The organism is Vibrio sp. V01_P9A10T6 (assembly GCF_963877065.1).
GTDB classification, from domain to species: domain Bacteria; phylum Pseudomonadota; class Gammaproteobacteria; order Enterobacterales; family Vibrionaceae; genus Vibrio; species Vibrio anguillarum.
Genome location: NZ_CAWNTB010000011.1, coordinates 1 through 46,584, shown reverse-complemented (window position 1 = coordinate 46,584; position 46,584 = coordinate 1). Strand labels below are relative to the sequence as shown.

44 protein-coding genes, 2 pseudogenes and 1 riboswitch are annotated in these 46,584 nt (G+C 44.7%); of the genes and pseudogenes, 27 read left to right on the top strand and 19 right to left on the bottom strand.

The window, feature by feature from the left end; translation table 11 throughout:
- Positions 1-138 precede the first annotated feature (138 nt).
- Both AACQ21_RS00830 and AACQ21_RS00825 read left to right on the top strand, forming a co-directional pair.
- Positions 139-762 (top strand): lysoplasmalogenase, encoded by a 624-nt coding sequence (locus AACQ21_RS00830; RefSeq protein WP_013855503.1) that lies wholly within the window; start codon positions 139-141, stop codon positions 760-762.
- A gap of 100 nt (positions 763-862) precedes the next feature.
- Complete coding sequence (locus AACQ21_RS00825; RefSeq protein WP_017048588.1) at positions 863-1,450, top strand: YhgN family NAAT transporter; 588 nt, start codon at positions 863-865, stop codon at positions 1,448-1,450.
- 75 nt (positions 1,451-1,525) lie between these two features.
- Here AACQ21_RS00825 and AACQ21_RS00820 read toward each other — a convergent pair whose 3' ends face one another.
- Together AACQ21_RS00820 and rsmD are read right to left on the bottom strand one after the other, a co-directional pair.
- Positions 1,526-1,792 (bottom strand): DUF1145 domain-containing protein, encoded by a 267-nt coding sequence (locus AACQ21_RS00820; RefSeq protein WP_013855495.1) that lies wholly within the window; start codon positions 1,790-1,792, stop codon positions 1,526-1,528.
- The gene (rsmD, locus tag AACQ21_RS00815) at positions 1,789-2,388 is read right to left on the bottom strand and encodes a 16S rRNA (guanine(966)-N(2))-methyltransferase RsmD (protein ID WP_026028287.1); all 600 of its coding nucleotides are present in this window, start codon (positions 2,386-2,388) and stop codon (positions 1,789-1,791) included. The genes AACQ21_RS00820 and rsmD overlap by 4 nt, the downstream gene beginning before the upstream one ends.
- A gap of 206 nt (positions 2,389-2,594) precedes the next feature.
- Between rsmD and ftsY the strand changes: the two genes are divergently transcribed.
- From ftsY to glpG, 6 genes are all read left to right on the top strand, one after another.
- Positions 2,595-3,809 carry a signal recognition particle-docking protein FtsY gene (gene ftsY / locus AACQ21_RS00810; protein WP_105977123.1) on the top strand — a complete coding sequence of 405 codons (1,215 nt, stop codon included), beginning with the start codon at positions 2,595-2,597 and terminating at the stop codon, positions 3,807-3,809.
- 62 nt (positions 3,810-3,871) lie between these two features.
- Positions 3,872-4,546, top strand: a complete 675-nt coding sequence (ftsE, locus tag AACQ21_RS00805) for a cell division ATP-binding protein FtsE (RefSeq protein WP_010316903.1) — start codon at positions 3,872-3,874, stop codon at positions 4,544-4,546.
- The gene (gene ftsX, locus AACQ21_RS00800) at positions 4,536-5,504 is read left to right on the top strand and encodes a permease-like cell division protein FtsX (protein WP_013855492.1); all 969 of its coding nucleotides are present in this window, start codon (positions 4,536-4,538) and stop codon (positions 5,502-5,504) included. The genes ftsE and ftsX overlap by 11 nt, the downstream gene beginning before the upstream one ends.
- Positions 5,505-5,679: 175 nt before the next feature.
- Positions 5,680-6,537 carry an RNA polymerase sigma factor RpoH gene (gene rpoH, locus AACQ21_RS00795; RefSeq protein ID WP_013855491.1) on the top strand — a complete coding sequence of 286 codons (858 nt, stop codon included), beginning with the start codon at positions 5,680-5,682 and terminating at the stop codon, positions 6,535-6,537.
- Between the two features lie 395 nt (positions 6,538-6,932).
- The gene (glpE, locus tag AACQ21_RS00790) at positions 6,933-7,253 is read left to right on the top strand and encodes a thiosulfate sulfurtransferase GlpE (protein WP_010316900.1); all 321 of its coding nucleotides are present in this window, start codon (positions 6,933-6,935) and stop codon (positions 7,251-7,253) included.
- 8 nt (positions 7,254-7,261) lie between these two features.
- Positions 7,262-8,095 (top strand): rhomboid family intramembrane serine protease GlpG, encoded by an 834-nt coding sequence (gene glpG / locus AACQ21_RS00785; protein ID WP_105977122.1) that lies wholly within the window; start codon positions 7,262-7,264, stop codon positions 8,093-8,095.
- Positions 8,096-8,126: 31 nt separating this feature from the next.
- On the opposite strand, the gene AACQ21_RS00780 is transcribed toward glpG, so the two are convergent.
- Entirely contained in the window at positions 8,127-8,534 is a 408-nt protein-coding gene (locus AACQ21_RS00780; RefSeq protein ID WP_013855488.1) for a flagellar basal body-associated protein FliL, read from the bottom strand.
- A gap of 236 nt (positions 8,535-8,770) precedes the next feature.
- Here AACQ21_RS00780 and AACQ21_RS00775 point away from each other — a divergent pair, with 236 nt between their 5' ends.
- A complete protein-coding gene (locus AACQ21_RS00775; RefSeq protein WP_013855487.1) occupies positions 8,771-9,325 on the top strand; it encodes a chorismate lyase in 555 nt (184 codons plus the stop codon).
- Complete coding sequence (ubiA, locus tag AACQ21_RS00770) at positions 9,322-10,176, top strand: 4-hydroxybenzoate octaprenyltransferase (RefSeq protein ID WP_017042069.1); 855 nt, start codon at positions 9,322-9,324, stop codon at positions 10,174-10,176. Before AACQ21_RS00775 ends, ubiA begins: the two co-directional genes overlap by 4 nt.
- 81 nt (positions 10,177-10,257) lie before the next feature.
- Here ubiA and plsB read toward each other — a convergent pair whose 3' ends face one another.
- Positions 10,258-12,681: a glycerol-3-phosphate 1-O-acyltransferase PlsB gene (plsB, locus tag AACQ21_RS00765; protein WP_013855485.1), complete on the bottom strand. Its 2,424-nt coding sequence runs from the start codon at positions 12,679-12,681 to the stop codon at positions 10,258-10,260.
- Positions 12,682-13,000: 319 nt separating this feature from the next.
- Between plsB and lexA the strand changes: the two genes are divergently transcribed.
- The 3 genes from lexA (at position 13,001) to dinF (ending at position 15,943) form a co-directional block, all read left to right on the top strand.
- The gene (gene lexA / locus AACQ21_RS00760; protein ID WP_026028591.1) at positions 13,001-13,624 is read left to right on the top strand and encodes a transcriptional repressor LexA; all 624 of its coding nucleotides are present in this window, start codon (positions 13,001-13,003) and stop codon (positions 13,622-13,624) included.
- 94 nt (positions 13,625-13,718) lie between these two features.
- On the top strand, positions 13,719-14,537 hold the full coding sequence (locus tag AACQ21_RS00755; protein WP_088728537.1) for a class I SAM-dependent methyltransferase: 819 nt from the start codon (positions 13,719-13,721) through the stop codon (positions 14,535-14,537).
- A gap of 62 nt (positions 14,538-14,599) precedes the next feature.
- Positions 14,600-15,943, top strand: a complete 1,344-nt coding sequence (gene dinF, locus AACQ21_RS00750; RefSeq protein ID WP_094126879.1) for an MATE family efflux transporter DinF — start codon at positions 14,600-14,602, stop codon at positions 15,941-15,943.
- Positions 15,944-16,046: 103 nt separating this feature from the next.
- Here dinF and sthA read toward each other — a convergent pair whose 3' ends face one another.
- Positions 16,047-17,447: a Si-specific NAD(P)(+) transhydrogenase gene (sthA, locus tag AACQ21_RS00745; RefSeq protein WP_017048582.1), complete on the bottom strand. Its 1,401-nt coding sequence runs from the start codon at positions 17,445-17,447 to the stop codon at positions 16,047-16,049.
- A 286-nt stretch (positions 17,448-17,733) separates the two neighbouring features.
- Here sthA and fabR point away from each other — a divergent pair, with 286 nt between their 5' ends.
- Positions 17,734-18,375 carry an HTH-type transcriptional repressor FabR gene (gene fabR / locus AACQ21_RS00740; RefSeq protein ID WP_094126881.1) on the top strand — a complete coding sequence of 214 codons (642 nt, stop codon included), beginning with the start codon at positions 17,734-17,736 and terminating at the stop codon, positions 18,373-18,375.
- Entirely contained in the window at positions 18,375-18,752 is a 378-nt protein-coding gene (locus AACQ21_RS00735; protein WP_013855478.1) for a YijD family membrane protein, read from the top strand. The genes fabR and AACQ21_RS00735 overlap by 1 nt, the downstream gene beginning before the upstream one ends.
- 15 nt (positions 18,753-18,767) lie before the next feature.
- Here the strand turns inward: AACQ21_RS00735 and AACQ21_RS00730 are convergent.
- Together AACQ21_RS00730 and AACQ21_RS00725 are read right to left on the bottom strand one after the other, a co-directional pair.
- Positions 18,768-18,922 (bottom strand): annotated as a pseudogene (locus AACQ21_RS00730) (substrate-binding domain-containing protein); the annotation flags it as partial.
- A complete protein-coding gene (locus AACQ21_RS00725; protein WP_105977121.1) occupies positions 18,912-22,013 on the bottom strand; it encodes a beta-galactosidase in 3,102 nt (1,033 codons plus the stop codon). The gene AACQ21_RS00725 and the pseudogene AACQ21_RS00730, both read right to left, overlap by 11 nt.
- Positions 22,014-22,466: 453 nt before the next feature.
- Between AACQ21_RS00725 and AACQ21_RS00720 the strand changes: the two genes are divergently transcribed.
- Both AACQ21_RS00720 and AACQ21_RS00715 read left to right on the top strand, forming a co-directional pair.
- Positions 22,467-22,658, top strand: a complete 192-nt coding sequence (locus AACQ21_RS00720) for a hypothetical protein (RefSeq protein WP_105977120.1) — start codon at positions 22,467-22,469, stop codon at positions 22,656-22,658.
- Positions 22,659-22,927: 269 nt separating this feature from the next.
- A complete protein-coding gene (locus tag AACQ21_RS00715; RefSeq protein ID WP_105977119.1) occupies positions 22,928-24,187 on the top strand; it encodes a tyrosine-type recombinase/integrase in 1,260 nt (419 codons plus the stop codon).
- A 66-nt stretch (positions 24,188-24,253) separates the two neighbouring features.
- On the opposite strand, the gene AACQ21_RS00710 is transcribed toward AACQ21_RS00715, so the two are convergent.
- A complete protein-coding gene (locus AACQ21_RS00710) occupies positions 24,254-25,135 on the bottom strand; it encodes a hypothetical protein (protein WP_105977118.1) in 882 nt (293 codons plus the stop codon).
- A 746-nt stretch (positions 25,136-25,881) separates the two neighbouring features.
- Between AACQ21_RS00710 and AACQ21_RS00705 the strand changes: the two genes are divergently transcribed.
- A complete protein-coding gene (locus AACQ21_RS00705; RefSeq protein WP_105977117.1) occupies positions 25,882-26,556 on the top strand; it encodes an inovirus Gp2 family protein in 675 nt (224 codons plus the stop codon).
- Between the two features lie 54 nt (positions 26,557-26,610).
- Here AACQ21_RS00705 and AACQ21_RS00700 read toward each other — a convergent pair whose 3' ends face one another.
- Positions 26,611-27,840 (bottom strand): hypothetical protein, encoded by a 1,230-nt coding sequence (locus AACQ21_RS00700; RefSeq protein ID WP_243422154.1) that lies wholly within the window; start codon positions 27,838-27,840, stop codon positions 26,611-26,613.
- Between the two features lie 239 nt (positions 27,841-28,079).
- Here AACQ21_RS00700 and AACQ21_RS00695 point away from each other — a divergent pair, with 239 nt between their 5' ends.
- From AACQ21_RS00695 to AACQ21_RS00680, 4 genes and pseudogenes are all read left to right on the top strand, one after another.
- Entirely contained in the window at positions 28,080-28,280 is a 201-nt protein-coding gene (locus tag AACQ21_RS00695) for an AlpA family transcriptional regulator (protein WP_001211744.1), read from the top strand.
- Positions 28,281-29,021: 741 nt separating this feature from the next.
- Positions 29,022-31,544 carry a T6SS effector antibacterial DNase gene (locus AACQ21_RS00690; RefSeq protein ID WP_105977116.1) on the top strand — a complete coding sequence of 841 codons (2,523 nt, stop codon included), beginning with the start codon at positions 29,022-29,024 and terminating at the stop codon, positions 31,542-31,544.
- The gene (locus AACQ21_RS00685; RefSeq protein WP_029827263.1) at positions 31,545-31,955 is read left to right on the top strand and encodes a hypothetical protein; all 411 of its coding nucleotides are present in this window, start codon (positions 31,545-31,547) and stop codon (positions 31,953-31,955) included.
- Positions 31,956-32,080: 125 nt separating this feature from the next.
- A pseudogene (locus tag AACQ21_RS00680) lies at positions 32,081-32,275 on the top strand (RNase H family protein); the annotation flags it as partial.
- A 243-nt stretch (positions 32,276-32,518) separates the two neighbouring features.
- Here AACQ21_RS00680 and AACQ21_RS00675 read toward each other — a convergent pair.
- The 8 genes from AACQ21_RS00675 to radC form a co-directional block, all read right to left on the bottom strand.
- Entirely contained in the window at positions 32,519-33,574 is a 1,056-nt protein-coding gene (locus AACQ21_RS00675; protein ID WP_105977115.1) for an Abi family protein, read from the bottom strand.
- Between the two features lie 368 nt (positions 33,575-33,942).
- The gene (locus AACQ21_RS00670; RefSeq protein WP_095465731.1) at positions 33,943-34,167 is read right to left on the bottom strand and encodes a hypothetical protein; all 225 of its coding nucleotides are present in this window, start codon (positions 34,165-34,167) and stop codon (positions 33,943-33,945) included.
- A 47-nt stretch (positions 34,168-34,214) separates the two neighbouring features.
- Positions 34,215-34,583: a hypothetical protein gene (locus AACQ21_RS00665; protein WP_105977114.1), complete on the bottom strand. Its 369-nt coding sequence runs from the start codon at positions 34,581-34,583 to the stop codon at positions 34,215-34,217.
- Positions 34,584-34,613: 30 nt separating this feature from the next.
- Complete coding sequence (locus AACQ21_RS00660; RefSeq protein WP_105977113.1) at positions 34,614-35,348, bottom strand: WYL domain-containing protein; 735 nt, start codon at positions 35,346-35,348, stop codon at positions 34,614-34,616.
- 138 nt (positions 35,349-35,486) lie between these two features.
- A complete protein-coding gene (locus AACQ21_RS00655) occupies positions 35,487-35,663 on the bottom strand; it encodes a hypothetical protein (protein WP_105977112.1) in 177 nt (58 codons plus the stop codon).
- Positions 35,664-35,666: 3 nt separating this feature from the next.
- The gene (locus tag AACQ21_RS00650) at positions 35,667-36,110 is read right to left on the bottom strand and encodes a DUF2787 domain-containing protein (protein ID WP_105977111.1); all 444 of its coding nucleotides are present in this window, start codon (positions 36,108-36,110) and stop codon (positions 35,667-35,669) included.
- A 51-nt stretch (positions 36,111-36,161) separates the two neighbouring features.
- The gene (locus AACQ21_RS00645; protein WP_181185560.1) at positions 36,162-36,599 is read right to left on the bottom strand and encodes a DUF2787 domain-containing protein; all 438 of its coding nucleotides are present in this window, start codon (positions 36,597-36,599) and stop codon (positions 36,162-36,164) included.
- The gene (gene radC / locus AACQ21_RS00640; RefSeq protein WP_105977109.1) at positions 36,596-37,069 is read right to left on the bottom strand and encodes a RadC family protein; all 474 of its coding nucleotides are present in this window, start codon (positions 37,067-37,069) and stop codon (positions 36,596-36,598) included. The genes AACQ21_RS00645 and radC overlap by 4 nt, the downstream gene beginning before the upstream one ends.
- Before the next feature lie 235 nt (positions 37,070-37,304).
- Between radC and AACQ21_RS00635 the strand changes: the two genes are divergently transcribed.
- Positions 37,305-38,378, top strand: a complete 1,074-nt coding sequence (locus tag AACQ21_RS00635) for an AAA family ATPase (protein WP_000389723.1) — start codon at positions 37,305-37,307, stop codon at positions 38,376-38,378.
- Positions 38,378-40,573, top strand: a complete 2,196-nt coding sequence (locus tag AACQ21_RS00630; protein ID WP_105977108.1) for a S8 family peptidase — start codon at positions 38,378-38,380, stop codon at positions 40,571-40,573. Before AACQ21_RS00635 ends, AACQ21_RS00630 begins: the two co-directional genes overlap by 1 nt.
- 164 nt (positions 40,574-40,737) lie before the next feature.
- Here the strand turns inward: AACQ21_RS00630 and trmA are convergent, their stop codons facing one another.
- Complete coding sequence (gene trmA / locus AACQ21_RS00625) at positions 40,738-41,847, bottom strand: tRNA (uridine(54)-C5)-methyltransferase TrmA (RefSeq protein ID WP_105977107.1); 1,110 nt, start codon at positions 41,845-41,847, stop codon at positions 40,738-40,740.
- A gap of 160 nt (positions 41,848-42,007) precedes the next feature.
- Positions 42,008-42,203: riboswitch (cobalamin riboswitch) on the top strand.
- A gap of 47 nt (positions 42,204-42,250) precedes the next feature.
- Between trmA and AACQ21_RS00620 the strand changes: the two genes are divergently transcribed.
- From AACQ21_RS00620 to murI, 3 genes are read left to right on the top strand one after another with little or no spacing between them, the layout of a single operon-like run.
- Positions 42,251-44,080: a TonB-dependent receptor domain-containing protein gene (locus AACQ21_RS00620; protein WP_013855458.1), complete on the top strand. Its 1,830-nt coding sequence runs from the start codon at positions 42,251-42,253 to the stop codon at positions 44,078-44,080.
- Positions 44,081-44,125: 45 nt separating this feature from the next.
- Positions 44,126-44,815: an ATPase gene (locus AACQ21_RS00615; RefSeq protein WP_049785465.1), complete on the top strand. Its 690-nt coding sequence runs from the start codon at positions 44,126-44,128 to the stop codon at positions 44,813-44,815.
- A 30-nt stretch (positions 44,816-44,845) separates the two neighbouring features.
- A complete protein-coding gene (gene murI / locus AACQ21_RS00610) occupies positions 44,846-45,649 on the top strand; it encodes a glutamate racemase (protein ID WP_026028593.1) in 804 nt (267 codons plus the stop codon).
- Here murI and AACQ21_RS00605 read toward each other — a convergent pair.
- Positions 45,612-46,067 carry an RNA recognition motif domain-containing protein gene (locus AACQ21_RS00605; protein ID WP_017044858.1) on the bottom strand — a complete coding sequence of 152 codons (456 nt, stop codon included), beginning with the start codon at positions 46,065-46,067 and terminating at the stop codon, positions 45,612-45,614. The two genes, murI and AACQ21_RS00605, sit on opposite strands and share 38 nt — an antisense overlap.
- Positions 46,068-46,584: the final 517 nt, after the last annotated feature.

The following is a 46,584-nucleotide window of genomic DNA, read 5'->3' as shown; positions in this document are numbered from 1 at the left end:
TTGATTGTTTTCGCACTCTTTGTTGTTGAATAAAGCCAACGTTCTGATTCGCTAGCAAGATCCAATTTTTGCGTTCATCTGCTGGACTTCAATGATGACATGCCTACACTGACCGCAGATTTTTAAAGGGGAAATGAGATGTGGAGTTGGCTCTCCGTTGCTTTGTCTGGATTCATTAGTATTTCGGCTGTTGAAAGTAACAAAATCAAGCAAGCGGTAATGTTTAAAACACTCAGTATGCTGTTATTGGTGGCGATAGTTCTAAACCATACCACGCAGCTCACTTCTCCTATCTTATGGGTCACGCTCGGTCTGCTTATTTCCGCAATCGCGGACACATTGCATCTGTTGCAACGCTACTCAAAACTCTGTTTTGCTAGCTTTCTTGTCGCACAGTTGATGTACAGTAAAGCCTTCTGGGCGCAACTTTCTGACACTATGGTGTGGTGGCTACCTGCCCTTTTGATTGCGACCAGTATTGTGGCTTTTTTCCTATTGCTACCGCAAATCGACACCTTGATCTTTCCCGTAACCATTATGGGTATGATGTTAGTTCAGTTGGCGTGGGCGGCGGGAGAGTTGTGGCTGCAGACGCAAACAGTGCCTGCCTTTGCCGGGTTTGTTGGCTGTCTGGTGCTGATGCTCTCGGCCAGTTTGTTAGCCATTCACGATTACCGCAGGCCATTGCCTTGTGGGCGCTATCTTATTTCTGGCAGCTATTTATTAGCGCAAGCGTTAATCTCTGCCTCGGTGGCCTTGTAAACATTATCGCTTCATCTATATCGTTACTTTCAGGAGCATCGAAATCTCATGACTGGGCTGATATACTGCTGCCACTTTAAATCGATGTGAGTAGTGAGAGATGGATATTTTATCGGCGGCGACCATGCTTTTTTTGATCATGGACCCGCTTGGCAACCTGCCGGTCATGCTCTCCATCTTAAAACACCTTGATCCCAAACGTCGCCGTGTTGTGCTTGTGCGCGAACTTTGTTTTGCGTTGATCATTTTGATGCTGTTCTTGTTTGCTGGCAAAAACATCATGGGTTTTTTGCACGTGCAACCGGAAACTCTCAGCATTTCTGGCGGTATCATTCTCTTCATCATCTCGATTAAAATGATTTTCCCTAGTGCAGGTAGCATTACTGGATTAGCTGCGGGGGAAGAGCCCTTTATCGTACCGATGGCAATTCCGATGATCGCGGGTCCTTCAGTGATTGCGGCCTTACTGCTTCTTTCGACTCAGCACCCTGATAAACTCCTTGAGCTGTCAGCCTCTGTACTGCTCGCGTGGGGCGCTACTTTCATCATTTTGATGTTCTACGGTTTCTTCCACAAAGTGCTGGGTGAACGTGGTTTAAAAGCGGTCGAGCGTTTGATGGGATTATTGCTAGTTATGATCTCAACGCAAATGTTCTTAAATGGCGTAAAAAGCTATATGGGGCTGTGATTCGGGGATAAAAAAGCCGCCTATCGTGTGAACTTGAAGCGGCTTTTCCTATGTTGCTTTCTTTATGCCGTTAACTTACGTCATGTGTTTGCGGCGGATATCGAGCAGCGCGAAGACTCCAAATACCAGAATCGACCATTTTTCCCAACGGCTCATGCTGATCTTGTCACCAAACGCACCGATAAAAATCAGCATTTGTAGTCCGTGCATAATGAACAAAAATGCCGTCATAATATAAAGTGCAATCGCCGCTTTACCGGGGAACGGCATGAAGATATTCAGCAATAGAATCAACCAAACAAAAGCAATCGCCGCTTTTGCAAGTACCAGTAACACTCTCATTCCGAGCTCCTCTCAAATAGTCGATAACTGACTTGGCCTGCGTTTTTCTCACGGTGCAGATGCCAATTAGCAGGGATGCCTTCTAGCGCCAATTCTTTTTCCGTCTCAATATAAATTAGCGCTTCATCAGCAAGCCAGCCATTTTGTTCTAAAAGCGAGACGGCTTCGCTTAATAAGCCTTGGCGAAACGGCGGGTCGATGAACACCACGTGGTGAGGCGTCCCTTGCTGCTTGAGAAAGGCCAGCGCATCACTATTTATCGCTCGTAAGTTGGTCGCGTTGAGCGCACCAATATTGTGTTCAAGCTGTTTGAATGCCGTCGGGTTGAGTTCAATCAGCGTCACGGATTCTGCTTGCCTTGAGGCGGCTTCAAACCCAAGGCTGCCAGAGCCTGCAAATAAATCTAAGCAGTGTGCACCAGGGATCTCCTGTGCTAACCAGTTAAAAAGAGTTTCTTTGACGCGATCCGTCGTGGGACGCAGACCTTGGGCATCATGAACAGGCAGTTTACGACCTCTCCATAAGCCACTAATAATGCGAACAAAGCCCGTTGAAGGCTTATTTTGTGATGAGTTTTGTTGGCGACGTCTTACCATAGATTTTTTGACCGCTAATAAAGTGATACTATACCCAATCTGCCAACCCGAAACGGGTTTGGTATAGCCATTGAATTTCAATAATGACAAAGTTTACCAATCTAATTGGAAAGTTTTCACTGCTTTGTCATTTTTCTTTTTCTTACGAGGGATAATCCTTCAAGAAAAGGGTCGTAGTTAGTTAGGTAGATCTAGGATATCCCCAGATGACGGAAAAAAAGAAACGTGGATTACTCTCTTGGCTCGGTTTTGGTGACGAAGAATCAAGTAAATCAACCAGCGAAACAGAACAAGTGCTTGAGCCATCTACGCTTGTCGAACCAGTTGATGCTGAGCAAGAACAAGAAACGACGGCAGTTGCTCAACCCATCGAAGAGCCACACACTGCGCTAGCAGAAGCAGAAGCAGAAGCAGAAGCAGAAGCAGAAGCAGAAGCAGAAGCAGAAGCAGAAGCAGAAGCAGAAGCAGAAGCACGAATTCAAGAGCAAGAAAAACCCAGCGAGAGTTTTTTCGCACGCTTAAAACGCAGCCTTAGCCGAACCAAAGCCAATATTGGTGCGGGTTTCTTTGGTCTGTTTAAAGGCAAGAAAATTGATGATGAGCTGTTTGAAGAGCTGGAAGAGCAACTGCTGATTGCCGATGTTGGGATGGAAACCACACTCAAAATCATCAGTAATCTGACAGAAAAAGCCTCTCGCCACGCGTTGAAAGATGGAGAGGCACTCTACGGTTTACTGAAAGACGAAATGGCTGACATTTTGGCTAAAGTAGAGCAACCGTTAGTGATCGATAGCCAAAAAACGCCCTACGTTATTTTAATGGTCGGCGTCAACGGTGTAGGCAAAACGACCACGATAGGTAAGTTGGCCAAACAGTTTCAAGCTCAAGGTAAAAAAGTGATCTTAGCGGCGGGCGATACTTTTCGTGCTGCGGCTGTTGAGCAGTTGCAAGTGTGGGGCGAGCGTAACAACGTACCAGTAATTGCACAGCACACTGGCGCAGACAGCGCATCAGTGATTTATGATGCGATTGAGGCCGCCAAAGCACGTGGCGTGGATGTGGTGATCGCCGATACCGCTGGTCGCTTGCAAAACAAGAGCAACCTCATGGAAGAGTTGCGTAAAATTGTGCGCGTCATGAAAAAAATTGATCCATCAGCGCCGCATGAAGTGATGCTGACGTTAGATGCCGCTACTGGGCAAAACGCCATCAGCCAAGCCAAACTCTTTAGTGAAGTGGCCCCGGTGACTGGGATCACCTTAACCAAGCTGGATGGCACGGCGAAAGGCGGCGTTATTTTTGCGCTGGCCGATCAGTTTGAAATTCCGATCCGCTTTATTGGGGTTGGTGAAGGGATTGACGATTTACGTCCGTTTGAAACGCAGCAATTTATTGAAGCTCTGTTTAGCCGCGAAGAGTAAGTGTGCGTGGGTGCTCAATGAGCACCTCATCATCCAATGGAGACTGGTGAGAGGAATAGCGAGTGATTAAGTTTCAACAAGTCAGCAAAGCGTATCGCGGAGGCCGTCAGGCGCTGCAAAAGGTCGACTTTCACCTACGCCGAGGAGAAATGGCGTTTTTGGGTGGGCACTCCGGAGCCGGTAAAAGTACCTTGTTGAAGTTAATCTGTGCGATTGAGCGTCCAACCGATGGGCGCATCAGCTTTAACGGTCACGATATTACGCGTATTCCCAATCAAGATATTCCCTTTTTACGCCGCAACATCGGCATTGTGTTTCAAGATCATCGCTTGCTGATGGACAGAACGGTTTACGACAATGTGGCATTGCCAATGCGCATTGAATCGATTTCAGAAAATGAAATTAAGCGTCGCGTCTCAGCCGCGCTGGATAAAACTGATCTATTAGACAAAGCACGCTGTTTACCGAGCCAACTTTCTGGGGGTGAGCAGCAACGAGTGGGTATCGCAAGAGCGGTCGTGAACCGACCTACCTTACTGCTGGCCGATGAGCCTACGGGTAACTTAGACCCAGAGCTTTCTAACCGTGTGCTTAAACTGTTTGAAGAGTTTAACCGTGCCGGAGTCTCTATTTTGCTTGCGACGCACGACATCAGCTTAGTCAACACGCGTCCTCAATATCGTCATTTAGAACTTAACCAAGGTTTTTTAAGCGAGGTAGAAGACTATGGCCGTTAAGTCGTCGAATAAAAGGAACGCGAAAGCACGTGAACCGAAACGGGCCAAAACCGATAGTTTCTTAGCCATCCACTTTAAGCAGGCCAAGGCCTCATTTTCAAGTTTATGGTCACGCCCACTCGGCAATATTTTAACGCTCGCCGTTATTTCGATGGCGCTTGCGATGCCTGCCTGTATGTACCTGCTGAGCAAAAATATCGCGTCTGTAGCCAATAATGTCACCAGCCCTGCTCAGATCAGTGTCTATCTACATGAGCGCACACCTGAAGCACGAATTATGGTGTTGAAAGATGAGCTAGAAAGTTTGGCCGATGTCGCCAGCGTGGAGTACATCTCACCGCAGCAAGGATTGGATGACCTGAGTCAATACGCCGGGTTTGAACAAGCCATTAGTTTATTGGATGATTACGCTTTACCTGGCGTGCTTATTGTTACCCCGCAGGTTGAGCAGCAAGAGCAAATCAAAGCGCTGGCGAAAAAAATACAAGCAGAACAAGACGTCACGGATGTACGCTTGGATGAAGATTGGCTTGCTAGGTTAAACGCCATTCGAACTTTAGCGGCGATCATTGTCGCGAGTTTATCGGTATTGATGTTGGGCGCTGTATTTCTGATTGTGGGCAACACCTTGCGCTTTAACGTACAAGCCAATAAAGAAGAGATCCAAACCATGAAATTGATCGGTGCCACCGATCGCTACATTTTGCGCCCTTATCTCTATGCTGGCATGTGGTTTGGCTTGTTGGGCGCATTCGCCGCTTGGCTGTTAACCGCTTTTGTGACTATTTTATTGAACGGTGCCGTTGAAGATCTTGCCCTACTGTATGACAGCCGTTTTCGTCTTATTGGCCTAAGTTGGGATGAATCCTTACTGCTGTTGATGCTCGGTACTTTCTTAGGATGCGTAGCGGCAAAAGTATCTGCGCAGCGTCATTTAAAAGAAATTGAACCAGTTTAGTTGAATATTGTCATATGTAGGCAATAACTGTTGGCTAGCTTTAGCCACAGCACTTGTATAGGCGACTTGTTTATGCATAATAGTTTCCCCTTGCTTGAATCTTGTTCATTTTAGGTTCAAGATTGTCGGGTTAAAAACATCCATTACTCCAGATCAGAAATTGATGAGGAATTGAATGACAAACCAAACGTATCAAATGGCTCTCGTTTCACAAGACAGCTTAGACAGCTACATTCGTTCAGTGAACAGCTACCCAATGCTGAGCGCGGAAGAAGAGCGGTCACTCGCAGAGCGATTACATTACAAAGGTGAAATTGAAGCGGCGAAAGGGTTGATCTTATCGCACCTTCGATTCGTTGTTCACGTTGCTCGTGGCTATTCTGGTTATGGCCTGCCCATGGCGGATTTAGTTCAGGAAGGCAATATTGGCTTAATGAAAGCGGTGAAGCGTTTCAACCCAGAAGTTGGGGTGAGACTGGTTTCCTTTGCTGTGCACTGGATCAAAGCTGAAATTCACGAATACGTGTTACGCAACTGGCGCATTGTAAAAATAGCGACCACGAAAGCGCAACGTAAGCTATTCTTCAACCTACGCAAATCGAAAAAGCGTTTAGGCTGGTTTAATAGCGGTGAAGTGGAAGCGGTTGCCCGTGAGTTGGGCGTTGACCCGGCTGAAGTGCGAGAAATGGAATCACGCTTAGCCGCGCAAGATGCCACCTTTGAAATGTCGGCGGAAGACGATGATTCGAGCTCTTCTTACACTGCACCTGTGCTTTATCTCGAAGATAAGCATTCGGATCTTGCGGATAACATTGAAGCGGCGAATTGGGAGCATCACACCAACAATCGTTTAAGCTTGGCGTTGGCTAGCTTAGATGAACGCAGTAAACATATTGTGCGCTCTCGTTGGTTGGATGATCAAAAAGCTACGCTACAAGAGTTAGCGGAAGAGTATGGTGTCTCAGCTGAGCGTATTCGTCAGCTAGAAAAAAATGCAATGAAGAAGCTAAAGGATGCTGTCGGCGAGTTCTAATCACTGACTCATTGTGAAGCGCATTAAAAACCGAGATCTTACGATCTCGGTTTTTTTATTTTTGATCACTTTAAGTGATCAAATTTTCAGCGCGCTGATTGTGGATAACTCTGTGACAAAATTATTCGTGAGCTGTCATCAAGTCGGTTAAATCAAGGCTTGAACACCGTTTTATATTTGGGGATATGTATTGTGTTACACACAGAAAAGTAAGGATCATCACTACATGTTGTGGATCTATTTCTCATTTACTACTTTATCAACGCAATCCACAAGATTATCCACAAATGGCGAAAAAGTGATCAGTGGTGGATAACCTTATAAAGGCCGTGTACTTGATTGCCTTGGGATAGGTTACAATCAAATGCTAAAAATAAAACCAATCAGAGGAAGCGATGGATCAGTTTCAACATATCAATGCTCAAGCAGCACAAGCTTTAATGGAACAACATGATGCGCAATTAGTGGATATTCGTGATGCGCAATCTTTTGCGGTTGCACATGCAAATGGCGCATTCCACTTAACCAACGACAGCATGGTTTCATTTATGGAAAAAAGCGAATTTGACCAACCCATTTTAGTGATGTGTTATCACGGTATTAGCAGCCAAGGTGCTGCACAGTATCTGATTAACCAAGGTTTTGAACAGGTGTATAGTGTGGATGGTGGATTCGAAGCTTGGCATCGTGCAGGCTTGCCCGTAACCAGCAATTAGGATGACTTATGTTAAGACTGATCACGCTCAATAACCCAAGAATGGCGCAAGCCTTTATTGATTACATGGCCTCTCGTGAAATTGAGATTCAAATGATGCCGGAAGGGAGTGGTCAATTTGCGTTATGGTTACTTGATGATCAACATCAGATTGAAGCCGAAGCGGAACTCAACCATTTTCTGCACAATCCAAATGACAGAAAGTATCAAGCTGCTTCATGGGATGTGGCTGAAAGCCGTAAAAGTCACTTTCAATATCGTTCACCGAGCATGTTGGCGATGCTCAAAGCCAAAGCTGGGCCTTTAACACTGGGCGTGATGATGGCATGCGCCATTATCTTTGCATTGCAGCAGTTTGGGCTAGCCAATCAAGTATTTTCCGCATTACATTTTCCTGCTTTGGCTGGGCAGCAATGGCAGATTTGGCGCTGGTTTAGTCATGCTTTACTTCATTTCTCTGTGCTGCACATCGTCTTTAACTTGTTATGGTGGTGGCAGTTGGGGGGCGATGTTGAAAAACGGCTTGGCTCATTCAAACTTGGACAGCTATTTTTAGTGTCAGCATTGTTGTCCGGTGCGGCTCAGTACTGGGTTGAAGGAGCCAATTTTGGTGGTTTATCGGGTGTGGTCTATGCGTTGGTCGGTTATCTATGGATGCTTGGTTGGAAAGCCCCTCATCTTGGCTTGCAAATGCCCAAACCCGTGATCGGTTTTATGCTGGTGTGGTTGGTGCTCGGGTTTGTACAACCCTTTATGGCGATTGCCAACAGCGCGCATTTAGCGGGCCTATTTTCAGGAATCGCCTTTGGATTAAATGACGCCAGCCGTCATCGAACTCGTTAAGCAAAACATCAATAGAGCGACAATCGCTGCTCTATTGATAGATGTATTTAGTAAACAGTAGGTCAGCAATAATGGTTCGGCCTATTTCAGGCAGTAACACCGCGTTGAGCTCTGTTACCAACGTTTTTCTTAAATCTTCCCGACCCGCGAGTGATTTTATCGTCTCTTCGGTCTGTTTACCGAGTAGCTCGACGATGGCATCACGAATCAGTGGTTGGTGCCGTTCAACGGCGGGTAAATCGGCGTCGCTGGATACCATCACGTCGATACGAACTTGGATGTAACCTAACTTATTTCCTTTGGTGAAAAAGTTGGTGGTGAGATCCGGCTCTAAGGTAAAGTACGCTAGCCTAGGCGCTTTTTCATCTTGTGCATAACTTGGTAACGCACAAAACAAGCTTAGGGCGATAATTATTTGGGCTACATAACGTTTAAGCATATTTCTATCTTTTCTTTAGTTGGTTCACGATACTCGAATCGCTTGAGTCTTGTTACAATAGAGCATCGGATTGTAATCAAAATGCTTATCTCGTTGTTTGGAATATACCGCAGTTGTCGCTTCCCGTTTTTACAAGCGGGTTTTTAACCTCCAACCGAGGGATTCTGTGAGTGAGCGCTTTTTATGGTTGTGTTAACCAAAAATGGACCTTTATTGTATGTTGATAAAGCCACTAATTGAATACTAGTATGAATCAATCAATTTCGCTCTATCTGTCTGCTTTGCGAGAAGTAATTTGGCAACAACCTGACGTTTTTTCTTTTCCTGATCAGGTTTCTCAGTCTTGGCTTTTAGAGCAAGGATCATTATCTCGCGTGTTAGAGGCGCAGTGTCAGCAACTGAGCGTTGAACTACTGCACAATAAGCTCGTTGAGGCAGAAAAATTACAGGGTGATGAGATGGCTCTGTTATCTGATGAAGCCTGTTTGTTACGCCAGGTTGTGCTGCGTGGTGATCAACAGCCATGGGTTTTAGGCCGTACTTTAATTCCTCAATCTTCGATGCTGGGTCAGCAATATGACTTAGCGCGCCAAGGTGATATTCCGCTTGGGTTAACGGTTTTTCGTGCTGAGCACGTTAAGCGTGACGCACTACAAGTGGGCTGGGCAATGATGGAAGAGGGGCCGTTGCTTGCACGCCGTTCACGATTATGGATGAATAATAAACCGATGTTAGTTGCGGAGCTGTTTTTACCCTTTTCACCGATTTACTCTAAGGAGAGAGTGTCATGACTTTGGTTAAGGCGCGTGCTTATTGGCAACTGATGCGCATGGATCGGCCAATTGGTTCTTTGCTATTGTTGTGGCCAACCTTATGGGCATTGATTTTAGCCGCGCAAGGTTTCCCCGATCCTAAAGTATTGTTGGTATTCGTGTTGGGGGTGTTGTTGATGCGCTCAGCGGGTTGCGTGATCAACGATTTTGCTGATCGCAGAGTCGATGGACATGTTAAACGAACCAAACAGCGGCCTTTGCCTGCCGGGCGTGTGACAACCAAAGAGGCGATTGCACTGTTTTTAACGCTAGGTATCACTTCTTTCCTGCTGGTTTTGACCATGAATCCACTCACGGTTCAGCTCTCCTTTGTCGGTATCGCATTAGCGTTTGTTTATCCGTTCATGAAACGTTATACACACCTTCCGCAGTTGGTATTAGGGCTGGCCTTTAGTTGGTCTATTCCGATGGCATGGGCGGCGCAAGCCAACGAATTGCCAGCGGTGATGTGGGGGCTATTTTTGATCAATGCGTTGTGGACTGTGGCGTATGATACGCAGTATGCGATGGTTGATCGTGATGACGATATTAATATCGGAGTCAAATCGACCGCTATTTTATTTGGTCGTTTTGATAAAATCATCATCGGCATTTTACAGTTATTGGTACTGGCGTTGATGATCGCACTTGGTGGCTATTATCAGTTAGGGGCGAGTTTTTATTGGTCAGTATTGGCTGCAGCGGCTCTGTTTGTCTATCAGCAGCGTTTAATTCGTCATCGTGATCGTGATTTATGCTTCCACGCTTTTCTCAATAACAATCACGTTGGCATGGTGTTAACGTTGGGCCTGCTTTTTGCGTTTTGGTAAGTAGTTCACTAGTTTTTGTAAGTACTTCACGAATAAAGTAAAGGCATCCATTGGGATGCCTTTACTGTTTCTTACGACCGATTAGTTCGCTTGGCAGAGACTTTCTTGAATGGTTAAGCGAATTTCAGGATAGAGCATCGAGTAAAGTAGGCGTGCTAGCTGAACGGTTGGTTCTAAATGGCAATTGCCATCAACATCCAAATAGCCCTGCTCTTTGAGCGTGACAAACATGGCGGAGAATACCCCTTTATCAAAAAACTCAGGGGCATTGATGCCATGCAAACGGCCAAGACGTTGTGCAATTTCTTGGCTTTTTTGCTCTAAATCAGATTTGCCCACTTCAGGGTTGGCAACCAATAGATTGAGAGCAATCGCGTAGCGTTGTAGGGTTTCTGAAATGGTACGACCGAGCAGCATCAACACTTGTGTTTTGGCTTGATTAATAGCCACGACACCCTCTTCTAGCGTTACTAATTGTTGACGTTGCAGTTCGTTAACGTAAGCGTTGACTACATCTGCGAGTTCATCTTGCGCAAAGCTTAAAAACAGCTCCTGCTTTAAGAAGGGATAAATCAGTGCCACATTGGCGGTTATCTGCTCTAGTGATAGCGTTTGCTGGCGGATCAACATCTGCGCAATCAGTGAGGGAATGGCAAACAGATGAATGATGTTATTGCGATAGTAGGTCATCAAAATCGACTGATTGCGGTCAAGAGAAATAATCTCACCCATGGTATCGGATTCAATTACAAACTTGTCGAGCGACTGTGCATGGTTAACCAGTTCTTCCGCACTGGCTTTAGGCACAGTGCAGGTTGCTGAGTAGCGCACGTTATTTAGTAGCGATAAATAGCAGTCGATTTGCTTAACCAAATTGTCACGAGCCAGTGCGCTTTGGCGTGAAGCAAGTAACGCGGTGGCACACAAAGTTAAGGCATTGGCCGCCGCCGCATCGTTAATGTGCGTCATCATCTTGGTGGCCAGTTGGTTAACAATAGGGTTGATCCACTGCGGCTTGGTGCTGCCCATAGGGTCAATATCTTGCGTCCATTCTGGCACTTGCTCGTTAAGGTATTGGTTCAACGGGATCGGTTCGCCGAAATTGACATAGCCTTGGCCAAAATTACGCAGCTTGCGAATCGTGCGCAGCACTAAACCCGCATTTTCTTTCTCTTTACTTTTGCCGCGTAGCTCTTTGGCGTAAGTGCTTACTTCCATCACGTGTTCATAACCGATATAAACCGGCACGAGGGTCACCGGGCGGTTAAGGCCGCGCAACATGGCTTGGATGGTCATCGCCAGCATGCCTGTTTTCGCTGGCAGTAAACGGCCAGTGCGTGAACGGCCACCTTCGCTGAAATATTCAACTGAATAGCCTTTGGCAAATAGCTCGGCCAGATATTCGCGGAAAATGGTCGAATAGAGCTTATTGCCTTTAAAGCTGCGACGAATGAAGAATGCGCCGCCACGGCGGAAAATCGGACCTGCTGGGAAAAAGTTCAAGTTGATTCCGGCAGCAATATGCGGTGGCACCATACCTTCGCGATACAGCACATAAGAAAGTAAGAGATAATCCATATGGCTGCGGTGGCAAGGGACATAGACAATCTCGTGTCCATCTTGCGCAAGGCGACGCACGGTGGCGGCATTATTTATATTAAGCCCTTGGTAAATGCGGTTCCATAACCAGCCCAGTATGCGCTCTCCTTTCTTGATTAAGGAGTAAGAGAAATCAGCGGCAATCTCATCCATGATGTCATGCGCTTCTTTGCGCGCTTTTTCGAGGGAGATATTGTTGGCTTTCGCTTGATCTTCAATCGCTTTTTCAATCGCTTGTGATTTAATTAGGCGGTTAAACAGCGCTTGGCGATTGGGCAAATTTGGCCCAGAAGCTGCCAGCTTTTGGCGAGAGAAATGAATACGAGCCACTCGTGCCAATTTATGCGCAATAGATTCGTCGGTGCCGTGTGAATCAGCCATATAGCGCAGTGAAACGACGGGGCTAAAGCGCACCATGCAATCGCGTCCAGCAAAAATTACCGCGAGTGCTTTTTGTGGGCCATTTAAGGCTTGGAGATAGGGTTTCTCTTGCCCCTCTTTACCTGGTTTACGTCCCCAAAGCACCGTTGCTGGGATCATTTGAACGTCCAATTCCGTATCAAACTTATGTAGCTCAAGCAGTTCAGAAAAAAGAGCGATAGAGTCACTAGGAACGTGCTGATCATTGCGCATCAAGGTTGGGCGCGCCGAGATGAAAACATAACGGGCAAAACTTTTGCCGTTTAGCTCAAGTGGTTGCAGCGGGTCAGGTAAACCCAGTTCTTTGGCGTGCGTTTGCAAGGTGAGCAAATCAACACTTGAGCGAAAAGGTAAGGCGTAAACAATCGGCTTGTGAATATCAATGCCGTGGTCTTCTATTGGATTAGAAGGGATCGCCGTGCCTTTGACCAACGCAGACAAAGGTAATTTTAGTAGTGAACGAGATAATGAGTGTCCAGAAGACATAAAGGTCGTCGCCTCAAGAATATTTCAATATGCTTAAGCGCATGTCCATTTCCCTGTGAGTTGATACTCAGAGAAATCGATATGCGCCGAAGCGGCTAGCTATTTTTGAGCCGCAAGGATACCAGAAACTGGTCAAACCTTTTAATCATTATTGTTTAGTAAAACAGCATCACTTGCGAGCGCAGTGAGTGAATCGGTAAGGTATTTATCGGTCGATTGCGGCATTTTTTGTAAATAGCCAAAAAATAAGCGTCCGCTCTTCCATTTATTCGATTACTGGATATACTCACAGTTAACTGTATAAACAGACAGGTGAGATATGAAGCCGTTAACGCCCCGCCAGCAACAAGTATTTGATCTTATCCGCAGTAAGATCGACGAAACCGGAATGCCACCGACTCGCGCTGAAATCGCACGCGAGCTGGGTTTTCGTTCCGCCAATGCCGCAGAAGAGCATTTAAAAGCACTGGCTCGTAAACAAGCGATTGAAATTATTCCGGGTGCCTCTCGTGGGTTGCGTATCTTACTTGAAGCTGCCAATGAGCCAGAAGATCTTGGCCTGCCTTTAATTGGTCGAGTCGCGGCGGGAGAGCCTATTTTGGCGCAAGAGCATGTCGAAGCGCATTACCAAGTGGATCCCAATATGTTTCGCCCTCAAGCGGATTTCTTACTGCGTGTGCAAGGCGAAAGTATGAAAGATATTGGCATTATGGACGGTGACTTACTCGCAGTGCACAAAACACAAGATGTGCGTAATGGGCAAGTGGTGGTGGCGCGTGTTGAAGATGATGTGACGGTAAAACGTCTAGAACGCAAAGGCTCTACCGTGTTATTGCACGCAGAGAATGAAGCGTTCTCACCAATTGAAGTGGATCTTAAATCTCAGCAGCTCACCATTGAAGGTGTGGCCGTCGGCATTATTCGCAATACCGATTGGATGTAATTTATTATTGAGATCTATTCTCAATAACTTGTTATTCTAACTGATATTCATTATCATCTTCTTTGTTGTTACATCGAGTTGCGACATAAGGAAGATGGTAATGCCTACCGATAAACATTCACTAACCCCACGTCATCATATTCCAACCAATTTAGTTCAACCGTTGTGGTTTCGTAGCCGCGAAAGTTTGGTTGATAACGGGTTAGTGTATGATCCGATCGCTGCAAAGGCCTGCCAGAGCTGTCACTTAGCCCCCGAATGTTTAAGCGGTGATATTGATCAAAAACAATTGCTGCATGCCACCTTAACGCAATTGTGCGATCAACAAGTGCGCGCGTTTATTGAGCGTAACCCTGATGGATGGATCATTAATGTCGGTGCTGGGTTAGATACCCGTTTTTATCGGGTAGACAACGGGCGCTGCCATTGGATAGAACTCGATATCACCGAAAACCTGCTGTGGCGGCAGAAATTGTTTCATCGCAGTGAGCGTTATCAACATGTGTGTGGCAGTGTCGATGATCTTCAGTGGTTGGATGCATTGCCTATTGCGGAGTCCTCCGCCGTTTTAATCGTTTGTGAGCATGCGTTATTAGATTGTACGGCGCAGCAACTCACCTATTTTATCCGCGCATTGGGTTTGCATTTTTCTAATGCGGCGGCTTGTTTAATGCTGGCTGGAGACAAAACTGCTTCCACTTTAGGTCAGAAAATGGGCTCAGGCCATTACGGACATGGTTTTGCTAATCCAACCGAAGCGGTACTCAATGTCTTGCCTTGGGCTTCGTCGGCAAAAACGTTTTCACCGCTCGATCAACATTGTGGCCGCTGGAAATTATGGCAACGTTGGTTAAGTAAGGTGATGGTTTACAAGCTGCGCTTAACACCCGTTTTAGTTTATGTCCGTTGGTGAGTAACCGCTAGCCGTCCTCCTATCACTCCGCTACACTTTGCTCTCACCCATGAGAGGTCAACGTGTTGCAATCTATTTTACAAACGTTATCGAATCGTTCCGTACATCGGCAAGTGTTGCTACTGGCGATACCTATGGTGCTGTCCAATATTACTGTACCGCTGTTAGGTTTAGTTGATGCGGCGGTGATCGGTCATCTGGAACACGCTTGGTATTTAGGTGGAGTGGCGCTTGGCGGTACGGTAGTCAGTGTCACTTTCTGGTTACTCGGCTTTTTAAGAATGTCGACCACAGGCCTTGCGGCGCAAGCATACGGTGAACAGTCGCCACAAAAACTGGCGTTAGTCTTGTTGCAAGGGCTCTTGATGGCACTGGCATTTGCGTTGTTGTTTTTGATTCTGCATCGATGGATTGGCGATGCGATTTTTTCAGCCAGCAGTGCCAGTGAGCAAGTAAAGCAATATGGGTTGCAGTATTTTGTGATTCGAGCGTGGAGTGCGCCCGCCGCATTGGCCAACTTTGTACTGCTCGGCTGGCTGTTAGCCACGCAAAATGCTAAAGCGCCGATGTGGATGGTGATCATCACTAACTTAACCAACATCGCGTTGGATATTCTGTTTGTGTTGGGTTTCGGCTGGAAAGTGGAAGGTGCTGCGCTGGCATCGGTTATCGCCGATTATGCGGGCATGAGCTTTGGCTTATTGTGTGTTTGGCGCTATTGGTTGTGGCATCAACTCCCTTCGCCACTGCAGCTAGGTGTTTTAGTGACACAAGGTCTTAGCCGCTTTGTGAAATTGAATCGCGATATTTTCCTGCGTTCACTCTGTTTGCAGGCGGCGTTTAGCTTTATGACCTTTCAAGGGGCGGCCTTTGGTGATCAAACCGTGGCGGCTAACGCTGTCTTAATGAGTTTTTTGATGATGATCTCCTATGGCATGGATGGTTTTGCTTATGCGATGGAGGCCATGGTTGGCAAAGCGATTGGTGCAAAAAGTGAGACGCAGCTCAAAAGTGCTCTGATCGGCAGTTTTTTCTGGAGTGCGCTAATCTGTTTAGCGTTAACGGTGATGTTTGCGGTGTGGGGATCGGCGTTGATCACGCTGATCACTGACATTAACGCAGTTCAGCAAGCGGCTAACCGTTATCTACCGTGGCTGGTGGCGATGCCGTTAACCGCGATGTGGTGTTTTTTATTGGATGGTATTTTTATCGGCGCGACCAAAGGTAAAGAGATGCGCAACAGCATGTTTGTCGCGATGTGCAGTTTTTTCAGCGTTTTCTATCTGGCTCAGTCTTTGGGTAATCACGCCCTGTGGATGGCGATGATCAGCTTTATGGCGATGCGCGGCATCAGTTTAGGTGTGGTCTTTATCTCACAATGGCGACGCGGTGTTTTTCTCACTTGATCACCGAATCTATCCCTAAGCACTTCACTCACTAGGTTACCAAAAAGAAAGCCGCACTCGTTAGCGGCTTTCATTCCATTAGCAGGCAGAATTAGGTCGATGATTAGAACAATCGATTCAGGCCATTTAACGCCGCCACGCGGTAGGCTTCGGCCATGGTTGGATAATTGAAGGTGGTATTGACGAAATATTCGAGGGTATTGGCTTCGCCTTTTTGCTCCATAATTGCCTGTCCGATATGGATTATTTCAGCCGCGCGTTCTCCAAACACATGAATACCTAAAATTTCTTTTGTCTCTCGGTGAAACAAAATTTTCAAGCTGCCGATATCTTTGCCAGAAATTTGTGCTCGTGCGAGGTGTTTAAACGAAGAGCGGCCAACCTCATACGGAATTTTGGCCGCGGTGAGTTCTTGCTCTGTTTTGCCCACTGAACTGATTTCAGGAATGGTGTAAATCCCAGTTGGAATGTCATCAATTAAGTGCCCTTGCGCTTGACCATGAGCAATCGCTTGAGCGACAAATCGACCTTGATCATAGGCTGCGCTCGCAAGGCTTGGGTAGCCAATTACATCACCGACTGCGTAGATGTGCTCCACCGAGGTTTGATAGTTACGATTGACGGCCAGTTGGCCACGTGAGTCGGCATTCAGGCCCACCGCTTTGAGGTTCAATTTGTCAGTGTTGCCCGTGCGTCCATTGGCGTACAAGATACAGTCGGCTTTCATTTTTTTGCCCGATTGCAAGTGAACGATCACACCATCGTCAGTGCCTTCAATCTTTTCATGGGTTTCATCATTACGAATCACAATGCCGCTGTTCCAAAAATGGTACGAGAGTGCATCAGACGTTTCGTTATCCAGAAACGAAAGTAAGCGGTCACGGGTATTGATGAGGTCAGTTTTGACCCCTAAGCCTCGGAAAATCGAAGCGTATTCGCAACCAATGACGCCTGCACCATAAATAATGATGTGGCGAGGATCGTGTTTAAGCGAGAGAATCGAATCGCTGTCATAAACTCGTTCATGAGTAAAATCAACATCATCAGGTTGATAAGGGCGTGAGCCAGTCGCAATCACAAATTTGTCGGCGCTGTATTTTTCGATGCTGCCGTCAGCGTGCGTAACCGCCACGGTATTTTTGTGGGTAAACTTAGCGTTACCAAAAATCAGCGTACACTGATTGCGATCGTAAAAGCCTTGGCGCAAGCGCGTCTGTTTATCAATCACAGATTTAGCATGGCCTAAAATATCAGAGAAAGTGAGATGAATACTGGTGTTGTTTTTACAAAATAGAGGGTTACTGTTGAATTCGATGATGCGGCTGACCGCATGGCGTAACGCCTTGGAGGGAATGGTGCCCCAATGGGTACAACCTCCGCCAACACTACTCTCTTTTTCGATAATGGCGACATTAAACCCCGCTTTAGTCAAACCCATTGCGGCGCCTTCTCCGCCCGGGCCGCTACCAATTACGATGACATCGAAGTGGTTTTGGTTCGCCATACTCTATTCCTTGTTGTATTTGTTTAACATTGCTGTAGCGAGATTTTAACTGATCCATCAGTGCGGTAAACGATGTTGCCATCAGAGAGTGGAGAGGATCACGCTCGAGAGGTGAAAATGCCACTTTATGCTATTGCTTTGCCCATCTTACTGTGGCGAGTGATTGAAATTAGGTTAGGTGACTGTTTAATTGGTCACTTTGTCCAAAGAGGCGATGTTGTGGCTTAGACAACGTGCTCAATCACGTTATAGTATGGCTCAGATAGTAAAAGAGAAGCGACTTAATATGAAATCGATGGGAATTCGCGCATTACAAAAAGAAAAAACACGTCGTTCATTGATTGATGCAGCATTTAGCCAATTAAGTGCCGATCGGAGTTTTTCTAACTTAAGTTTACGAGAAGTGGCCCGCGAGGCGGGGATTGCGCCCACCTCATTCTATCGACATTTTAAAGATATGGATGAGTTGGGTTTAACCATGGTTGATGAAGGCGGTTTACTGCTGCGCCAATTGATGCGCCAAGCACGGCAGCGCATTGTCAAAGAGGGCAGTGTGATTCGCACGTCGGTTGAAACCTTCATGGAATTTATTGAAAGTAGTCCCAATGTGTTTCGCTTATTACTGCGAGAACGCTCAGGTACTTCTTGCGAGTTTCGTGCCGCGGTAGTGCGAGAAATACAGCACTTTTCCGCAGAGCTCACCGAGTATTTGATGACGATAGGCATGGGTCGTGACGAGGCATTAACTCAGGCCGAAGCTTCCGTTATTTTGGTGTTCAGCTCCGGCGCTGAAGCTTTAGATTTAGATCGACGTGAGCGAGATGAGCTTGCTGAACGTTTGATCATGCAGTTGCGAATGCTAGCCAAAGGGGCATTTTGGTATCGCAAAGAACGTGAACGTAATCGGCTCAAAGGGGGGATAGAGTAATGTCGAATGAAAACAACACAACCCATCGTGGTTCGGAAAGAAAAACACTTGTGCTAGCGCTCATCGCAGGTATGTGCGGCGATGCCTTGTTGTCTTGGGTAACCATTAGCCAAGTTCCGTTCTCCATTTTCCCATTGATTGCATTAGTGCTTTCTGTGCAGGCGTTGTATCAAGAATATTTGCGCCATCCGGTGGCGGAAGATCTTCCATTGGTAGCGCTTGCCTGTTTCTTTGTCGGTGCTTTTGGTCATTCGGCATTTATCAAAGCACAATATCCAGATTCTGGTTCTAACTTTTTCGCCATTCTCGTACTGCTGTTGTTGCTACTCTGGGTTGGAAGAAAATTGGGTTTTCTTGGTCGCCATCGCACCGACTAAGTCATCAATGACTAGGTAGATATAGCGTGCGATGTGACCGTCATCCAAGCCTATCAAAGACATATCACAGGGATGTGGACGCCGTTTTCTTGTCGTAGCGTCATGCATCCCGCTGCCACGTAATCGTTGTAAGTGGCGATAGCCGTTATCGGTGCGTTTTTAAATACGATGCAAAATTGGTTTGAACGATATTCGGTAAACGTAATTATTGCCAGTTAGCTGGAATTCTTTGTGCACACTAGGGCTCCAAGAATCATCACCACCCACGCCCATGTGCTGATGGTCTAGGCGCACATAAATGGTTTTTTCTGCCATTAAATCACAGGTGTGTTTTGCTTTTGCCAGCGTCTGTTGAGCATATTGACTGACACTAAATTGGAAATCGCCAGACATCACCAGTTCGTTCACTTGCAGCCATTGAGTTCCACAACGTAAGCCACTGTCGGTTGGGAAAATGTACGGAGTGTGCATCTCTTCTAGCGTTTGCGTGTGCAAGCCAAAACGTGCTGCTGATAGGCGGTCTGGGTAGTTCTCAAACGGACCTAAACCTTGCCAAGTGATTGGTGTATTCTGCTCATGCAATGGCAATTGCAGCTCCAAGCCGATACGTGGCATGGGTGGCAGATCATCGGCAAGTGTCACATCAACGGTCAGCTGCATTTCGCCACTGTTTTTCAGCGTATGCGTCCAAGTGGTGATGGCTTGCACGGCACCGTTGAATTGGTAAGCGAAAGTTGATGTTACTTGCACGGCATGCGCCAACATGTCGCTATGGCAACTGACACATTCGCGTTTCCATTGGCCAATACCAGCCATATCCCAACGACATACCCAAGCGTTTGGATCTACGTTATCCACTTCACTCACACCAATATCGTTATCCAGTGGCGCACGGAAGAAGTTATCTTGCGGTGCCGCCAGCATTTGCGCTTTGCCATCGACTTGCCAATCAATCATCAAGCCTGTTTGACTATCCCAGCACCATTGATGCTTCTCATCTAGGCTGGTGACTACGATCATGCCTTTTTGCTGGCTTATCGCTGGGGTTGGTTGCGTTTCCAATTTAGGCATGGCGAGACCTGAGGTATTGCGTAGCGCAAATTGCTCAGAAGCGCTCACATGTCCCGCGGGTGCCCAAAGTGTTTCAGCCACTAAGGTGATGTCAGTATTCAAGTGGTATCGCGCTTCTGCTTTAGGTGTAAATTCAAAAGCAATCTCTACGGTTGCTTGGCTATCGGCTTTGATGTTTAGCACCACTGAGCCAGATTGAATCAATTTGCCATCTTCCAAAAGTGACCAGTTCAATTGCTCGTTGTCCGTTGCACGAAATAGGTTTTCGTTAGTTACTAATAGATGACAGAATCCTTTCACTTGTTCTTGCAGCGACACGCGAATCATACGCTGGCAGTATTTGGCTTCTTCCAATGTTGGATGCACAGTGCGATCTGGGAAGATCAACCCGTTGATGCAGAACTGGCGGTCATTGATTTTATCGCCAAAATCGCCACCGTAAGCCCAGAAGTGTTGGCCGTTCTCGTCCCATTGGCTCAAGCCTTGGTCTACCCAATCCCAGATAAAGCCGCCTTGAAGGCGAGGAAACTCGCGGAATGCATCCCAATATTCATTAAAACTCCCCAAACTGTTACCCATCGCGTGGGCGTATTCACATAAGATCAGTGGGCGAGTTTCGTTGGGTAGAGAAATCCATTTTTTGATTGGCCATTTTGGTACTGCTTCATCTGCAATCGTTGTATTCACACGGGCGTACATAGGCGCAATGATGTCGGTTGCAGCGGTATTGGCACCGCCACCTTCATATTGAACAGGGCGCGACGGATCGTAGTTTTTCGACCAAGCGTACATCGCATTGTGGTTGCTGCCGTGGCCAGACTCGTTACCCAAAGACCAGATGATGATAGAAGGATGGTTTTTATCGCGCATCACCATTTGGGTGTAGCGGCTCATGTATGTGTGCACCCATTGTGGATTGCTCGAAAGGCGATTCATCGGCTGCATGCCATGGGTTTCGATGTTCGCTTCATCGCACACGTACAAGCCGTATTGGTCACACAGTTCGTACCAACGAGGGTGATTTGGGTAGTGCGCTGTACGTACCGCGTTGAAATTGTATTGCTTCATCAAACAGATGTCGCGGATCATGTCTTCTTCTGTCATCACATGCCCAAGCTCTGGATGATGCTCATGACGGTTAACGCCACGGATCAGCAAAGGCTTGCCGTTGAGTTTCAACTGACCATCAGTGATTTCCACTTTGCGAAAGCCCACATGATAGGCTTCACTCTCTAGATGCATGCCGTTTTCATCTAATAGTGAAACGACTAGGCGGTATAGATTGGGGGTTTCTGCGCTCCATTTGTTTGGCTCACGCACATGCAATGTTTGAAATACTACGTCATCGTATGTGCCCCGCTCGTCAATACGGCGGTTGTGCGGGCGATCAATTCGCGGCTCAGTCACCGCGCATTCACCATCAAAGAGCTGCACTTGCACTTGGTAACAATCTGGCGCTGAAATATGCGTCACGATTGATAGTGAACCATCGCGATAACACGCATCCAAATCTGGCGTGACGAATACATCTTCAATGCAGTATTGCGGTTTAGAAAGCAAAGTTACGTCGCGGAAAATACCACTTAGCCACCACATGTCTTGGTCTTCTAGGTAGCTGCCATCACACCAACGCATCACCATCACGGCAAGTGTATTCTCGCCAGCCACTAGGTAGGGCGATAAGTCGAATTCGGAAGGCAAGCGGCTATCTTGGCTGTATCCCACCCAAGTGCCGTTGCACCATAGGTGGAATGCTGAGTTTACACCATCGAAGATGATGCGCTGGGTATTGGCAAGATCGGCTTCTGAGCGGGAAATCGTAGTGCGGTAACAACCTGTCGGGTTTTCGGCGGGTACGAATGGAGGGTTTACTTCAAACGGGTATTTTACGTTGGTGTAAATTGGTTTGTCGTAGCCTTGTAGCTGCCAGTTGGAAGGAACCGTTATTTCATCCCAGTTCGTGTCATTGAATTTGGTTTGAATAAACTCGCCTTCGACTTGTTCTGGCGAGTCGAACACTTTGAATTTCCATTGGCCATTCAGCGATTGACGTTGGGCGTAAACGCCGTCACGGGCATGGTCAATATCTCGGTAACTGGAAAGTGGGCTGTGTGCTTTTAAGCAGTGAATATTCACTGATTGCGGGGTTTCCCAGTCACGTCGTTGGAGAATATCTGAAAATGCCTTCATGGTTTTCCTACTTGATTTTTTGTTTCTAACCGTGTTGAGCTACGGTAGTGAATACCGTAATGGATGACTTTTTTGCTCTGGTAATCGACGCTAACGCGGCCAAAAACAGTGCCATACATAAAGTAGCTAATCGTTTTATTTTTTGAGTCCTAGCTTGCTACTCAGTGTAAATAAAATGTGGAAACGTTTCCATTATGGAGTTTACATTTTCATAGTAATAACGGATTTATTCTTCTTTCGTGTGATCATCCTCTCTTGAATGTGTTTTTAAGCAGTTTTAACGGCGAGTGATGAACTTTCCTTGATGAGATTGGCTTTGGATCTGACGTTTATATCAAAATCAATCTGTAAACGTTCCCATGCATTTAGTTTGGCTCACCGATTATTTTGTTCTATTCATTGTGATGCGATGTAATTTCCTGCTTCAAAGTCAGACAAAATGACAGATAACCATTGATTGAATTAACCGGTGCGCAGGTTCTACTGATTGTAGAATTGGGTGAGTATGCAGAGATTCTGCATTGGGGGCAGAAGGTAAGCGGTGATCTCAACGGTTATCGTATGGGCTCTGCATCGCCCGCCCTGATTAAACCGTTAGTCAGAGCGAGCAGCATGATAGGTAATGTTGTCAGTATAAATGCGTGAAAGCCGATTAAATCGAAATTTAAATACCGATTAAAAGTCTTATTTAATTTTCTCCAGTATCACACCTGCTTCCATGTGGTGGGTAAATAGAACCTTTAGTCCGTCAAAGTCTACAGAGTTTTATATTTTAATTGTAAGGCAATGATTTATTAATATTTTTATGATCTCATTGTCCGTTAGAGTCCAAAGCCGTACAATAGAAACTCGATGTTTCCCGTACCCCACGCCGTACCCAGAGCCGTACCCAGAAATGCAGAGGTTTTTCAACGATGACGAAACGAATCAGTACCAATGCAACCTTGCAAGCATTAAAGCCACAGGATAAGGAATACTCGATCCCCGATAAGAAGGTCGAAGGATTGAACATTCGGGTTCGTCCAACAGGCACAATGACTTGGATCTTTCGTTTTCAAGTAGGGAAGAAACACGAAAAAATCTCTATGGGTCGATACATTAAGATCAAACCAGAGCGCGGGATGACATTGGATCAGGCGCGAAAGGAAGCTGGCCGTTATCGAAGTTGGTTGGAGAATGGTAAGAACCCAAAGGTTGAACTGGATATAGAGAAACGAGCTCAAGATGAAGCGAAGACCTTTGATGACGCTTTTATTAGCTTCGATGAGAAACGGCTATCAAAACAGCTACGGGGCGACCAATCGAGGACCATTTACAATCGAGATATAAAACCAGTTCTCGGTAACATCAAATTGGCAGATTTAAGCATATATGACCTCAATAGGGTCTTTGATGCTAAGGTTGATAAAGATGGTAAGCGTATGGCGGGGGCTATTGGAGTTTGCCATAAAATCATCAATCAAGTGATTAACCATGCTCTAGCGCTAAATATGCTCGATACTCATCCTGCTCCACAACTGAAAGCAAAAGACGTTGGTGGCGGCTCTAAAGTCACAAAACGTAATTTAAGCTTTTCAGAGTTAAAGATTCTGTTAACGAGTATGCCGTCATGGCGTACAGATCCCTCGAACATCCGTTTAATGCAGTTCTTACTTGGTTGTGGACAGCGTATTAGTGCCGTACTGGAAATGCGTTGGACTGAGTTAGACTTTGATGAGGGAATTTGGCTATTACCAGCCAGCTCAGAAGAGCGGCACACTAAAAGCCAAGACGCACGTAAAGTGCCTTTAAGTGGCTACTTGCTTGCGCTTCTAAAAGAGCAGCGTGACAGTGTGCCAAGTAAGTGGAAGCTGGTATGGCCGCAGCTAACGGTCGATAGAGTGCAAGAACCTGCGGCAGTACGGGCATTGATCAAACGTAATCTACCTACCGATTTTGAGCGCTTTTCACCTCATGACTTGCGCCGTACCTTTATCAGCCGTTGTAGTGAAATGGGGTTAGATATCGTAGCGATTGAAAAGACAGTCGGCCACCAGCTGCCAGGCATGCTCAGAGTCTATAACCATCATGATTATATCGATGAGCAGTTGAAGGTTTTGGAGGCATGGGGTAACAAGTTGCAATCGCTAATGGAAGTGAATGTCCACCCATTACCTTCAGCTAAGATGGCCTAATTTAGTCTTTGCTTTACGATCAGATTAATCGCTCTTTATGCATAGAGTAAGAGCGGTATTGCTTGATTAAGATTTAGCTGATGCGCGTCCGGTCTTTTCTCTAAACTGCTTTTGCTTCCACGCTTTCATCATTTTGTACATGAATTCAGCATGAGTTAGTCTCTTGTTGTGTTCGGTATTACCTTTTCGTTTTTTACTTCCAAAATTTGTACGGAAAATGAATAGGGTGTCTAAGTTGACAATGTTGATATTGTAACTTTGAGAGGTTGTCATAGGTGGTGGTAGGTGTGGCAGCCACTCCAATTGAGATGAAATATAGTTAGATATCCAATCATTTTGTTGTTTGTTTTTAGGGTCTATCCAAGAGTAATCAGGGCGAAGCTTTGATGCAATATACAACCACTTTTCTTTGAGAAAAAGCATTAGTTTTTCTTTTGATCGAGAGGTTGCATCCCATTGATCAAAGAAGTCATATATGAGTGCCAATGCTTCTGAACGATGTAAAGGCAGTGGGTTCAAGTTCAACTTTTGGTAGTAGTTTACTTGCTTGTCGTTAACATATTCGATGCAGTGAGTAAGTCTCGTCGAGAACCTAAAATCATACTTATTATCGTCTATCTTCAGAGATCGCGGAGTTGTTAACCTCAGCAAAGACCAAACGAAGTAGACGATTCTATCGTCATTTTTATCTATCCAATCAAACGACCGTTCAGGTAACAAACTTTCCAATGCTGCGCGATTCATCCGATTTATCAAGCCTTCAACATCGAGTTTACGGCGTAGTAACACCATGGATATTTTGAGCTGTAGTTCCTTTTTGTCTTGGCAGTCTCTCCCCAAAATATTGTTCATATTCTTAGCAAGATAAGCCCAGTAGAACTTCAAGTATCTTTCATTATTCGCCCTGAATAATCCATTTTCGATTAGTGAAGCCTCTCTTGATGCCATCTTAATGTTCCCAAACTTGCAATTTTAATGATGGTTAAGTGTATATAAATACCATGAATTTTAGTATCTAAAAAGTACAATTAACGTATTCAATTATTGAGTTTATCGTAGTAATAAAGTTCCTTAAAAATCTTGTTTTTTTGTTGAATGGTACTGTGTGCTCTATGTTTATTTGGTTTCATGCTTGGTATAAATAAGATAATAGTTTTTTGGAGTGCACAAGGGATTTTGCAAGGGGAGAACGTACCTATGAGACAGGTTGTGACGCGGTGATGATAGTGCAGCGATTTAGTTTATGAGGGGGGAATACATCTATTCACTCCCCGCTTTACAAAATTGAATTAGTTGGTTAGGTATCAGGAAACACCGTCGGGAAAATGTTTGACCATTGTCGTTGAAAACTATATCTATTTTTGTGTGACTACCTGTCGTTTGTTTTATGCTTAGTATCGCCACTGACATCTCACTTTTTTAGATACTTTATTTGTCATTTAACTTGTAAGTGACTTGGATTCGAGATAGATGCTCTTGCATCGATTTTTTACAGTTCAGTGCCTAGGTTTTGATTGTTATGTGGCACTTGTTTCTTCTGACGGGCAGGAATTGTCTACGGAGCGATTTTTTTGTTGTCTGTCTGGTTAGTATTATTAGTACTGCCATCCAATCCTACCCACTTACTCAACTCGCATAACTAAAAATAACGACACAGACCTATCTATGAACCTAAAAACAGGAGTAGATAGGAAATGAAAGTACGCTCTAGAAAAAACAAAAACCTGAAACTGACTACTAAGAAAACATTTAGAGGTCATCCTATTCAGACGGCTCATGGTGCGCTCTGTATTCAGTATCTAGATAAAATTTATGACACCATTGGGCAGGCTCTGGATGACTATCCCCGAACAATGGCATTACGAGTTGATTTGCGATTCCCCAAGTTTAGAAATGGACAAGAGAAACGTGGAGCAATCACTGATTTTGTCCGTTCTCTACAGTCACAGATCGAATATGACGGTCGAAGAAAGGAAAGGCATGGACAACGAGTTCATCCTTGTAAAGTGAGGTATGTATGGGTAAGGGAGCGTTGTTCTTCACTTAATGACCACTATCACCTAGTACTCATGTTCAACAAAGATCGTTTTAACTGGTTAGGAAAGGTGAGAAACCAACGAGAAAACTTACTCTCTATGGTCATAGATGCATGGGCAAAAGTCACAGGTGTTGACTACGATGAAGCTAATGGTTTGGTTTACGTATCTAAGGACCGTTCAGGGACTCCAGTAATTCATCGTCTAAATTCCAACTCACGGTCTTTTGAACAGCAGTTTGATAGCCTATTCGAACATGTAAGCTATCTAGCAAAAGAAAACACTAAGCACTTCGGTGATCATCAAAGAAACTTTGGCACCAGCCGTAAGTAAATGCGAGCTGGGGCTAATGAGTGCCTCTTTAAACGGAAGAGGCACTAGATAAAACTAACGGATAACCAGTCCTACAATGCTGGATAGTTGAGGCAACCAGGAATACATTATGTTGCCAATAACGCCTTCAAGCGGGCCTTTCAATAGAGATAAAAACTCAGAAGCTAGTTTTGGATTTTGTGAATGTAACTGTTTGAGTATACGTTCAAGTTCTTCTTTATGAACATCTGCTGCTCGTTCATCCAACTTTTTTGCAAAAGCTAGTAATTCAAGTTCCATAGATCCTTGAGCTCCGTATTTATCTATTAGATTTGATACTTGTTCTTGAGCGAGCCTGTGGGAGCTAATGCTATTAGAAAGCATTAATTTTAGAGAGGATACTTGATCTTCTAAGCTTACGATTCTTTGATCATAATTTGATTTTGTCAGAGCTAAAATATTTTGTTGATGTTTGACTTCCATAGCAGCCATATCAAGCTTGCTCTGAAGTGAAAGCAACTGGATTTGATCTGTCATGAATTGTGCTGGTTGCTTCGTACCATTAAGAACTTCTCCATATTCATTTAACAGAGCTTCGACTTTCTGCTCTGTTCCAAAGTTAGATTTGATTCTTAGGCGTACTTTATCACCGTCTTGTTCGATGGATACTTTACTGTTTGATTCAGAGCATTTTTGCTTCAGTATTTCACTAAAGTACGAAAGCAAGCTCATACCTGCTTGTATCTGATGTGGCTCAAAAGTGATAGTTCTTCTTATGACGGTATCTAGGTTGACTACTTCTAAATAGGATTCGTCATAGGAGCATCCAAGGATGAGGAAACTGTTGTCTTCAAAAATGTCTAAGTACTGTATACGCTGAATAGCGTAGTCGAAGCTCATTCGGAAGACGCTGTCATCGTCTATTGTTAGAGGCATAACTAAAATAGGAACAACCCCCAGTGAGGATGTCGATTTAGCCCTGTATGTAACCCAACTGTCTAAGTTTGTCGGCATAGACATACCCAAATCAACAGCGAGGTTTCCTTTCATTGCTGCCATTGATGTCATAGATGACTTCACAGAGGATGGGTTGAATTGCCTGAAACGGGCGTAACCACCCATCATTGTTCTGCACTTCCACCCAGAGTCATTAAGAGATGACAAAATGTTGTCTTTAAATTCTTTCGTTGATTCGACATAGCCTAGGTTTTGCAGAGCCATTTGTAACTCAGATAGTTCTTCCGCGCTTTCTGTTTGAACTCTTTCCCACGCATTTCCTACGTTAAATACCTTATTTATATACAATTTCAAATACTCCTCGAATCTCTCTTGACTATAAGCTGAAGGAAAGGTGACGCCACTACTTTGTCTGTTAGTTTAGAACCCAATACGTACTTATGACCAAGTTTAACGGTCATACCTACTTATAAATGTAGTTGTTAAGCGCACTCTCTCGAATGCTGGCGTGATTGCGTAAACGTCCTGCATTTTTTTACAGTGGCGGCTTATCACATGGGTATATACAGTTACAGGAGACAATTCCCATGAGATTTCTACGACTCAAAGAAGTGATGTCACTAACAGGACTAGGCCGTTCAACTATTTACAAGTTCATGGCAGATGAAACAGACTTTCCTAAAAGTGTACCACTCGGTGGACGAGCGGTGGCTTGGGTAGAAAGTGAAATCGAGGAATGGATGGAATCGCGTCTGAGCATGCGAGACAACCAAGAATCCTTTCAGTAACACAAACATCAAATCACATCATCAACGGGGCGCTGGCTAAGCAAAGTCATGCGCCCATTTTGCAATTAGAGAGAGATAAAAAATGAGCTATTCAATTTACGTAGACGGCGCTGCACCAAACAATCAACATGCCTGCTTGCGAGGTTTGTATTGCTGAATATTGCCCCTTTCAACGAGGCAATATTATCTTAACTATCTATTAGGCAGGATCTTTCAAATTTGGTTTATCAGCTATAACAAATGGCTTGAATTCAGTATGGGTAATTCGTGTTTTGTCTAACTTGTCTTTTGCCGTCCTTTGAGTGTTGTCTCTTAGGTACTTTCTGTTGTACTCGGACTTTGATTTACCTACTAGACCTAAGTGATAGTCCATTTCATGGTCTTGGCTAAAGTTTACGTACTCCCAATCGTTCATTAGAGCAACCTCTTTTTAGTATATGCAACATTGCTAATTTAGAGTGAAGGTTCTAGGAAGGAAGTTCAATATTGTCTTTGAGGTTTTGATAGGTAGGTCGATATTTGTACAGTTTGTGAGGGGTGTGTCCATCTCAAACTGTGACTTTTTATTTTGTTTGGTAAAAATCCGCAACGAGCTTTATTTGCTTAATGATTAAGTCATTATCAATAGGTCTGGTTCCGGTGGGTGAAAATCACAATGTCTGCAATTGGTAGACCGAACTTATGGTTATAAATCCTGCAACTCCCACTGGTTAGGTAGAATACGTCCATTGAAAGTAGCGGATGGATTTAACTGTGGGTTATCGAGTGGTACGGTTAACCGAACTGATGGCATATGAGTTTGGTCAGGTTGAAGGTGATATTGGAAGGCTGGACGAAAGAGCGTTAGGTTCAGCACTCCCTCAGGGGATGAGCTATTCCAGTTTTATGGACAAGCTGAAAAGTGGTGAGTTAGCACTATTGACGGATTCCCCTTCGAAGCCTGTGATGCTCCGAGATGGCATGAGCAAATCATGGAGCTTGTCGGCGGAAGGGCAAGAGGTATTATCGCCAGAAGCGAAAAGTGCCTACCTGTCCAGAACGAGAATGTCAGGCGGTGCGGCTGGCAGTGCTACGCCCACTCAAAGCTCCGCTGGCTATGCGCCTAACATTGAAGAGACCTATGTTCCTGAGCCCGTGAAACCCGATACCTCAGATGCACCACCAAAACTGCAATACGAATATTGCTTTGAAGTGGCTTGCTCGGATGAGACGTTTAGAAAAAGCGTGGGGTATGCGTTTGAACTGGTGAAAACCAAACAAGAAGCCCCGATTGGCCGCTGGCAGACGGAAGCAACCGAGCACGGTACAAAATATACCGCTCATGCCGCCTTTGATGAACCGAAAAAATTGGTCGCCAAAGTGGCTTCCAATGCTTTGGGAATTAGTGTCCCCGACAATGTGCAGGTAAAGCCTATAGGCTCTGGTGTAGTGCGAGAGGCCTTTATCCCAGTTGTCCCTTCAGTGCAGCTTGGTGAGCGTTTGGGGCTACCAACAGAAGGTTACTACTACCATTTCTACAATGGCCGTTTAGTTCAAGAGTACAAGCTACTTGGAAATGGCAAGTGGGCCTTCTATGCGACACGTTCCACTCACGAGCAGCTCAATGATGAGCAAGGCTACAACATCTATCAAAGTGCCATTCTGGTTTACTGGAAGCTCGAAGGTAAAGACGTTGAAAACCAACATCTGATTTATCTTGAACAGCAAATTGCCCGAGAAGAGCTCGACAACCTCAATGATGACTGGTTGGCCCAACATGGTATTAAGCTCGATATCAACGAATTGCTTGCTGCACCCAAACAATCTGTTGCAAAAAGACAAACCACTCAACCCTCAGACACAGAGAAAGCAGAGAGCAAACCAGAAACGCATACTGTTGGGACGGACTCTAAGACCAACCAACGAGAATTATGGGGAGCCATTGCAGAGCAATATGGCTTGTCGGCGAAACAATTACTGGATTTGAATCCGCAGTACAACGCTGATCCGATGTCATTGAAAGTCGGGGATACGCTGACCGTTAAGGCCGTCGAAGAAAAACAGCGCACTCCAGAAAAAGCGACCGATTTACCTCCGCTTTCCCCTTGCACCTATAGCTGCTTGGCGAACACGCATTATGATTACTCTGACTCGCTTATCTCAGGAACCCAGTTTAAGGCGATAAACAGCGATAGTCTGTTCGAGAAAGAATTGCCCGTTACGAACTTAACCACCATCACCACAGGTTCTAAAGCAACTGATTATGGTAAAACGGCACTCCTTGCGATCCCCGCAAATGGCGCAGCAACAAACCTTGGCATTCTGAGCTCCAGTACGACAAATACGATAGGCACATGGTCGATTTCAGGAGAAGCGTTAGCAGGCTTTGCGCGAATGGGGGGCTTTCTAGTGGCCGCCTTATGGCCGTCTCAGCTTGGGGATGGCACCTTAGACGGAAATTCAGATTTTGCGGCTAATGATACTACGACTATGCGTGTACGTTTCAATATGTACACGGATGAAAATGGTAAACAGCAAGTGGTCGGCATCAAAACGGGAGAGGGTAGTGTCTATGGTGAGCGAGTTGCGAAGCGTGAAGCTGTGCGACAAGGGCAGCACTTTGTTGCTGAGCTAGATAATGGGATTACCATTACATGGACACCGGATGGCTCAACGGATGTACTAACACCTGATACTGTATTGCCCGAAAATGATCAGCTCGATGTTCACAATATCTGGGTTCGTCCTATCGAAGAGCATGAACAAGAGATAGGTACAGCGCTCTATCCCGAGGAAGAGCTTGCTGAGTATATTGTGACTTTCCCTGCGGATTCTGGCGTGTCCCCCTTGTACTTAGTATTTAATAAGCGTAGTGCTGGAATTACTAAGGTAAAACCACTGGAAGTAGGCACTTATGGCGACTTAGCGCCAAGAAGCAAAAAGGATGGAATGGATATAGATCATATTCCATCTCAGGCGGCATTGTTAAGGGCTGCGGAAGAAATGCTTGGACGTCCTTTAACTGCTGATGAAAAGAAAGAAATTATTAACTCAGGGGCTGGAGTAGCGATCCCGAGAGAGATTCATCAAAAGTGTAGTGAAACATATGGTGGAAGAAATAAACTTGAAAAGCAGCAAGTTGATTCAGGTGATCTAGAAGCGGCAGTAAATTCGAATTTTGATGCGATTAAGACATGTTTAAAAGAAAATGGCTACACTGATGGGCAACTTGAGGACGCTAGAGAAGAGCTCCACCGCTTAAATAAAGCAAACGGATGGTATTAGATGAACTATTTAGATTTTATAGGCTGCACTTATCAAGACCTTGTGAAAAACCCTAAGTTTGCAGCGTTAATAACAGGTAATGTGCCATCGACGATGGATGGCTACACTGAAGAATTTTACATTCGAACTTTTGATAATGGGCTGGAGTTTCAATTTGACGCAAACAGCAGCGTTCTAAAATTGATTGTTGCCACGAATCCTAATTTCTTTATGGACGACTTAAAGAATATCTCATCCAAGGAACTAGTTCATCAGATGATGGGGAAGCCTGTTGAGTCGATGTTAGAGAAAAAAGTACCAGTACTTGGTGTTGTCGGTGCTTGGGACAAGTACAAGTCTGTGAATGGTCATACTATTCAAGTCTTATATGAAGTTGGTTCTACCAAGGTCAAGAGTGTTTTTTATCGATAACATATACCTTCAAACTGGTGTATAGAAGCAAATAACAATGGGGAGCGTGATGCTCCCCATTGTTATTTTTATCGCTGCTGGTGAAGTTACTTTTCTTTGCTGGCTTCACTGCCTTCAGACTTTGTGATAGTTGGAAGAAGAAAAACTGGCGTAGAGCGGATTAAAGCCCGATTTTAAATAGCCGCTTGTGGTAGACAGTCGATGCTCTTCTCTCTGAAAGGTACGTCGAAGTCAAAAAGGTTAGAGCGCATTTTGGTGTCAGAGGGAATGAGATAGCGGACTCACTAGCCGTTGATGCCGCTAGAAGTGATATCGATTGATGTAATAATGCGGTTTGTAAGCTCAATCTAACAAGCCGCTATTGCCTATTATTTGCGTTTTTTATAAATAACATATATCTGAAGGACAGTACGTTATATGGTGGAATAAATATCCATATTTTTAATAAGTTACACGTGAAGTAACATCCGTACTATGGTGTGCTCAACCATTGACATTGCAGTACGGTCACTATTTGAAGCTGAATCAGCGAATGCTATAGTAATCCAGCTTCATCATTTGTCCTACGCTGGCTTTACTCGATGGGCTTTCGGTCTGGGCTGCCCTGGCTTGGGTATGAAAGACACTTTTGCACCTTCTGTTAATGGCCAAGCTCTTTTCCTGTTTTGTAAATTTTTACTTGTATAGAAGGTAGTGCCTGATCTCTGACAACGAATGAACGCTTTATTCGCATCAGCACTCACGACTTCACCTATTCGGCGCGTATCGATCTCGTGACGTCCTTTCCAGTCTTCAAGGTCTGGGACTGTAGTGATACCTGTTGTTAACATTTTACTGCGCCACAGCGTGTGTTGAGAGCATGCTATACCCATAAGTTTGTCGTTTTCGATAACTGAAAGCATTCTTAGACAATTTGGATTAATCCAGCCGATAATGGACAGTACTAAATCATAATGCTCAATCACCTTGTTGATAGCGTCATCCGAATCAAATAAGTCAGCCGATTTCCAGATCGGTTCATGATGAGCTATGCGATTGCGCAGTAAGTTGACATCTAAGAGTTTCTGATGAATCGAATTGATTGATAGTGAATTACCATTCGTGTCTTTCGCGTTAGGAAAAACTTTACTTGTTAGGGTGGGCCACAATGGAATAATTGGTCCAGATTGAGAATGACCTATACGGTGGTTTTCATCTGTCATGTGAACCCAAAAACCAAACGTGAGTTTCGCGATTAAATTATCCGGAGTGATGTTTTTGCCTTCACGTGTTAAATGATTTTTTGCCACTTGTAGCTGCTTAAATGCTGTGCGGTTATTTTGTCTTGTATATGCGCTATCAAACCACAGAAGATCAATTGCAGCCTTTTCTCTTGCCCAGTCCTCTTGGGGATGCTGCGCTTCAATTTTCTTTTCCTCATGCTCGATATACGTTGAATAGATAGCATTTCGTAAGGATACTTCGAGGACTTGAAGCACGGGATAAAATAGTCCAGAGAGCTGTTTGTTCCATACATATAAGCCCAAACTTTGTTCCACTGTGCCACTAGAAAGGTGAGGAGCTTGGTAAGTTGAAAGTCGTTGAGTTGAAAGTGATTTCACAATGGAGTCGATTGGCATGCTTGAGTCCTTTTTATGATGATGATGGAGTATAGCCTGCATTTTTTGTGTACCGCAAACTTGACGCTTTCGATGGTTGAGATACACTGCTTTGAGTTTAGCTTGCTATTAAATTATTAAAAAAAGCATTGACCATGAAGGCAAGTTAACTATAATAACTGACATGACGGTTACGTCACTTGATTGAAAGCGCGGAATGGTGTGAAGCCAGTTGGTCATTGACCCCGTTAGCGAACTTTTTCGAAGGGCCACTTTTTAGTGGCCTTTTTCGATCTTGTCTTTTTATTTTTGGTCTGAGATCAAACACTCTAGTTTTTTATAAAAAAGGGGAGCGATATCGCTCCCCTTTTTCGTTTTTTTACCTTTGCTTAAGCTTTGATGGCTTCACAGCCTTCAGGAACGGTGATGCTCGCTACGTCCTTACCTTCCTGTTGTGCAGCTTTCACATCCATTTTGTATTGAGTGCATTTGCCAATACTGACGTTGACTGCACCCGAATCCGCGGATGGATTACCGCCCAGTGTTCCACCAGCAAAGGCGGAAGAGGCAGAGAAAACTAACGCTGTAGTGATAAGTAGAGATGACTTTTTCATGGTTGATCCTTACGAGTTGGTTGAGTTTGTTATTGAGGAATTAAGAGTTAGAAGGTGTAAACAAAGGTGCCAGCGCTGGAAGTGACTTCGATTTCTTTCACGCTGTCCACAGTGCAGTTGTTGCTGTATCCGGTGTAGGTCTGGCCGAACTTCAATGAAACGTTTCTTGATAGCTCTGAGGTGGTGCCTGCGGGTAATCGGCAGTTGCCTCGGTTAATCACCACATTGCTGATTACGGTGTTGTCGGTGATGGCTTGTAGGTCAAAAACCAATGTTCCCCAGTGAGGGTTAGCAGATATCGACACTTCAATATCTGCTGTTGCTGCTTGAGTCTCTTCTTGGTCGCCACAAGCGGTGAGTCCGATAAACAGGATGGTCATAGCGGCGTATCGGAGTAGGGTGTTGGCTAATGTCATAACGGTGCTCTCCTTATCGGTGAGTGAAATTCAGGATGTACTGACTCCATCGTGTTCACGCATGAACCGCTCAAGATTGAAATCAGTCGGATAGGTAAAAGAAAACGTCGATACACTGGCCTCATCAATCAAGGGCAAGGCTAGGGTGCGTATCGTGTGTTGACCGGATAATCGAAAGAGCAGCAAGAGCGCGTCACACTGAACCGAGAGTCCCAGTGGCTCAATGAGCGCCTTCTCTTGCTGCAATACTTGGCTAGATATCTTGAGCATACGGTTGTGCAGTAACGCCGTGTGTACCGCATTCAACACTTGCCGTTGCTCGTCACTCCACTCGCGAATCGTGGGCAATGCCACATGTACTTTGGCTAACCATGCTTGCTCTTTTGAATGTGCTGAACCCTTGTGTGGCAAGGGTTTGTCTCTCTCCGAGGAGGACCCTTGCCCATAATTCAGTGCATCAGGAACCAGCGGTAGTAAGTACTTGTTGGTCAGTTGCCAATAGAGCATTTCCTGCTTGTTGAGCTTCAGTAACTGCTCTGAGGTTTTGCGATAAACATGGGGCATGCTCATCGAATCACACTCCACGTTAAACACTTCCACAATGATGTCATCGAGGTAGCGTTTAATGCTGCGCGTGGTGCGGTGGATATCGAGTAGGGCTAACTGCTGCTGCAACTCCCTAACGGTGATCCATCGATGTTGAGGAATAAGCATCAGCGTGTGCAGCAAAGCGGATAACCCTTCAATGCTGGTTTTATTGCTCATGACTACGCTCTCAATACATCAAAGCTCCACACCGGAGTCGGACATTTAATGTCGGGAGAATAGAGGTGGGTCAGACACATAATGTCCAACGGTGAAAACAGCATCAATCGGCATCACCAAAGCGTGAGCCGATTAACATTAACGAGGCTTATGCTTATCACTGAGCTCTGCAATCGCTGCCAATAACCCAATCAACAGCACCACCAGAAACCCTAAACTGGATAGGGCTCCGATGGCACCGAAGAGCGGGGAAAGTGAAAACAGCGAGATGAGGGCAGTGACAAGTTTGATGGTTTGTAGAAGAAGGGAAGTCATGAGTTATTGCGGGGTGACGGCTATCTCGTTGTAGGCGTCCGTATCGACATAGGCAAGAAAGTTATTCTCCCATAGCCGATACAGCTCTTTGGCATCACGGCTACCTTGTATTGGTAGCCAGCCACGATAGGCCACAAAGAACTGTCCAACCCGAAAATCAAAATCCAAGTTGCGCTCTAGCTCTGGGTAGTAGTTGCCCATGTAAGCAAAGTCAGTGATGTACTCAATACTCCATTCTCCTGTCGAGGTTTGGCAAATCGCCATCTCAACCGGATGAAAACCGCCTTCATCCGCGCTGTAACTTTTATCGCGAAAATTAAACACCAGATAACGGCTGGTGGTCAGTGCTTCATTACTCAGCAAATGAGCGGTGAACTGTTCACTTAACAGCTTATGTAGTTTCTTGGACACAGGTAGTGATGATGCTGTGAAGGTTAATTTGGACATAGTGAGTCCTCCTTGTTTCAGGATTCAAATAAGAAATGAGAGAGTGAGAATTTAGTGGAACGTACCGACCATCGTCAGTTGCACGTCATCAAAGACGTTTCTGGATAGATGGCGAGCAAAGGCTTTCATCCATACCGAGAGCAGCTCTTGTACCTCAGGGTAGGATAAATCCGTGCTTCCTACATCGGGTTGATAGCACCAGTGATTATCAAGGTGAAAGTACAACTCAGGCTCAACGGTTGTGCTGTTGTCATCGGGATAAGAGAAGCTGGCAAAGAACACCACCAACCAAGGACTAGAGGCTGACTCACGTTTAAGTTGCACCTCAATGGGATGCAAACCTTGTCGATGTCGGTAGTAACTCAGTTGGCGGCAGTTCAGCACGAGTCGTTCAGCGTTCTCTGGGAGAGTGTATCGATTCAAAAGGGCTTCCAGTGACGTATGTAAAGCGTCATCAATAGAAAGCTCACCGTAATGTTGCTCAATCATAACCACCCCCTTTCAGCAAACGAGGTGCAGGTATCGCCTGTCACGATATGGTCAAGTACGCGAACGTCCACCAGCGCTAAAGCGTCCTTGAGTCTTTCGGTTATGCGTCTATCGGCTTGAGACGGCGTTGAGTCACCGGATGGATGGTTATGGGCAAATATCACCGCGGCGGCATTCACTTCTAACACCGTTTTCACCACTTCACGTGGGTAGACGCTGGCCGCATCCACCGTTCCTTGAAACAGCTCTTTAAACTCAATCAGTCGGTTTTGGTTATCCAGCAGCAATAAGGCAAACACTTCACGCTCATGGCTGCCTAGCTTACAGCGCACATACTCTTTGGTGGCATCAGGGTTCGTGAGGGCGTCACCACGCACGTAGCGTGTCGCCAGTATCTCAGCGGCATGCTCTAGGATTTCATTTTCCTGATAGCGTTGCTGTTTTTGGTAATCGGAAGTTTTGGGATTCATTTCAGGCTCCTGTCGGAATCAATGATGGGATTTCACATTGATGACATATGCCTGAAGATTTTTAGGTTAAAGGTGTTGCTTTAGTTTAGCGGTACTGTCTTTGTTTTTGGTTTACCATTTTGTATTTTTAAGTGGTAAATATTTATATTTATAGTGGTAATCTTTGGGTTTTTTGTGGTAAGATTTACTCATGAACTTACCATTATGCTGTTGTTATTTTTAGTGAGCTATTACGATGGAAGATAAAGTTATTCTGAGTTTGGTAGATGCAGCCTTGAAAGGTGATAAGTCTATCGGACAAATGGCAGTTAGAAAGTTAGCCTCGAAGATAAGGGTGAGCAATGCTTCACTTTATGAGCAATTGACAAAAAGGTTGGAATCTGACGCTCTTCGAAGTAGAGATTTAAGGAGGCAACCACTGCCTGTAGACTCTGATAGTCGACAAAGTCTTATTAGGGTCGAGGAACCTGCAATGTGGTTGAGAGCCCCTATATACTCAGAGGATACCCGCGAACTATTCGAGCAAGTGCTATTAGAAAGAAAATATGAAGATGCGTTGCTTTCTGAGGGACTACAGCCAACCAAATCGATGATTTTTCAAGGTCCTCCAGGTGTGGGTAAAACGATGTCTGCTAGGTGGCTAGCCAACAAGTTAGAACTACCTCTGTTAGTTTTGGATTTAGCTACAGTGATGAGTAGCTTTTTAGGAAAAACAGGCAGCAATGTTCGAGCTGTATTAGAGCACGCAATGTCTTTCCCATGTGTCTTGTTGTTAGATGAGTTCGACGCGATAGCTAAGCGAAGAGATGATGATAGAGAACTTGGTGAATTAAAAAGACTTGTAACGGTTTTACTTCAAACTATTGATGAATGGCCGTCATCATCCCTTTTGATTGCAGCTACGAACCATGGAGAGTTGTTAGATCCTGCAATCTGGAGACGCTTTGATATGGAGATTACGTTTTCTATGCCATCTCGGAGCATGATCAACGACTATCTTCGGGAGTATTGGCCAGATATACCGCATGGAAAGAGTGAAGATATAGATAAGTTTGATGGAATGTCATTTAGCGATATTGATAGAGAACTTACTCAGGAGAAAAGAGCTAGTGTTATTTCTGCTATCTCTTTACGAGCCTTAGCTGGACAGGAAAGCGTTAACTATTACGAAGAACTGAATTTTGATGAGAAAAAAGCGATGGTGGTTAAGCTTCATGAACAGGGGCTTTCTCAGCGAGCTATCTCAGCCAAATTGGGTATAAGTCGACCTACTGTAAAACGGTCGATTGAAGATTCGCTGAAGAGGTAATGGATACTATGAAGAACTTTATTATTGGCTATGGTGAAACGTTAACCAGCAAAGTGACAGTTAAGTCAGGTGGTGGCGACAAAAAGCACCCATATTCGTTTGCTGAAGCTCGAGAAAGACTGGTACGGGATCTATCTATTATTCTTGAGGACATAGACTCCAAGCCTTTGGTTCAATGCCCAAATGGTGAGGTGGTAGTAAAGTTCATTCAACATCCATCATATTTAGCTAAATCATACTATCCTACGAGCTTGTTTAATAAGTACGATATTAAAGATGTGGGCTCCAAATCTATGCGAATAAAGCCTAGAAAATGGGCTGTGATAAAGCATCCAGAAAAAGGCTTAACTTCATGCATTTTTGTTTCTGGTACTCGAAGTAAATTTGAGGCAATGCTGAATAGCATCAAAAATGATGTGTTACCGGACAATACTAAAGAACTTATCCAGTCCCTTGAGGACGTGAGTTCAATAAGATCCGATGAAAAGATCAAATACATTGACCCCGAACAAGACGAGTTGAAATTAGAAGTTGTTTTACATGCTTCAGAGGATGACGGATATATACGTAGTTCTTTTGAGCAATACTCGAACCTGCTTGGGGGAGCTGTTGACTGGACTCGTTCTAAAACCGTTGGTGGTTTAACATTTTTGCCTGTAACGATTAAAAATGGTTCTGAAGATGAGCTTGCCGAATTTTCTCATCTTCGAGCTCTCAGAAGTATGCCTAAGTTGCGTTTCAACCGTCCTGAAGCAACAAGAATGGCTATTAAAGATACGTTCTCCTTACCAGAATTTAAAGAGCTTAATAATGATTTTAAAGTCTGTATTTTCGATGGGGGAATTGGAACAGAACATGTTCTAGGACAATGGGTAACGGAACATATTCCATCAGATGTAACAGTCGGTCATCCCAGCCTATTGGCTCATGGAAGTGAAGTTTGCTCTACATACCTATTTGGACCTTATGACGGTAATAATAGTCAGATGGATGCCCCATACACAAATGTTGATATTGTTCGTGTCTTATCTGCAGATGATACAGATCCTGATTTGTTTGATGTACTAACAAGGATAGAGAGTGTATTAAAAACAAAGGAATATAAGTATGTTAACCTTAGTTTGGGACCTCGATTAGCCATTGATGATGATGACGTACATGTTTGGACTTCTGTAATAGATAAACTGCTACAAGACGGACATTGTTTCGCAACTGTTGCTATCGGAAATGATGGTGATTTGGAGGGCGAATACGCAAGAATTCAACCTCCAAGCGATATGGTTAATTGTTTTGCTGTTGGTGCGTCAAATTCACAGGGCTTAGACTGGAAGCGAGCATCTTATAGTTGCATTGGACCAGGTCGAAGCCCTGGAGTTGTAAAGCCTGATGGAGTTATATTCGGTGGCTCGGATGATGAGCTATTTAAAGTCTATTCTCCGCTAACACACTCAATTGTGGGAACCTTGGGTACTAGCTATGCAGCTCCCTATGCTTTAAGAGTTGCCGCAGGTATAGATTCTATTACTGAGTTTGCTTTGACTCCTTCAACAGTAAAAGCTCTGATGATTCATCAAGCAGATAGAGATGGAAAAGAGCAAAATGAAGTTGGATGGGGAGCTCTTCCTCGAACTCCTGAAGAGGTTGTCGAATGCTTAGATGATGAGGCGATCGTAGTGTACCAAGGCGAATTGAAAAAATCTCAGCATCTGAGGGTTCCAATCCCATTGCCTGAGGGGATCGATTGTACATGGGTTCATCTAAAGGCTACTTTTTGTTTCAATGCTATAACTGATCCGGAGCATCCGTTGCACTATACGAGAAGTGGTCTTGATATTGTTTTTCGCGGTCATGAAGAAAAAGTTACAGGCACAGCTACACATGCAGATACGAAATCGTTTTTCTCTGTTGGTAACCTATATGAAACTGAAGAAGAACTACGAGAGGATGCGCACAAGTGGGAAACATGTATCTCTAGGACGCAACGGTTTAAACGCTCCACATTGTTAAAACCTGTATTTGATGTCAAGTATCATGCTCGTGAGAAGGGAGGGGATGTCCAAAAAGAATTGGAGCCTCTTAAATATTCATTGATTGTTTCTATTCGAGCTGAAGGTGATCCTAATACTTATAACTTGGTTCTTCAGCAAAACCAGACTTTGCAGTCAGTTAAGGTTACTAACCGAATTAGGCTATAGAGTTTTGAAACAATCACCAACGCTAAAAGCGGTGGTTTAGGGATGACAATAAAAAAGAGGTGCGATGTTGCACCTCTTTTTTATTCGGTTATCGGCAGGATGCCATCCGTACCCCATGCCGTACCCAGCCCGATTTTTTCTAAAATAATAAATCTTTAAATCCCTTATTTTATGCGCTCTAGCAGTACGCCTGCTTCCATGTGGTGGGTGTAAGGGAATTGGTCGAATAGAGCGAAACGAGTCACTTTGTGTGTTTCACATAGAGTATCTAAATTCTCTTTTAAGGTTTCTGGGTTGCAGGAGATATACACAATCCGCTCGTAGCCTTGCACCATTTTGCAGGTATCGATATCCATCCCCGAGCGCGGTGGGTCAACAAAAATGGTGTTGCAACGATAGCTTTTGAGATCAACTCCAGCCTGTTGCAAACGGCGAAACTCACGTTGACCTTCCATCGCTTGAGTAAATTCTTCGGCAGACATGCGGATGATTTGCACATTGTCTATTTTATTCGCCGCAATGTTGTATTGCGCGGAATCAACAGAAGGTTTGGCTAATTCGGTTGCGAGCACTCGCTCGAAATTTTTCGCCAATGCCAGTGAAAAGTTACCATTCCCACAGTAGAGCTCTAATAAATCGCCTTGGCTCTCTTGCGTACAGTCAACGGCCCATTCCAACATTTTTTGTGCGACAGTACCATTTGGTTGAGTAAAGCTGTTTTCCACTTGCTGATAAATGTAACTTTGACCATGTACGTTCAGCTTCTCAATCACAAAATCTCGATCGAGCACGACTTTCATTTTACGTGCACGGCCAATCAAATTGAGGTTGAATCCCTCATCATTGAGACGCTGTTTTAATGCTTTTGCTTGGGTTATCCATTCTTCATCGAGTTGGCGATGATAAAGCAGAGAAACCAATACTTCACCACTAAGAGTGGAGAGAAAATCCACTTGGAAAAGTTTACGGCGCAGTGAGTCGCTGCCTTTAAGTGCATCGACCAAAAGTGGCATCAAATCATTAATTAAACGACTGGCTGCAGGAAACTGGTCAACGCGGTATTTTTCACGCGTTTCTTGGTTGAACATGATGTAATAAAGCTCATCACCTTCGTGCCAAACTCGAAATTCTGCACGCATACGGTAATGCTGCTCTGGTGATTCAAACACTTCCAACTGAGGCATGTTGTATTGTGCGAACATTTGGGTCAGACGCTCGGTCTTTTCCGCCAACTGTTGCTGGTAGTGTTGTGGGTTTACATCAAGAGTCGCCATGGTATTACCTTTGCTTGGGTATGGTGCATTCAAATAATAAAGAGCGCAGATTTTATTCAATCCCTCGCGCTTGTCCAGTTTTGTCCTGAATTAGTCATTAATTGCGAGCTAACAAAAATAGCTGACACCAATCAGTACTAGACAAATTATCAATAGAGCCATAGTATCGCCCTCAGCTGGTGCTATCTAGCGGTATAGATGGCCGAAAAGGGAATCTGGTGTGAATCCAGAACTGACGCGCAGCGGTAAGAGAGAACGAACACCCAATATGACACTGCAGAAAAATGCTGTGGGAAGTCGGGTTAGTAGGTCAAGAGCTCTCAAGTCCGAATACCTGCCAGCAGCCAAATCTATACCACCGTTTGGTTGATTTGGTAGGACTTACGCGAATTAGGATCACAATATGAATAAATCCCTTTTAGCGGCGGCTGTAGCATCGCTGCTTCCGTATGCCTCATTTTCTTCTTATGCTCAAAACACTGAAGAGTCGCTCGTGGTGACGGCTAACCGTTTCGAGCAAATCGAATCCTCAGTTCTTTCTTCAGTAACCGTTGTGTCACGTGAAGAGATCGAACAGTATCAAGCCAACTCATTAACCGAAGTATTACGCCGAGTCCCCGGCGTGGAAATCGCCCAAAATGGTGGGCGAGGACACAATGCGTCTATTTTTATGCGCGGAACTAACAGTGATCATGTGTTGGTATTGGTGGATGGTATTCGTATCAATTCATCTGCAGGTGGTGTGGCGATTAACCGTTTTCCGATTGGTTTAGTGGAACGCCTAGAGGTTATTCGTGGTCCGAGTGCGTCAGTTTATGGTTCTGATGCGATTGGCGGTGTGATCAATATTATCACTCGCTCTCACCGAGGCGATGATGCTAAACAACTAGCGCTGGGCATTGGCAGCCTTGCGTCTAAAAAAGCCGATATAGTGGCTAAAGCGGATGTGAACGAACAAGGGCATATCCAAGTAGCGGCAGGTTTTGAACAAACCGATGGCTATGATATTAAAAAGACGGGAAACGGTACCCAATATGGTTTTGATAGCCAAAACCTGATAGCTGGTTATGAGCATCAATTAAGTAAGCATTGGCTTGGCTATGTTTCTGCAAGCTGGTTTGACAGTGATGCTCAATATGACTCTTATGGTTCGGTTAAACAGGGTTACTCACAAAATGAAAGCGTTACTGGCCAACTGAATTATCACAATGAACAGTTAAAAAGCTTGGTCAGTTTGAACTACCAGCAAACTGAGAACTTAGATTATTCACTGGCGGAAGGTCGGGCAAATGCCAGCACTAAGGCCAATATCAGTCTTACGCAGCTGCAGTGGGCCAATCTCTACCAACTGACATCAACATCGGAAATCGGTGCAGGTATTGATGCTCGCCGTGAACGCCTTGCCGATGACGCGAAAAATCGTGGCAGTGCTCATAAATTAGCGGGTGAAAGCCGAGATACCAAAGGTGCGTTCGCTTCTGGTCGGTTATATGTCAATCGCTGGGTGTTGGAATCCAATATTCGCTATGACGAATACGATCAGTATGACAATTATACAACTTGGTCTGTGGCGGCTGGGTATCAACTTAACGAAGCTCATTTTGTGCGCGCTACTTACGGTACTGCTTTTAAGGCACCAACGTATTCAGATTTAAGCACTACTCCAGACTTACAACCGGAAGAGTCAAAAAATGTAGAGCTCGGCATCTCGGGTGTCTATTCGTTTGCAAGATGGAATCTGTCTGCTTATGACAACAAAGTGGATAACCTCATCATTTGGTATAAACCAGCCTCTTCTTCAGATGACTGGTATTCAGACAACACTGATGCTCGGATTAAAGGCTTAGAGTTTGATGTGAACTTTGATACTGGGCCTGTTAACCATACGGTTGTGGCTGAGTTTAAAGATCACAAAGATGATAACGATGTCCAACTGGCACGTCGTGCAAAGCAAAATTATAAATGGATCAGCTCAATGAATCTCGGTAAGTTTGAGTTTAACGCTACCTATACTTACACAGGCAAACGGCTTGATCTTCCAACAGCATCGCCCATGAGTGACGACTACATTTCCGCAACCAACTTATGGGATATGTCGGTTGGCTACTGGATGAATGATGATCTGATTGTTCGCAGTCGAATCGATAACGTATTTAACGAGCAGTATGAAACGGCGATTGGTTACAAAGCGCCAGAGCGAGCTTATTACCTCAACGTTGCTTATCAATTCTAATTTTTGAAACCGCCAGTGGGCGGTTTTTACTTTGCGAGTGTGATGATGAAAAAGAACGTTATTGTCAGTTGGTCTAGTGGAAAAGATTCAACCCTCACTTTAGAGCGATTACTGGAAGATAGCCGTTATTGTGTGGTGGGCATTTTTACCACTTATGTTGAAGATGAAGTGCCCTTTCAAGCCACCCCTTTGTATGTAATTGAGCTACAAGCACGACTTTTAAAATTACCCGTTGTCAAAATAGAGCTGCCTGCCGTATTTCCAAGTAACGAGCTTTATCAATCGACCATCATCAGCGCATTAAAACAAAGTGGATTAGAGATAGACGCCGTTGCTTTTGGCGATATGTTCTGTAACGGTATTGCGCAGTATCGCAAAAGCTATATTGAACCGGCTGGCTGGGAGTGTGTGTTGCCCTTGTTAGGCGAAGATAGTAGCGCTCTTGCGCGAGAGATCATAAATCGCGGCATCCAAACCATGGTGATGACGACAGATGGTCACAGCCTCACGCCAGACTATTGTGGACAACCTTATGGACGAGCGTTTATTGATTCTTTACCAGCAAAGGTTGACCCGTGTGGCGAAAATGGCGAGTTTCATACACTGGTCACCGACGCGCCCTGTTTTTTGGGTGGAACACTGGAGTTAGAGTTGACGCATCTCCAACTGGGGGAACGTTTTTGTCACCAAAGATACCGAGCAAGAGCATTGCCAATTGATAAAGAGCGAGTATGATCGGAACGTTTTCATTATAAGGTGCTCAGAGTGTCGCAACCGTCTCAGCTTAATGTGCTTATCTTTGACTCTGGTGTTGGTGGGTTATCGGTTTATCAAGAGGTCCAAGCCAAACTACCACAATTAAACTACATCTACCTGTTTGACAATGAAGCTTATCCTTATGGAGAGCTCAATCAAGAGGTGTTAATTAAGCGTGTGGTTAGGTTGGTAAGCGATGTCGTTGTGAAAGAGCGCATTGATTTGGTCGTTATTGCTTGTAATACCGCAAGCACCATCGTCTTACCCAAGCTGCGTTCTTGTCTTGCTGTACCAGTTGTGGGGGTTGTCCCTGCGATTAAACCGGCATCGTCACTGGCAAATAAAGCCGTGGGACTCATTGCTACCCCAGCGACTATCACTCGTCAATACACTCACGATTTGATTCGAGATTTCTCATCTGACAAGAATGTTGAATTGCTAGGGTCAACACGCTTAGTAGATATGGCAGAAGAAAAATTGAGGGGCAAAGCTGTCGATCTTGCAGAATTAAAAGAGATTCTTAGCCCTTTGGTGAACCGTATTGATGTGGCGGTCCTTGGCTGTACACACTTCCCATTAATAAAAGAAGAGATCCAAGCCGTATTAGGGAAGAGTGTCGTGCTAGTTGATTCCGGAGAAGCTATTGCTCGTCGTGTGCAAGAGCTATTGGGCGTGAAAAGCGAGCCACAATGCAAAATCAAACAACACAAGATATTATCAAGCGCACCTCCTTGGGAAGAAAGCGCGCTCAATAGCCGATTAGCTCACTTAGGTTTTACTCCTGTTCAAACATATCGTCATCAGGATGTTTAGGATCATTCGCCACACGTACTTTTAATGTACGCTGCATATAGTCTTTCTCATTCAAAGCTGAAATAGCACCATCTACATTTGCAGAAGCCATCACAACAAAGCCAAATCCACGCCTTTTGCCCGTTCGCTTATCTTTCATCAAACGTACGGCAAAGACCTCTCCATATTTGGCAAAAAGTTCACGAACATGAGCTTCATTCGCTTTGTATGGCAAGTTACCGACATACAGTGTTTTCGTTGAGAGTTTTGACTCCTCATCATCGGTTAGCGTTTTGCTGCCAAAAAATTTAAAAACAAGAGCGGAAGAGACAACACCAAGAACAAAAGTAATTGCGGGAGAAAGCGCGACCAGAGAAAAAAGGATTGCGCCTATTATTGCAAGAGATGCAACCAGTAAAATCGATTTATTAGAGTTCATATTGGAATACTACATATCAAGTAAAAGAAGAAGGATGTCTAGGATTAACAAAATAGACACATCAATCTTACGTTTATGCTTGGTGTTTTTCCAACCAATTGCTGTGATAACCTTCAAATGTTGAAGTTTTATTCAATAAAACGCGACATTGGTGGCTTTTTGAGCGAATGAAAGGTGATTTTAAAAAAGAACTTGTCACATTGTAAAACCTCCCTATAATGCCGCCTCACTGACACGGAGTGAGGCAAGCCTCACAAACGAGTTACTAGTTGAAAGAGAAAGATAGTTAAAAATAACTCTTGACTCTTAAAAGCTAAAGCGTATTATTCGCACCCCTAGCGACACGGACTTAACGGTCTTGTTCGACAGGAACGCTCTTTAACAATATAAACCTATCAATCTGTGTGGGCACTCGTTGATGATAATCAAAAAAGATTTATCAATGAACTGAGTGACCAATCAGAATCAAGTTTACTTGATTTTGGCACAGTCAATTCATTGTTGTTCTGTTGGAACA

Bases quoted from the DNA above. Each gene is read 5' to 3' on its own strand.
- AACQ21_RS00830 (WP_013855503.1), top strand. From the start codon at position 139: ATGTGGAGTTGGCTCTCCGTTGCTTTGTCTGGATTCATTAGTATTTCG.
- AACQ21_RS00825 (WP_017048588.1), top strand. From the start codon at position 863: ATGGATATTTTATCGGCGGCGACCATGCTTTTTTTGATCATGGACCCG.
- AACQ21_RS00820 (WP_013855495.1), bottom strand. From the start codon at position 1,792: ATGAGAGTGTTACTGGTACTTGCAAAAGCGGCGATTGCTTTTGTTTGG.
- rsmD (WP_026028287.1), bottom strand. From the start codon at position 2,388: ATGGTAAGACGTCGCCAACAAAACTCATCACAAAATAAGCCTTCAACG.
- ftsY (WP_105977123.1), top strand. From the start codon at position 2,595: ATGACGGAAAAAAAGAAACGTGGATTACTCTCTTGGCTCGGTTTTGGT.
- ftsX (WP_013855492.1), top strand. From the start codon at position 4,536: ATGGCCGTTAAGTCGTCGAATAAAAGGAACGCGAAAGCACGTGAACCG.
- rpoH (WP_013855491.1), top strand. From the start codon at position 5,680: ATGACAAACCAAACGTATCAAATGGCTCTCGTTTCACAAGACAGCTTA.
- glpE (WP_010316900.1), top strand. From the start codon at position 6,933: ATGGATCAGTTTCAACATATCAATGCTCAAGCAGCACAAGCTTTAATG.
- glpG (WP_105977122.1), top strand. From the start codon at position 7,262: ATGTTAAGACTGATCACGCTCAATAACCCAAGAATGGCGCAAGCCTTT.
- AACQ21_RS00780 (WP_013855488.1), bottom strand. From the start codon at position 8,534: ATGCTTAAACGTTATGTAGCCCAAATAATTATCGCCCTAAGCTTGTTT.
- ubiA (WP_017042069.1), top strand. From the start codon at position 9,322: ATGACTTTGGTTAAGGCGCGTGCTTATTGGCAACTGATGCGCATGGAT.
- plsB (WP_013855485.1), bottom strand. From the start codon at position 12,681: ATGTCTTCTGGACACTCATTATCTCGTTCACTACTAAAATTACCTTTG.
- lexA (WP_026028591.1), top strand. From the start codon at position 13,001: ATGAAGCCGTTAACGCCCCGCCAGCAACAAGTATTTGATCTTATCCGC.
- AACQ21_RS00755 (WP_088728537.1), top strand. From the start codon at position 13,719: ATGGTAATGCCTACCGATAAACATTCACTAACCCCACGTCATCATATT.
- sthA (WP_017048582.1), bottom strand. From the start codon at position 17,447: ATGGCGAACCAAAACCACTTCGATGTCATCGTAATTGGTAGCGGCCCG.
- fabR (WP_094126881.1), top strand. From the start codon at position 17,734: ATGAAATCGATGGGAATTCGCGCATTACAAAAAGAAAAAACACGTCGT.
- AACQ21_RS00735 (WP_013855478.1), top strand. From the start codon at position 18,375: ATGTCGAATGAAAACAACACAACCCATCGTGGTTCGGAAAGAAAAACA.
- AACQ21_RS00725 (WP_105977121.1), bottom strand. From the start codon at position 22,013: ATGAAGGCATTTTCAGATATTCTCCAACGACGTGACTGGGAAACCCCG.
- AACQ21_RS00715 (WP_105977119.1), top strand. From the start codon at position 22,928: ATGACGAAACGAATCAGTACCAATGCAACCTTGCAAGCATTAAAGCCA.
- AACQ21_RS00710 (WP_105977118.1), bottom strand. From the start codon at position 25,135: ATGGCATCAAGAGAGGCTTCACTAATCGAAAATGGATTATTCAGGGCG.
- AACQ21_RS00705 (WP_105977117.1), top strand. From the start codon at position 25,882: ATGAAAGTACGCTCTAGAAAAAACAAAAACCTGAAACTGACTACTAAG.
- AACQ21_RS00695 (WP_001211744.1), top strand. From the start codon at position 28,080: ATGAGATTTCTACGACTCAAAGAAGTGATGTCACTAACAGGACTAGGC.
- AACQ21_RS00690 (WP_105977116.1), top strand. From the start codon at position 29,022: ATGGATTTAACTGTGGGTTATCGAGTGGTACGGTTAACCGAACTGATG.
- AACQ21_RS00685 (WP_029827263.1), top strand. From the start codon at position 31,545: ATGAACTATTTAGATTTTATAGGCTGCACTTATCAAGACCTTGTGAAA.
- AACQ21_RS00675 (WP_105977115.1), bottom strand. From the start codon at position 33,574: ATGCCAATCGACTCCATTGTGAAATCACTTTCAACTCAACGACTTTCA.
- AACQ21_RS00670 (WP_095465731.1), bottom strand. From the start codon at position 34,167: ATGAAAAAGTCATCTCTACTTATCACTACAGCGTTAGTTTTCTCTGCC.
- AACQ21_RS00665 (WP_105977114.1), bottom strand. From the start codon at position 34,583: ATGACATTAGCCAACACCCTACTCCGATACGCCGCTATGACCATCCTG.
- AACQ21_RS00660 (WP_105977113.1), bottom strand. From the start codon at position 35,348: ATGAGCAATAAAACCAGCATTGAAGGGTTATCCGCTTTGCTGCACACG.
- AACQ21_RS00655 (WP_105977112.1), bottom strand. From the start codon at position 35,663: ATGACTTCCCTTCTTCTACAAACCATCAAACTTGTCACTGCCCTCATC.
- AACQ21_RS00650 (WP_105977111.1), bottom strand. From the start codon at position 36,110: ATGTCCAAATTAACCTTCACAGCATCATCACTACCTGTGTCCAAGAAA.
- AACQ21_RS00645 (WP_181185560.1), bottom strand. From the start codon at position 36,599: ATGATTGAGCAACATTACGGTGAGCTTTCTATTGATGACGCTTTACAT.
- radC (WP_105977109.1), bottom strand. From the start codon at position 37,069: ATGAATCCCAAAACTTCCGATTACCAAAAACAGCAACGCTATCAGGAA.
- AACQ21_RS00635 (WP_000389723.1), top strand. From the start codon at position 37,305: ATGGAAGATAAAGTTATTCTGAGTTTGGTAGATGCAGCCTTGAAAGGT.
- AACQ21_RS00630 (WP_105977108.1), top strand. From the start codon at position 38,378: ATGGATACTATGAAGAACTTTATTATTGGCTATGGTGAAACGTTAACC.
- trmA (WP_105977107.1), bottom strand. From the start codon at position 41,847: ATGGCGACTCTTGATGTAAACCCACAACACTACCAGCAACAGTTGGCG.
- AACQ21_RS00620 (WP_013855458.1), top strand. From the start codon at position 42,251: ATGAATAAATCCCTTTTAGCGGCGGCTGTAGCATCGCTGCTTCCGTAT.
- AACQ21_RS00615 (WP_049785465.1), top strand. From the start codon at position 44,126: ATGAAAAAGAACGTTATTGTCAGTTGGTCTAGTGGAAAAGATTCAACC.
- AACQ21_RS00605 (WP_017044858.1), bottom strand. From the start codon at position 46,067: ATGAACTCTAATAAATCGATTTTACTGGTTGCATCTCTTGCAATAATA.